Genomic DNA, 57,671 nt, shown 5'->3' on the forward strand with positions numbered 1-57,671 from the left:
TCACGTGTTCGGGGGTCTTGCTGTAGATGTTCAGTTCAATCAGCGACAGGCTATCGCCCAGCCAGCGGTACTCCGCAGTGGACGTACTGCCGTTATGCCATGGGCTAAAAGCGGAGAGCAAGTGAACGTCATCGCTTGAATCTTTGCGCCAGATCCTGACCGCTCCCTGGTTGTCAGCGTAGCCGCTGGCCGTAAAAGGTGGGAGAGAGGAATCGTGGCTACAGGCAGACAGCAACAGCACGCCTGCCAGCGCGAGCGTTCCACGCCAGAAAGACAAAAGGGGCGTTGCCGCCCCTTCGTTAAAACTGTTCACTGCCACGCGTCTTACTTAACTGCGTCTTTCAGTGCTTTACCAGAAACAAATGCCGGCACGTTAGCTGCGGCGATTTTGATTTCTTTACCGGTCTGCGGGTTGCGGCCAGTACGCTCAGCGCGGTGGTTCACTTTGAAGGTACCGAAACCAACCAGTTGCACAGCATCGCCTTCTTTCAGAGACTCAGTAATAGCAGCCAGGGTAGATTCCAGAGCAGCTTTAGCCTGCACTTTAGACAGATCAGCCTTGTCCGCAATTACATCAATCAGTTGAGTCTTGTTCATAAGTTATCCTTTCAATGTGTTTATCGCTTGCTAAGCATCGAGTGCGACGAAAATGCCAAAAAAGCACTCTCCTGCATACACGCACCGATAGCCACTTTTTTTCGCCCCCCAAATGTAGACCAGACGGGGGGCAGAAGGGAAGAGTCGAGGTGCGACAAAACAGGCGTTAAATCACGTTTTGTTGTCTCATTGGTTAAAAATTATACCAATATTACTCTCACCAGCCTCACGTAAGTCCGCGCGCAGCCCTTTGATCAGCTCAATATCGCGTTCTTCACACTCTGCCAGCAGGCGGAAAATCTCCCACTGAATGTCCCATTCTTGCTCGACGGCCGGGTTTGCGCGCAGCTCTTCGTCGGTCATTTCACGTCCTTCCTGGGTCATTTCCAGCATCGCCACGGTAGTAATGGAAGCCTTACTGACTTCGATAGCGTGCTCCAGGGTTTCACCGCTCAGACGGGAGTGAATCAACTCGCTCAACGCCACGCAGGCGTCGATAGCCGGATAGACACCGTAGAGGTCAAAATCATCCGCAGCCGGAATGGCTTCTTCCAGCTTCTCCAGCTGGGAATCGAAGTTCACCTTCGCATCTTTAACCGTCAGCGTTTCCCAGATTAAATCCAGGATACGGCGATAAATCTGGCCTTCGCCAAACTCGGTCTGCTTGCAGAACGCGGCATAGTTGGGATACATGCGCTCACACAGGCAGGCCATGAAGGTAACGTGCTGCCAGCTTTCCAGCTTCTCAAGGCGCAGATGAATCGGGTTTTGTAACATGATGATGTCTCGAATCGGTAATTAGCCGCAGTTTACCTGAATCATGGCTGAATTTCCTGCCAACGAATGAATGCCGGACGCGAGGAGGCGACGGCATCGGCCCAGCGCGTCGGTTCCGGTAAGCGGTAACCCTTCATGCAGCGCTGTACCCATGCAAGGGCGCTATCCATGCTTACCCGATGCCCGGTGGCGATGAATAGAGGGTTGCAGCGTGCCTTACTGCGCCAGACCCACGCCAGCTGTTCGCCTTTATCGATGAGCGGCGCCAGCGCGCCCGGCTCGTCAGAGAGGGGCTCAAACTTACCGCAGAGGCGTTTCTTGGCAACTCCGATAGTCGGTACGTCCACCAGCAGCCCAAAGTGGCTGGCAACGCCTAAGCGGCGCGGATGGGAAATACCGTGTCCGTCAACGAACAGCAGGTCAGGTTTTTGCGAAAGCTGCTCCCACGCTGCGAGCAGCGCGGGATATTCGCGGAAGGAGAGAAAGCCGGGAATGTAGGGCATGGTGGTGGCGATGCGCGCCACTTTGTACTCCACCAGCTCAAGCGAGGGGTACTTCAGCACCACCATCGCCGCCCGCGTCACTTCACCGCCCTGCTCAAACCCGACGTCCGCCCCGCCAATGTACTGCGGGGGATCCCTGTCCAGCCGATCCTCGCGGACCACCGATGAGGCCAGTTCAATCTGTTGAGCGCGTAGCGACGCGAGATCCATAACGACTCCTTACTTGTGATAGTGGGCAGAAAGCCGGTGCACCGCCTCCACAAATACGCCTGCGTGTTCTGGCGGCACATCCTGATGAATGCCGTGGCCGAGGTTAAACACGTGGCCTTCACCCTGGCCGAAACCAGACAGTATAGTCGATACTTCTTCTTCAATACGGGCCGGCTGCGCGTAGAGCATGGAGGGATCCATGTTGCCCTGAAGCGCCACTTTATCGCCCACGCGACGGCGCGCATCGGCAATATCGGTTGTCCAGTCCAGGCCCAGCGCGTCACAGCCGGTGGCCGCCATCGCTTCCAGCCACTGGCCGCCACCTTTGGTGAACAGCGTGACCGGTACCCGGCGGCCTTCGTTTTCACGCAGCAGGCCGTCGACGATTTTATGCATGTAATACAGGGAGAACTGCTGGTAATCACGCCCGGTGAGCACGCCGCCCCAGGTGTCGAAAATCATTACCGACTGCGCACCCGCTTTGATCTGCGCGTTGAGATAGAGCGTGACGCTCTTCGCCAGCTTGTCCAGCAGCGCATGCAGGGCCTGCGGCTCGGCGTACATCATTTTTTTGATCACGGTAAAGGCTTTGCTGCTGCCGCCTTCCACCATATAGGTCGCCAGCGTCCACGGGCTGCCGGAGAAGCCAATCAGCGGCACTTCGCCCTTCAGCTCACGGCGAATGGTGCGTACGGCGTTCATCACGTAGCCCAGCTCACCTTCAGGATCGGGGATCGGCAGTTTATCAATGTCGGCTTTGCTCTTAATCGGTGAGCTAAAGCGCGGGCCTTCGCCGGTTTCGAAATAGAGCCCAAGGCCCATCGCATCCGGAATGGTCAGAATGTCCGAAAAAAGAATGGCCGCATCCAGCGGATACCGGCGCAGCGGCTGGAGCGTCACTTCGCAGGCCAGCTCGGCGTTTTTGCACAGCGACATAAAATCGCCGGCCTGCGCGCGCGTGGCTTTGTACTCTGGCAGATAGCGGCCCGCCTGGCGCATCATCCACACCGGGGTGACATCAACGGGCTGGCGCAGCAGCGCACGCAGATAACGATCGTTCTTCAGTTCGGTCATTTTGCAGTTCCTTATTGCGTCAGTCCGCCAGTGTAACACTACTCATACTCGGCCCGACACATTGCCACGGTATCTTCTATCAGGCGACGCGCTACCGTTCCCGGCGGCGGCAGCAGGGGTAAATCGTCGTAGCGATACCAGTTCGCCTCCAGCAGCTCTTTCTGGTCGATAACGATCTCGCCGCTGTCGTATTCGGCCATAAACGCCGTCATCAGCGACATTGGGAATGGCCACGGCTGGGAGGTGACATAGCGCAGGTTCTTCACCTTAATGCTGCTCTCCTCCATCACCTCGCGCGCCACCGCCTGCTCCAGGGTTTCGCCCACTTCGACGAACCCGGCCAGCACGGTATGAATGCCGTTACGATGCCGGGTATGCTGCGCCAGCAGGATGGAATCATCGCGACGGATTGCCACAATGATGCACGGTGCAATTTGCGGGTAATAACGTTCGCGGCAGTGGCTGCACAGCAGCGCCCACTCGGTTTTGCTCGGGTGCATGGTGTGACCGCAGTAGCCGCAGTATTTATGCGAGCGGTAAAACTCCGCCAGCTGCACGCCGCGCCCTGCCAGCTGGAACAGGCCGACGTCCAGATCCAGCACCTGACGAACGGATCCCATATCGTGGCGACGAGCCTGCTGGATCAACCACACCGGATCGCCCTGCCACTCGCCGATCCTCAGCGCGCGCTGGCCAACAAGATCGAACGTTTCCGCCGCGCCATAAGGGAGTTCTCCGGCAGGCAGCCATAATTTTTGTTCATGACTGACGATCCACCAACCAAGATCTGATTTTTCAATAATACGATCCATATCTATTGCACTACCTTCGCTTCACTGACATGTTGTTAGCATTGTGGTTACATTTTGGGTAAGCAGATTCAATTCTAAACCTTGTGGAGTCGAACATGTTAAACCAGCTAGAAAGCCTGACTGAGCGCGTTGGAGGAAGTAACAAACTGGTGGATCGCTGGCTACATGTACGCAAGCATCTGCTCGTGGCTTATTACAATCTGGTCGGTATTAAGCCTGGCAAAGAATCATATATGCGACTGAACGAAAAAGCGCTGGACGATTTTTGTCAGAGCCTGGTCGACTACCTGTCCGACGGCCATTTCAACATTTATGAACGCATTATCCGCGAAATGGAAGGCACAAGCCCGTTTTTAGCCGCAACAAAACTCTATCCGCTGCTGGAAGGCAATACCCAGCAGATCATGGACTACTACGATTCCACGCTCGAGAACGCGATCGATCACGATAACTATCTTGAGTTTCAGCATGCGCTGTCCGATCTCGGTGAAGCGCTCGAAGAGCGATTCACGCTGGAAGACAAGCTGATCGCCCTCGCGCTGGATAATGGTTTGAACATCCGCAGCGAAGAGAACGTCGCGCCCCCCGCTTGAGTTCTTAATCGTTAACGAGTAATTTACAACCATTCGCCCCTCTCACGAGGGGGATTTTTCTTGTCGGAGTGCCCAGCGTTTGTAAAAACGCGGGCTGAGACCGTTAATTCGGGATCCGCGGAACCTGATCAGGCTAATACCTGCGAAGGGAACAAGAGTTACACTGCTGTTGTATCGCCCCAGAGGCGATCTCCTCTTGCTTCATCCGTCGTCTGACAAGCCATGTCCTTCACTTTTGGAATGAGCTATGTCTACTGCAAAACTGACCCGCCGCGAACAGCGCGCACAGGCCCAACACTTCATCGACACGCTGGAAGGCACCGCTTTCCCGAATTCTAAACGCATCTACATTTCCGGCTCGCAGGCCGATATCCGCGTCCCGATGCGCGAAATCCAGCTCAGCCCGACGCTTCTCGGCGGCAGCAAAGAAAACCCGCAGTTTGAAGACAACGAAGCCGTGCCGGTGTATGACACCTCCGGCCCTTACGGTGACCCTGATGTGAGCATCAACGTCCAGCAGGGCCTGGCAAAGCTGCGCCAGCCCTGGATTGAGGCGCGTAACGATAGCGAAGCGCTAAACGAGCAAAGCTCTGCGTACACGAAAGAACGTCTGGCCGACGACGGTCTGGACGAGCTGCGCTTTACCGGCCTGCTGACGCCGAAACGCGCCAGAGCGGGCAAATGCGTGACCCAGCTGCACTACGCGCGCCGGGGCATCGTCACGCCGGAGATGGAGTTCATCGCCATCCGCGAAAACATGGGCCGCGAGCGCATCCGTAGCGAAGTGCTTCGCCACCAGCACCCGGGCGAAGGCTTTGGCGCTCGCCTGCCGGAGAACATCACGCCGGAGTTTGTGCGTGACGAAGTGGCCGCCGGCCGCGCGATTATCCCCGCCAACATCAACCACCCGGAATCCGAGCCGATGATCATTGGCCGCAACTTCCTGGTGAAGGTCAACGCTAACATTGGTAACTCAGCCGTCACCTCCTCCATCGAGGAAGAGGTGGAAAAGCTGGTCTGGTCAACGCGCTGGGGCGCGGACACGGTGATGGACCTCTCCACTGGCCGCTATATTCACGAAACCCGCGAATGGATCCTGCGTAACAGCCCGGTACCGATTGGCACCGTCCCGATTTACCAGGCGCTGGAGAAGGTGAACGGCATCGCCGAAAACCTCACCTGGGAGGCCTTCCGCGACACGCTGCTGGAGCAGGCAGAACAGGGCGTGGACTACTTCACCATTCACGCGGGCGTGCTGCTGCGCTACGTGCCGATGACCGCGAAGCGTCTGACCGGCATTGTCTCGCGCGGCGGTTCCATCATGGCGAAGTGGTGCCTGTCCCATCATCAGGAAAACTTCCTCTACGAACACTTCCGCGAGATCTGCGAAATCTGCGCCGCGTACGATGTCTCACTGTCGCTGGGCGACGGCCTGCGCCCGGGCTCTATTCGCGACGCGAATGACGAAGCGCAGTTTGCCGAGCTACACACGCTGGGCGAGCTGACCAAAATCGCCTGGGAGTATGACGTGCAGGTGATGATTGAAGGCCCGGGCCACGTGCCGATGCAGATGATCCGCCGCAACATGACCGAGGAGCTGGAGCACTGCCACGAAGCGCCGTTCTACACCCTGGGGCCATTGACTACCGACATCGCGCCGGGCTACGACCACTTCACCTCGGGTATTGGCGCGGCGATGATCGGCTGGTTCGGCTGCGCCATGCTTTGCTACGTAACCCCGAAAGAGCACCTCGGCCTGCCAAACAAAGAGGACGTGAAGCAGGGGCTGATTACCTACAAAATTGCGGCCCACGCGGCGGACCTGGCGAAAGGCCATCCCGGCGCGCAAATCCGCGATAACGCCATGTCGAAGGCGCGCTTTGAATTCCGCTGGGAAGACCAGTTCAACCTGGCGCTGGATCCCTTCACCGCCCGCGCCTATCACGACGAAACCCTGCCGCAGGAGTCCGGCAAGGTGGCCCACTTCTGCTCCATGTGCGGACCGAAGTTCTGCTCGATGAAAATTAGCCAGGAAGTGCGTGATTACGCCGCCGCGCAGGCAATTGAGGTCGGTATGGCGGATATGTCAGAGAACTTCCGTGCCAAAGGCGGCGAAATCTACCTCAAAAAAGAGGAGGCATAATGTACCAGCCCGATTTCCCCTCCGTGCCCTTCCGCTTAGGGCTTTACCCGGTGGTAGACAGCGTAGAGTGGATCGCGCGCCTGCTTGAGGCCGGCGTTCGCACAATTCAGCTTCGCATCAAGGATAAACGCGATGAAGAGGTGGAGGCTGACGCGATCGCCGCCATCGCGCTGGGGCGTCGCTACGACGCCCGCCTGTTTATCAACGATTACTGGCGGCTGGCCGTTAAGCACCAGGCCTACGGCGTGCATCTGGGCCAGGAAGACCTGGAGACAACCGACCTGATCGCCATCCGTGATGCCGGTCTGCGCCTGGGCGTATCGACACACGACGATATGGAGATTGACGTAGCGCTGGCAGCTCGCCCCTCCTACATCGCCCTCGGCCACGTTTTCCCGACGCAAACCAAGCAGATGCCCTCCGCCCCGCAGGGATTGACGCAGCTGACGCGCCACATCCAGCGTCTGGCAGATTACCCCACCGTCGCCATCGGCGGAATTAGCCTTGAACGCGCCCCGGCGGTGCTGGAGACCGGCGTCGGCAGCATTGCCGTCGTCAGTGCCATCACGCAGGCGGAAGACTGGCAGGCTGCCACCGCGCAGCTATTACAGCTGGCGGGAGCAGGCGATGAATGACCGCGATTTTATGCGCTACAGCCGCCAGATCCTACTGGAGGATATCGCCATCGGCGGGCAGCAAAAGCTGCTCGCCAGCCGGGTATTAATTGTCGGCCTGGGGGGGCTCGGCGCGCCCGCCGCGCTCTATCTGGCCGGTGCGGGTATCGGCACGCTGGTGCTGGCCGACGACGACGAGGTGCATCTCAGCAATCTGCAGCGGCAGATCCTCTTTACCAGCGAGGACATCAACCAGCCTAAAGCGCAGATCGCCCGGCAGCGGTTGGCGCAGCTGAACCCGGACATCGAGCTCATCGCCCTTCAGGCGCGGCTCGGCGGCGAGGAGCTTGAACGGGAAGTTGCTCTGGCCGACGCGGTGCTGGACTGCACCGATAACATGGCGACGCGCCAGGCGATCAATGCCGCCTGCGTGGCGCAGAGCACGCCGCTTATTACGGCCAGCGCGGTCGGCTTCGGCGGGCAAATGATGGTGCTGACGCCCCCCTGGGCGCAGGGCTGCTACCGATGCCTGTGGCCAGATGACGTCGAGCCGGAACGCAACTGCCGCACCGCAGGCATTGTTGGCCCGGTGGTGGGGGTAATGGGCACCCTGCAGGCGCTGGAAGCCATCAAGCTGCTCAGCGGCATGGAGACCGAGCGCAACAGGCTGCGGCTGTTTGATGCGCGTTCCGGCGGCTGGCGCCAGCTGGCATTACACCGCGCCAGCGGCTGCCCGGTATGCGGAGGCCACGATGCGCATTCTGTTTAACGATGAGCCAATCAAGTGCGATGACGGGCTTACCGTCGCCGCGCTGCTCGACAAGCTCCGCCAGCTCAAGCCGGGAACGGCGCTGGCGCTCAATCAACAGATCCTGCCGCGCGAACGGTGGGAACATCAGCAGGTCAATGAAGGCGACCAGATCCTGCTGTTTCAGGTTATCGCAGGGGGCTGAGATGTTACGTATTGCTGATAAAGTCTTTGATTCGCATCTGTTTACCGGAACCGGAAAATTCGCCTCCCCGCAGCTGATGGTGGATGCCATTCGTGAAAGCGGCAGCCAGCTGGTGACGCTGGCGCTAAAGCGCGTTGACCTGCGCCATCATAGCGATGCCATTCTGGCGCCGCTGCTGGAGGCCGGCGTAACGCTGCTGCCGAATACGTCCGGAGCCAAAACCGCTGAGGAGGCGATTTTTGCCGCCCGGCTGGCGCGCGAGGCGCTGGGTACGCACTGGCTAAAGCTGGAGATTCATCCGGATGCCCGCTGGCTTTTGCCCGATCCCATTGAAACCCTTAAAGCGGCGGAAAAGCTGGTGCAGCAGGGGTTTACCGTCCTGCCCTATTGCGGTGCCGACCCCGTCCTGTGCAAGCGGCTGGAGGAAGCTGGCTGCGCTGCCGTCATGCCGCTCGGCGCACCGATTGGTTCCAACCAGGGGCTGGAGACGCGCGCCATGCTGGAGATCGTCATTGAGCAGGCCACCGTGCCGGTGGTGGTGGACGCCGGTATCGGCGTACCAAGCCATGCGACGCAGGCGCTGGAGATGGGCGCCGACGCGGTGCTCGTCAATACGGCAATTGCCGTCGCTGACGACCCGGTGACGATGGCGCGCGCCTTTCGTCTGGCCGTGGAGGCGGGTTTGCTGGCGCGGCAGTCTGGCCCCGGCTCGCGCAGCCTTCAGGCGCAGGCCACCAGCCCGCTCACCGGTTTTCTGGAGGCGTTATGATGCCGACCTTTACCGAACGCTGGCAGCAGCTCGACTGGGACGATATTCGCCTGCGCATCAACGGCAAAACGGCGGCAGATGTAGAACGGGCATTGAATGCCCGTCATTTGACCCGCGATGACATGATGGCCCTGCTCTCCCCCGCCGCGGGTGCGTATCTTGAGACGATGGCCCAGCGCGCGCAGCGGCTTACCCGCCAGCGGTTTGGCAACACGGTAAGTTTTTACGTCCCGCTCTATCTCTCAAACCTGTGCGCGAACGACTGCACCTACTGCGGCTTCTCCATGAGTAACCGCATCAAGCGCAAAACGCTCGATGAGCGCGAGATCGCGCGCGAGTGTGCGGCCATCCGCGAAATGGGGTTCGAGCATCTCCTGCTGGTTACGGGCGAGCATCAAAGCAAAGTGGGAATGGACTATTTTCGCCAGCATCTTCCGGCTATTCGCCGGGAGTTTGCGTCGCTGCAGATGGAAGTACAGCCGCTGTTGCAGGAGGAATACGCGGAGCTCAAAACCCTCGGGCTGGACGGCGTAATGGTCTATCAGGAAACCTATCACGAGGCGACGTACGCCCGGCATCACCTGAAGGGGAAAAAACAGGATTTCCTCTTCCGGCTCGAAACGCCGGACAGGCTGGGGCGCGCCGGGATCGATAAAATTGGCCTGGGGGCACTGGTTGGTCTGTCTGACAGCTGGCGGGTGGATTGCTACATGGTGGCGGAACATCTGCTGTGGCTGCAGCAGCACTACTGGCAGAGCCGCTACTCCATCTCGTTCCCGCGCCTGCGCCCGTGTGCTGGCGGGATTGAGCCGGCTTCGCTAATGGATGAACGCCAGCTGGTGCAAACCATCTGCGCGTTTCGCCTGCTGGCGCCTGAGGTCGAGCTATCTCTCTCCACGCGCGAATCCCCGGCGTTTCGCGACCGCGTTATCCCCATTGCGATCAATAACGTCAGCGCGTTTTCCAAAACGCAGCCGGGCGGTTATGCCGACAACCATCCGGAGCTTGAGCAGTTTGCCCCGCATGATGGACGACGTCCGGAGGCGGTAGCGGAAGCACTGACAGCGCAAGGGCTGCAGCCGGTCTGGAAAGACTGGGACAGCTGGCTGGGAAGAGCCTCGCAATTACGCTGAAACACAGTGCAAACGCGCATAAAGGTTACGAAGCGGCTCGTAAGAAGGGAACCGGGAGATTGTCCCTGCATGCCCGGTTTCTTATGCTTGGTGGGTCAGCAACGGATGCTGACCAGGGCGAAATGCTTCTTCCTCTGTTTCGCCCTGCCTTCTCGTTTGCCACAAAAAAATTTAATTCATAAAATAAATGCGTAGTTTCTTATCCATTCTTAAGACAAATCATCTAATCCGTAAAACATCCTCTGTATAATTCGCAGCCAGCATCCGTGCAGCGACTATGCTGAGAGGATATCGATTGACGCAGCGCGTCATACCATCTGGACTGGTTTTTACGACTCATGGCACTTCACAGCAGAAAACTCTCTTTTACCCGGCCAATCATGATCAGTTTCGCGGGAATTCTGGTCAGCTTCATTTTGATCGCCGTGTTTATCACATTGACGCAGCGAAAGGATTTTCTTGAGGATTATCATAAAATTAATGGTAATTTTACGCATAACCTTGCGGTCAACTATACCGAGTCCATCCTGCGTGAAAATGACTACATCCTTGGCCGCTCGGCCACGTTCTTTGCCCGCAATAACAGGCTGAATGAGACGGTAAACGTCAATCCAGTTGAGGGCCTGCAGGTCTTAATGCATCTCCAGAACCTGATGCCAACCGTCTCATCCATCTCTCTGGCCGACACCGAGGGGCGTTACCTTCGCGCGCCGGAAGTCTTACCGACGGACAAAAGCAAGACGTTTGATGCCCGAACCCGACCATGGTTTGTTGCCCAGGCAGAAGCCAGTACCTTTAGCCACTACACGCGTCCCTACATGGATTACTTTACAGGACACCCCACTGTGACCCTCTATAAGCCGGTGATTTCCCCCGAAGGCAGGCTGAAGGGAACGCTCGCTTTCCATCTCGATCTCACCTCAATGGGCTATACCCTGCGCCAGATGGTCGCCCCCGTTCAAGGGGAGTTCTTTATCGTTGAGCGCGACGGTGCCGTGGTGCTGCACCCGGATACGGGGGCGCTCTTTAAACAGTACGTGAGCGAAGCGCTGATGGACAAAATGACCAGCGGCGAAGGGCATCTCTACGATGGTAAAACCAAAGCCTGGTATTATTACTACTCCTTCACCAACCCGGACTGGTTTGTCATCTACCGGGTATCGGGAGCGACGCTAACGGATATCACCCGCCACGAAACCACCATCGTTGGCTGGGGGTTTGCGCTGGCCGCGATTATCATCATTCTGTTCGGGTTATATCTGCGCCATGCCTCGCGTACCGTGCTGATGAACATCATCAATGCGATAAAAACCGGGGACGTCAACCAGGCTCCCCGTCTTGAAGCGATGCTTAGCCATACCATTCAGTCGAACAAAGAGCGTGAGCAGGCCTACGTGCGCCAGGCCACTCACGATGCGCTGACGGGCTGCAAGAACCGTCGCGCCTTCGACGGGGACATTGCCAGGCTGCTGGACAGCCACCAGCCTTTTGCGCTGGCGCTGATCGACATTGATAACTTCAAATCGATAAACGACACCTGGGGCCACCTGAGTGGTGATATTGTTCTGCGAAATGTGGCGCGCGAAGGGATCCAGATTATGCAGCCGCAGCACATCTCTGTTTATCGCTACGGCGGCGAAGAGTTTGCAGCGATCTTCCCGGACGGACAGATTGACTCTGCTCTCCAACTGCTGGAGGCATGGCGCTCCGCCGTTGAAAGCCGCATCTGGCGGGAAGATAACCTTCACGTCACCTTCAGTGCGGGACTGGGGGAATGGCATTTTGAACCGCTCGAGAAGTTTGTGGGCAGCGTTGACGGCGCGCTATATAAAGCCAAACAGCAGGGCAAAAACCGTATTTTAAGAACGACAGACAGCTAACTCCCCTCCTCACAATCGGCCCGTTTCCGCGGGCTGATTGCTTTCTGATACAAAATTGTAACCGGTTTCAGAAAAATGCTGATTTCTTTGTGATGCCTGACACACAATCGTGGTAAAGCGGTTGTTGAAGCGGTCTGCACGGGATAATTATCAATAAACACATGTAGATCGAGGCTGATTATGAAGAACATCGTTTTATGCTGTGCAGCGGGAATGTCAACCAGCATGCTGGTTCAACGTATGAAAGATGCCGCGCAGAAAAAAGGGGTTGAAGTCACCATTAAAGCCGTTCCGGTTGCGGAGTTTAAAGACAACATCGCGACGGCCGACATCGTATTACTGGGGCCACAGGTTAAATACGAGCAGGCAAAACTTCAGGCACAGGCCGAGCCGCTGGGCAAAAAGGTCGCGGTGATCGACATGATGGATTACGGCATGATGAAAGGCGATGTCGTCTTGGAAAAAGCCCTCAAGCTGCTGGAGTCATAATGGAAGACCTGGAAACCACGATCATGGAACTGCTGGTCAACGCCGGTGCGGCGCGAAGCGCAGCGCTGACGGCGCTGCAGATGGCGCGCAAAGGCGACTTTGACGAAGCCGAAAAAGCGATGGAAGAGTCGCGTGAATATGTTAAGCATGCGCACACCATCCAGACGCAGCTGATTGGTCTTGATGAGGGCACCGGAAAGCTTCCGGTTAACCTGATCACCGTTCACTCGCAGGATCACCTGATGAACGCGATGGTCATTCAGGATCTGGCGGGCGATATGATTGAGCTTTATCGGCGGATCCCGTTGATAAACTGATAACATGCAGATGTAAAAAAACCCGCCGAGGCGGGTTTTTTATTGTCGGGTGGCGCTGCGCTTACCCGACCTACGAGGCACATGCCCGGTAATGTTCATCACCGGGCATCAACGATTACTCGTTGTCGGAACCACCCAGACCCGCGTTCAGCAGTTCTGCCAGGCTCGCGGATGCATCTTCTGCAGTGACCTGCGGTGCTGCTGGCTGTTCGCCCGCTGCACGACGACGCATACGATCCTGATGGTACGCATAACCCGTACCAGCCGGGATCAGACGACCCACGATAACGTTCTCTTTCAGACCGCGCAGTTCATCACGTTTACCTGCAACAGCCGCTTCGGTCAGGACACGCGTGGTCTCCTGGAACGATGCTGCAGAGATGAAGGACTCGGTTGCCAGAGACGCTTTGGTGATACCCAGCAGATCGCGTGCGAAGGTCGCAGCGATTTTGCCGTTCGCTTCCAGATCGCGGTTAGCGATCTTAACGCGAGAGTATTCAACCTGCTCGCCTTCCAGGAAGTCGGAGCTGCCTGCGTTTTCGATGGTTGCTTTACGCAGCATCTGACGAACGATAACTTCGATGTGTTTATCGTTAATCTTAACGCCTTGCAGACGGTAAACGTCCTGTACTTCGTTGGTGATGTAACGCGTTACCGCGTGTACGCCACGAAGACGCAGAATGTCGTGCGGTGCTTCTGGACCATCGGAAACAACGTCACCACGTTCTACACGTTCACCTTCGAACACGTTGAGCTGACGCCATTTAGGAATCATCTCTTCGTACGGCTCGCTACCGTCAACCGGGGTGATCACCAGACGGCGTTTACCTTTGGTTTCTTTACCGAAGGAAATGATACCGCTGATTTCAGCCAGGATTGCAGGCTCTTTCGGACGACGTGCTTCGAACAGATCCGCAACGCGTGGCAGACCACCGGTGATATCCTTGGTACCGCTGGATTCCTGTGGAATACGCGCCAGAGCATCACCCGCACCAATCTGAATGCCATCTTCCAGCTGAACGATCGCTTTACCCGGCAGGAAGTACTGCGCAGGCATGTCGGTACCCGGGATCAGAACGTCGTTACCCTGGCCATCAACGATTTTCAGTGCAGGACGCAGATCTTTACCACCGGCAGTACGTTCAGCAGAATCCAGAACTACCAGAGATGACAGACCGGTCAGCTCGTCGGTCTGACGAGTAATGGTCTGGCCGTCGATCATGTCAGTGAAGCGGATGAAACCACTTACTTCGGTGATAACCGGCATGGTGTGTGGATCCCAGTTTGCAACGGTTTCACCGCCGGCAACCTGCTCGCCATCACCTTTCGCCATAACAGCACCGTAAGGCACTTTATAGCTCTCTTTGGTACGACCGAATTCGTCGATCAGCTTCAGCTCGGTGTTACGAGAGGTCACAACCAGCTTGCCTGCAGAGTTAACAACAGACTTCGCATTGCTGAGCTTGATGCTACCTTTGTTCTTCACCTGGATGCTGGATTCAGCAGCCGCACGAGATGCCGCACCACCGATGTGGAACGTACGCATCGTCAGCTGTGTACCCGGCTCACCGATTGACTGTGCCGCGATAACGCCGATTGCTTCACCTTTGTTGATGATGTGGCCACGCGCCAGGTCACGACCATAGCAGTGCGCACATACACCGAAGTCGGTGTCACAAGATACAACGGAACGCACTTTCACTGAGTCAACAGAGTTGGCTTCCAGCAGATCACACATGTGCTCGTGCAGCAGCGTGTTGCGTGGAACCAGAATGTCTGCGGTACCCGGCTTCAGAATGTCTTCCGCGGTTACACGACCCAGTACGCGATCGCGCAGTGGCTCTTTAACATCACCACCCTCGATAACCGGGGTCATGGTGATACCTTCAAGGGTGCCACAGTCGTCTTCGGTAACAACCAGATCCTGTGCAACGTCAACCAGACGACGCGTCAGATAACCGGAGTTCGCCGTTTTCAGTGCGGTATCCGCCAGACCTTTACGCGCACCGTGAGTCGAGATGAAGTACTGGAGTACGTTCAGACCTTCACGGAAGTTCGCGGTGATTGGCGTTTCGATGATGGAGCCATCTGGCTTCGCCATCAGACCACGCATACCAGCCAGCTGACGAATCTGTGCTGCAGAACCACGCGCACCGGAGTCGGCCATCATGTAGATGCTGTTGAAGGAAACCTGCTGCTCTTCTACGCCGTCACGGTTAATCACGGTTTCGGTCTGCAGGTTATCCATCATCGCTTTGGATACACGATCGTTCGCCGCTGCCCAGATATCGATAACTTTGTTATAGCGTTCGCCTGCGGTTACCAGACCAGACTGGAACTGCTCCTGGATCTCAGCAACTTCAGCTTCCGCTTCAGAGATGATCTCGTGTTTCTTCTCTGGGATGACCATGTCATCGATACCAACAGATGCACCTGAACGCGCTGCATAAGCAAAGCCGGTGTACATTGTCTGGTCAGCGAAGATTACGGTCGGCTTCAGACCCAAAATGCGGTAACAGGTGTTCAGCATTTTGGAGATCGCTTTCTTGCCCAGCGCCTGGTTGACGATGGAGAAAGGCAGACCTTTCGGTACGATCATCCACAGAATGGCACGGCCAACGGTCGTGTCTTTCAGGCTGGTTTTCGCAACGAACTCGCCGTTATCATCTTTTTCGTATTCAGTGATACGCACTTTAACGCGCGCATGCAGAGAGGCCAGGCCAGCGCGATAAATACGCTCAGCTTCTTTAGGGCCAGTCAGCACCATGCCTTCGCCTTTGGCGTTAACACAGTCACGGGTCATGTAGTACAGACCCAATACAACGTCCTGAGAAGGAACGATGATTGGCTCACCGTTCGCTGGAGACAGGATGTTGTTGGTAGACATCATCAGCGCACGCGCTTCGAGCTGGGCTTCCAGCGTCAGCGGTACGTGAACAGCCATCTGGTCACCATCGAAGTCGGCGTTATAGGCCGCACAAACCAGCGGGTGCAGCTGGATCGCTTTACCTTCGATCAGTACCGGCTCAAATGCCTGGATACCCAAACGGTGCAGGGTTGGTGCACGGTTCAGCAGTACCGGGTGTTCGCGGATCACTTCGTCCAGGATATCCCAAACGACAGCTTCTTCACGCTCAACCATCTTCTTAGCGGCTTTGATGGTGGTGGCCAAGCCACGCAGTTCCAGCTTGCCGTAGATGAACGGTTTGAACAGCTCCAGTGCCATTTTCTTCGGCAGACCGCACTGATGCAGACGCAGGTATGGACCTACGGTGATTACAGAACGACCGGAGTAGTCAACACGCTTACCGAGCAGGTTCTGACGGAAACGACCCTGCTTACCTTTGATCATGTCGGCCAAAGATTTCAGAGGACGTTTGTTAGAACCGGTGATCGCACGACCGCGACGACCGTTATCCAGCAGGGCGTCAACCGCTTCCTGCAGCATACGTTTTTCGTTGCGAACGATGATATCTGGCGCAGCCAGATCCAGCAGACGCTTCAGACGGTTGTTACGGTTAATGACGCGACGATACAGATCGTTCAGGTCAGACGTTGCGAAACGACCACCATCCAGCGGAACCAGCGGACGCAGATCTGGCGGCAGAACCGGCAGAACGGTCAGGATCATCCACTCTGGTTTGTTACCAGACTGAACGAACGCTTCCAGCAGTTTGATACGCTTGGTCAGCTTCTTACGCTTGGTTTCAGAGTTGGTTTCGTTCAGCTCTTCGCGCAGAGTTTCACACTCTTGCTCCAGATCCATGCTCTTCAGCAGGGCCTGGATAGCTTCCGCACCCATCTTCGCGTCGAATTCGTCACCGAACTCTTCCAGCGCGTCCAGATACTGTTCTTCGGTCAGAATCTGGTTACGTTCCAGGTTCGTCATACCGCCTTCGATTACGACATAAGATTCGAAGTACAGAACACGTTCGATATCGCGCAGCGGCATATCCAGCAGCAGGCCGATACGGGACGGCAGAGATTTCAGGAACCAGATGTGAGCAGTTGGAGACGCCAGCTCGATGTGGCCCATACGCTCACGGCGTACTTTGGTCTGGGTCACTTCAACGCCGCACTTCTCGCAGATCACACCACGGTGTTTCAGGCGCTTGTACTTACCGCACAGGCACTCGTAGTCTTTTACTGGCCCGAAAATACGCGCACAGAAAAGGCCGTCACGCTCAGGTTTGAACGTACGGTAGTTGATGGTTTCCGGCTTTTTAACTTCACCAAAAGACCATGAACGGATCATGTCTGGCGAAGCCAGAGCAATTTTGATCGCATCAAACTCTTCGGTTTTAGTCTGCGCTTTCAGAAACTTTAATAAATCTTTCACGGATTTGCTCCCGTCGGAGTTAGCACAATCTGGTGTCGGGCGTTAACCCGACACCAGTGACCTGTTTGAGCGAGAATTACTCGTCTTCCAGTTCGATGTTGATACCCAGCGAACGAATCTCTTTCAACAGTACGTTGAAGGATTCTGGCATGCCCGGTTCCATCTGATGGTTACCGTCCACGATGTTTTTATACATCTTGGTACGACCGTTAACGTCATCAGACTTAACGGTGAGCATTTCCTGCAGGGTGTATGCTGCGCCGTATGCTTCAAGCGCCCACACTTCCATCTCCCCGAAGCGCTGACCACCGAACTGAGCCTTACCACCCAGCGGCTGCTGAGTAACCAGGCTGTAAGAACCGGTAGAACGAGCGTGCATCTTGTCATCGACCAGGTGGTTCAGTTTCAGCATGTACATGTAACCTACGGTTACCTGACGCTCAAACTGCTCGCCGGTGCGACCATCAAACAGCGTAATCTGACCAGAAGATGGCAGACCACCCAGTTGCAGCAGCTCTTTAATTTCAGCTTCTTTTGCACCGTCGAATACCGGCGTTGCAATTGGCATACCTTTACGCAGGTTTTCCGCCAGACGCAGAACTTCATCATCGCTGAAGGTGTTCAGGTCGACTTTCTGACGAACGTCGGTACCCAGATCGTAGGCACGCTGGATGAATTCGCGCAGTTTCGCGACTTCCTGCTGCTGTTTCAGCATGGCGTTAATCTTGTCGCCGATACCTTTCGCAGCCATACCCAGGTGAGTTTCCAGGATCTGACCAATGTTCATACGAGACGGTACGCCCAGTGGGTTCAGTACGATGTCTACCGGCGTACCGTTAGCATCGTGCGGCATATCTTCGATCGGGTTGATCTTAGAGATAACACCCTTGTTACCGTGACGACCTGCCATTTTATCACCAGGCTGGATCTGACGTTTAACAGCCAGATAAACCTTAACGATCTTCAGCACGCCCGGTGCCAGATCGTCGCCCTGAGTGATTTTACGGCGTTTCGCTTCGAGTTTTTTCTCGAACTCGTGTTTCAGTTCGTCGTACTGCTCAGCCAGCTGTTCCAGCTGATTTTGTTTCTCTTCGTCGGTCAGGCCCAGTTCCAGCCAGCGATCGCGAGGCAGTTTGTCGAGCTTCTCAGCTTCGATGCCACCGGCAACCAGTACCGCGTAGATACGGCTGAACAGACCCGCTTCGAGGATCTGCAGTTCTTCAGACAGGTCTTTCTTGGCCTGCTTGAGCTGCATCTCTTCGATTTCCAGCGCGCGTTTGTCTTTCTCAACGCCGTCACGGGTGAAGACCTGAACGTCAATAACCGTACCGGAAACACCGTTTGGTACGCGCAGAGAAGAGTCTTTAACGTCAGACGCTTTCTCACCGAAGATTGCACGCAGCAGCTTCTCTTCTGGCGTCAGCTGGGTTTCACCTTTCGGCGTAACCTTACCTACCAGAATGTCGCCACCGGTCACTTCTGCACCGATGTAAACGATACCGGACTCATCCAGCTTGGAGAGCGCAGCTTCACCCACGTTAGGGATGTCAGCGGTGATCTCTTCTGGCCCCAGCTTGGTGTCACGAGACACACATGCCAGTTCCTGAATGTGGATGGTGGTGAAACGGTCTTCCTGAACAACACGCTCGGATACGAGGATGGAGTCTTCGAAGTTGTAACCGTTCCACGGCATGAACGCTACACGCATGTTCTGACCAAGCGCCAGCTCACCGAGGTCGGTAGATGGACCATCTGCCAGCACGTCACCGCGCTCGATTGGCTCACCCAGAGACACACATGGCATCTGGTTAATACAGGTGTTCTGGTTAGAACGGGTGTATTTGGTCAGGTTATAGATGTCGATACCCGCTTCGCCCGGATACATCTCGTCTTCGTTAACTTTGATAACGATACGGGATGCGTCAACGTACTGTACGGTACCGCCACGCTTAGCAACTGCAGTAACACCGGAGTCAACGGCAACAGCACGTTCCATACCGGTACCAACCAGCGGCTTATCAGCACGCAGAGTTGGAACGGCCTGACGTTGCATGTTTGCACCCATCAATGCACGGTTGGCGTCATCGTGTTCCAGGAACGGGATCAGGGACGCACCGACGGATACCACCTGCTGGGTGGATACGTCCATGTAGTCAACCTGGTCGCGGCTGAACAAGCTGGATTCGCCTTTGCTACGGCACGTTACCAGGTCTTCTTCAAAGTGGCCTTCGTCATCCAGGTTGGAGTTCGCCTGAGCGATAACGTAGTTGCCTTCTTCGATAGCAGACAGGTAGTGAATTTCGTCGGTTACAACACCGTCGGTCACTTTACGGTACGGGGTCTCGAGGAAACCGTATTCGTTAGTCTGTGCGTACACGGACAGGGAGTTGATCAGACCGATGTTTGGACCTTCAGGCGTTTCGATTGGACACACGCGACCGTAGTGAGTCGGGTGTACGTCTCGAACTTCAAAGCCTGCGCGCTCACGGGTCAGACCGCCCGGGCCGAGTGCAGAGATACGACGTTTGTGCGTAATCTCAGACAGCGGGTTGTTCTGGTCCATGAACTGAGACAGCTGGCTTGAACCGAAGAACTCTTTCACTGCTGCAGAAATCGGCTTGGCGTTGATCATATCCTGAGGCATCAGGGTATCCAGATCGCCCAGAGACAGACGCTCTTTAACCGCACGCTCTACACGAACCAGGCCTACGCGGAACTGGTTTTCCGCCATTTCGCCAACGGAACGGATACGACGGTTACCGAGGTGGTCGATATCGTCCACTTCGCCTTTACCGTTACGGATATCAATGAGCTTCTTCATCACTTCGATGATGTCGTCTTTGCTCAGGATACCGGAACCTTCGATTTCGTCGCGCAGCAGAGAACGGTTGAACTTCATACGACCAACCGCGGACAGATCGTAGCGGTCTTCGGAGAAGAACAGGTTCTCGAACAGGCTTTCAGCCGCTTCACGCGTTGGTGGCTCACCAGGACGCATCATGCGGTAGATTTCTACCAGTGCGCTCAGACGATCGGTCGTTGGGTCGACGCGAATAGTCTCAGACATATACGCGCCGTGGTCCAGATCGTTGGTGAACAGCGTTTCGATACGTTTGTGACCAGACTGGCTCAGCTTAGCCAGCAGATCCAGGCTCAGCTCCATGTTCGCTGGGCAGATCAGCTCACCCGTTGACTCGTCAACGTAATCTTTCGCGGCTACTTTTCCTGCAATGTACTCAACCGGAACTTCGATGAGTTTGATATCATCTTTTTCCAGCTGGCGGATGTGGCGCGCGGTGATACGGCGACCTTTTTCCACATACACTTTGCCGTCGGCTTCGATGTCGAACGACGCGGTCTCACCACGCAGACGTTCCGGCACCAGCTCCATCTGCAGCTTGTTGTCGCGGATTTCAAAGATCACTTTCTCAAAGAACAGGTCCAGGATCTGTTCAGTGGTGTATTGCAGCGCACGCAGAATGATGGTTGCAGGCAGCTTACGACGACGGTCGATACGGACAAACAGGTTGTCTTTAGGATCGAACTCGAAGTCCAGCCATGAACCACGGTAAGGAATGATGCGTGCGTTATACAGTACTTTACCGGAAGAGTGTGTTTTACCTTTATCGCTGTCGAAGAAGACGCCCGGGCTACGATGCAGCTGGGAAACGATAACACGCTCAGTACCGTTGATTACGAAAGTACCGTTGTCTGTCATGAGTGGAATTTCACCCATGTAGACTTCTTGTTCTTTAATGTCTTTAACGGTGCCTTCCGGCGCTTCGCGCTCGTAGATCACCAGACGCAGTTTTACGCGCAGCGGTGCGGAATAGGTCACGCCACGGATCTGACATTCCTGAACGTCAAACACCGGTTCGCCAAGGCGGTAGCTGACGTACTGCAGCTCGGAGTTACCGCTGTAGCTCTGAATCGGGAACACGGAGCGGAAGGCTGCTTCCAGACCGTACTGCCCTTCAGGATCTTGCTCGATAAACTTCTGGAACGAATCAAGCTGGATAGAAAGGAGATATGGAATGTCCAGAACTTGTGGACGTTTACCAAAATCCTTACGAATACGTTTTTTCTCGGTATAGGAGTAAACCATAGGGTTCCTCAGCTCGCTGACAAGTCGACCCATCTGTCCGACGAAGGGACAGTTTGTGCAACACCATTTTGTGGACCGGAAAATTGAATACTTTCCGCAATACCTGTTGCTATCACGCTTAAATCATTTCGTCGCGATTTACACAGAGCGAGCACCCTGTCGCAATATATTAAGTCGTCGATAGAAACATGCATTGTCAGGACAACCAGCAGTCAAACAGTGTGAAATGCTACTGATGCCTTACAGCGCAAAAAGGCTGGTGACTAAAAAGTCACCAGCCATCAGCCTAATTGCTTAGGCTGCAACCAGAAAAGTTGGCTTATTTAACTTCAACTTCAGCGCCAGCTTCTTCCAGAGATTTTTTCAGTGCTTCTGCGTCGTCTTTGCTCACGCCTTCTTTCAGCGCAGCTGGAGCAGATTCTACCAGGTCTTTAGCTTCTTTCAGACCCAGGCCAGTTGCGCCACGTACTGCTTTGATAACAGCAACTTTGTTAGCGCCAGCAGCTTTCAGAATTACGTCGAATTCAGTTTTTTCTTCAGCAGCTTCAGCCGGGCCCGCAGCTACAGCTACAGCAGCAGCAGCAGAAACACCGAATTTTTCTTCCATTGCAGAAATCAGTTCTACAACGTCCATTACGGACATAGCTGCAACTGCTTCAATGATTTGATCTTTAGTGATAGACATTTAAATTGTTCCTGAAAATCAGAATAAGTTTATACGTAAGCGACTGCGTTATAAAGATAACTGCGATTAAGCAGCTTCTTTCGCATCGCGAACAGCAGCCAGAGTGCGAACCAGTTTGCCAGCCGAAGCTTCTTTCATGGTTGCCATCAGGCGTGCAATTGCTTCTTCGTAGGTCGGCAGGGTTGCCAGGCGATCGATTTGCGATGCCGGGATCAACTCACCTTCAAAGGCTGCAGCTTTGACCTCAAATTTTGCATTCGCTTTCGCGAACTCTTTGAACAGACGAGCAGCAGCGCCCGGGTGTTCCATAGAGTATGCAATAAGGGTCGGACCAACAAACGTGTCTTTCAGGCACTCGAACTGAGTACCTTCAACTACGCGACGCAGCAGGGTGTTACGAACAACACGCATGTATACGCCAGCTTCACGACCTGCTTTACGCAGTTCAGTCATTTTGTCTACAGTAACGCCACGGGAATCCGCAACTACTGCAGACAGCGCGCCTTTGGCTACTTCGCTGACTTCAGCAACAATCGCTTGTTTGTCTTGAAGATTTAAAGCCATTAGCTTTGCTCCTGGATGTTTGCCGGAACTCATGTTCCGGAACTCACTTCACTCAACCCAACGGGAAGAGCGTCTTAATACGGTGAGCAGAAACAAGCCAGAGTATTCAAAAAATAATCTTAGCGTTCTGTCACCGTCTACGCAGGGGATTAAGTTTCTTACGAAACACCTGCGGTCTTCGACGGAGGCCTGGATAGGCCAGGCTCCAACGAACAATTCTTTTAGCCGCTAACTTTCGTTAGCAAACGTGGGGGTAAGATTGTAGACAAAATCACCGCCCACGTAAAGGCATTAGTTTGCAGCAGCGCTCAGGCCAGCCTGGTCAACTGCAACACCTGCACCCATGGTGGTGGAGATGCTAACTTTCTTGATGTACACGCCTTTCGCCTGAGTTGGTTTTGCTTTTTTCAGCGCAACCAGCAGAGATTCCAGGTTTTCTTTCAGTTTGTCAGCGTCAAAGTCCACTTTACCGATGGTGGTGTGGATGATGCCGTTTTTGTCGTTACGATAACGAACCTGACCTGCTTTAGCGTTCTTAACCGCTTCAGCAACGTTAGGGGTTACAGTACCCACTTTCGGGTTTGGCATCAGGCCGCGTGGACCCAGAACCTGGCCCAGCTGGCCAACAACGCGCATTGCATCTGGAGAAGCAATAACAACGTCAAAGTTCATTTCGCCTTTCTTGATCTGATCAGCCAGATCTTCCATACCTACCAGTTCAGCGCCGGCAGCTTTAGCAGCTTCAGCGTTTGCACCCTGAGCAAATACAGCTACGCGAACGGAACGGCCAGTACCGTGTGGCAGTACAGTTGCGCCACGAACGTTCTGATCGGATTTACGAGCGTCGATGCCCAGGTTAACGGCAACGTCAACGCTTTCAACGAACTTAGCAGTTGCCAGTTCTTTCAGCAGAGCGATAGCTTCGTTGATGTCGTACTGTTTGGTCGCATCAACTTTGTCACGGATCACGGACATGCGCTTGGTCAGTTTAGCCATTTCTTAGTCCTCCACTACCAGGCCCATGGAACGTGCAGTACCTTCGATTGAGCGAGTCATCGCTTCAATGTCAGAACCAGTCATGTCGGCAGCTTTGGTCTGCGCGATTTCCTGCAGCTGAGCGCGGGAGATTTTACCCACTTTGTCTTTGTTCGGTTTACCGGAACCAGACTTAATACCAGCCGCTTTCTTCAGCAGAACTGCTGCTGGAGGGGTTTTGGTAACGAAAGTGAAAGAACGGTCAGCGTAAACAGTAATTACGACTGGGATTGGCAGACCTTTTTCCAGGGATTCAGTTTTTGCGTTGAACGCTTTACAGAATTCCATGATGTTCACACCTTGCTGACCCAGAGCTGGACCAACTGGTGGACTTGGGTTCGCCATACCAGCTGCAACCTGCAGCTTGACGTAGGCTTGTACTTTCTTAGCCATTCTAAAATCCTCTGATTGGGTGATAGCGCCTCAAGGAGGCTCCCCGTGAATAAAATTCGTTTTACAGGCCGTGGCCCATAAAAACAAAAGGCGCGAAATTGTATTCCAATCTCGCGCCCTGTGCAACGATTAAATCGTCGCTTTTTTGATCGCTGCTTAGGCTTTTTCGACCTGTGCAAAGTCCAGTTCTACCGGGGTCGCACGACCGAAGATAGAAACAGAAACTTTCAGGCGGGACTTCTCGTAGTCCACTTCTTCAACCACACCGTTAAAGTCAGCAAACGGACCGTCGCTAACACGAACCATTTCACCCGGTTCAAACAGCGTTTTCGGACGCGGCTTATCACCTACCTGCTGCAGGCGGTTCATAATCGCATCAACTTCTTTATCGCTGATTGGCGCCGGACGGTCAGACGTGCCGCCGATAAAGCCCATCACACGCGGTACGCTACGCACCAGGTGCCAGCTCGCGTCGTTCATCACCATCTGAACCAGTACGTAACCCGGGAAGAATTTACGCTCGCTTTTGCGACGTTGGCCGCCACGGATCTCGACCACTTCTTCGGTCGGAACCATCACTTCGCCAAATAATTCTTCCATGTTGTGTAATTTGATATGCTCGCGCAGCGACGTTGCTACACGGCCTTCAAAACCGGAAAACGCCTGAACGACGTACCAACGCTTTTTAGGGGCTTCAGACATCTTAGAACCTCAGGCCAGTGATAAAGGAAACCAGGCGAACCAGAATACCATCCAGTCCCCACAGGATCAGTGACATTACCGCAGTCACTGCAGCCACAATCAGAGTGGTGTGCAATGTTTCCTGGCGAGTTGGCCAAATCACCTTACGGACTTCGGTACGTGCTTCGCGCGCGAAAGCAACGGTTGCTTTACCTTTAGTCGTCAACAGCGCGACACCGCCCGCTGCAGCAATCAGAATCACCACTGCCAGCGCGCGTAGCGGTAGCATCATGTCACGATAAAGATAGTTGCCAACGATTGCCACAATCAGCAGCACGGCAACAGCGACCCACTTCATCGCTTCCAGGCCGCGCCCGCTCCCTTGAGCTTCGGTATTCGCACTCATAAACCAACCTGTCAGAAGAATTCTACAAATAATTTCACCCCGCGAATGCGAGGCGAGCCAAATCGAAACGCTTAATCCCTTTATGGATTATACGCTCTCTGCAGAGCCTGTCTCAGCAATGATTATGACAAAATTAATCACTGATGAGCCAGGTTCTGATGTGAAAGCGTGCAAAAAGGGCATCAAATGATGCCCTTTTCATGCGCATTGCGTCAAATGTTATCAGCGATTAGCCGAGAACTTTAGCAACAACGCCCGCGCCAACGGTACGGCCGCCTTCACGGATTGCGAAACGCAGACCGTCATCCATCGCGATTGGGTGGATCAGGGTAACAACCATTTTGATGTTGTCGCCTGGCATTACCATCTCAACGCCTTCTGGCAGTTCGATGGTACCGGTCACGTCAGTCGTACGGAAGTAGAACTGTGGACGGTAGCCTTTGAAGAACGGAGTATGACGGCCGCCTTCATCTTTGGACAGGATATAAACTTCAGATTCGAACTTGGTGTGTGGCTTGATTGAGCCTGGCTTCGCCAGAACCTGACCACGTTCGATTTCTTCACGTTTGATACCACGCAGCAGAACACCAACGTTCTCACCAGCACGGCCTTCGTCCAGCAGTTTGCGGAACATTTCAACGCCAGTACAGGTAGACTTAACAGTCTCTTTGATACCAACGATTTCAACTTCTTCGCCAACTTTAACGATACCGCGCTCTACACGACCGGTAACAACGGTACCACGACCGGAGATGGAGAATACGTCTTCGATTGGCAGCAGGAATGGCTTGTCAATCGCACGCTCTGGTTCTGGGATGTAAGAATCCAGGAAGCCAGCCAGCTCAACAATCTTCGCTTCCCACTCTGCTTCGCCTTCCAGCGCTTTCAGAGCAGAACCACGGATGATTGGAGTGTCATCGCCTGGGAAATCGTACTGAGACAGCAGTTCACGAACTTCCATCTCTACCAGTTCCAGCAGCTCTTCGTCATCAACCATGTCGCATTTGTTCAGGAACACGATGATGTAAGGAACGCCTACCTGACGACCCAGCAGGATGTGCTCACGAGTCTGAGGCATAGGGCCGTCAGTCGCAGCAACAACCAGGATCGCGCCGTCCATCTGCGCAGCACCGGTGATCATGTTTTTAACATAGTCGGCGTGGCCTGGGCAGTCTACGTGTGCGTAGTGGCGAGTCGGGGTGTCATATTCAACGTGAGAAGTGTTGATGGTGATACCACGAGCTTTTTCTTCTGGTGCGTTATCGATCTGGTCGAATGCACGAGCAGAACCACCGTAGGTTTTAGCCAGTACGGTAGTGATTGCAGCGGTCAGCGTTGTTTTACCATGGTCAACGTGGCCGATAGTACCGACGTTAACGTGCGGTTTTGTACGTTCAAACTTTTCTTTAGACATCGATTGTCCCTCTAAGACACGGATAAATCGGTGATATCACCACATCAACCAGGCGAAATGCCTGAACTGTTGAATACATTTATTGAAACAGAGAGAAACGGGAGGGAGAAGTGAAGTGGTGCTGATACCCAGAGTCGAACTGGGGACCTCACCCTTACCAAGGGTGCGCTCTACCAACTGAGCCATATCAGCACGTATTGGAGCGGGCAGCGGGAATCGAACCCGCATCATCAGCTTGGAAGGCTGAGGTAATAGCCATTATACGATGCCCGCATCCTGAAACTCGGCTACCCAGTTCTTTCTGTAACAAAAAAAGAGATTTCTCTCTTTTCATGTTCGAGCTGGTCAATTTTTTCAACCAGCTCCGGCGGCATTTACGCTGCCAGAAAGTGGTGGTGGGGGAAGGATTCGAACCTTCGAAGTCTGTGACGGCAGATTTACAGTCTGCTCCCTTTGGCCGCTCGGGAACCCCACCGGACTTGATGGTGCCGACTACCGGAATCGAACTGGTGACCTACTGATTACAAGTCAGTTGCTCTACCTACTGAGCTAAGTCGGCATCAAGTAGCGCGCATTCTATGGAGACCTGAGCAGTCATGCAACTAAAAAATTGCATAAAACGTTCATTCGCTCACATTTTACGCTAAAGTAGGCCTGAACGCTGTAAAAACAGCCGTTCACGGTTAAATATCCAGCATTAAAGCGTCATTTGCACCGTATATAGCCTTGCGTGATGGCTCCCGCGTAAAGCATCGCTATCCCATATTTTTTCTTATTATTCCTGTCATCTGGTGTTAACCTCCTGCCCATTGTCCAAAATTAACTATGTGATGAGCCATAACCCGACATTCTGGCCGATGGTTCACTGAAGCATGCTTATGAGCAAAAAAGAGCAAACGTTAATGACGCCTTATCTTCAGTTTAACCGCAGCCAGTGGGCTGCTCTGCGTGACTCCGTTCCTATGACGCTGACGGAAGGGGAGATCGCACGGTTAAAAGGGATAAATGAAGATCTCTCGCTGGAAGAGGTGGCAGAAATTTATCTCCCCCTCTCCCGCTTGCTTAACTTCTATATCAGTTCCAACCTTCGCCGCCAGGCGGTACTGGAGCAGTTCCTCGGCACTAACGGCCAGCGTATTCCTTATATCATCAGCATTGCGGGCAGCGTGGCGGTCGGTAAAAGCACCACAGCGCGCGTACTGCAGGCGCTGCTTAGCCGCTGGCCAGAGCACCGTAGCGTAGAGTTGATCACCACCGACGGCTTCCTGCACCCGAATGAAGTATTGAAAGAACGCGGCCTGATGAAGAAGAAGGGCTTCCCGCTCTCTTATGATATGCATCGGCTGGTGAAATTCGTCTCCGACCTGAAATCGGGCGCGCCTAACGTTACCGCGCCGGTTTACTCGCATCTGATTTACGACCGCATCCCGGATGGAGACAAAACGGTGCTGCAACCAGACATCCTGATTCTGGAAGGGTTAAACGTGCTGCAAAGCGGCATGGACTATCCTCATGACCCGCACCACGTTTTTGTTTCTGACTTCGTCGATTTCTCTATATATGTTGATGCGCCGGAAGAGTTGCTCCAGCGCTGGTATATCAACCGCTTCCTGAAATTCCGGGAAGGCGCGTTTACCGATCCTGATTCCTATTTCCATAACTATGCCCAGCTCTCCGAAGAAGAGGCCATTAACGTGGCGACAGGGCTGTGGAATGAGATCAACTACGTGAACCTGAAAGAGAACATTCTGCCGACGCGCGAACGCGCGAGCCTGATCCTCACCAAGAGTGAGAAACACGCCGTCGACCAGATTCGTTTGCGGAAGTGATAAAGAAGACATAAAAACCGGCTCAGCGCCGGTTTTTTTGTTTATACCTGAGGCTTTTCGCCGTTTTCATCCTGATCGACGGCGAAGCAGGCGACCAGCTGGCCACCGTAATCTTTGAGCTGTGGCTGCAGCTGTGTGCAAGGGCCAAAGCGACGACGACAGCGGGCGTTGAACGCGCATCCCGGAGGCGGATTCAGCGGGCTTGGCAGCTCGCCGGTCAGTTTAATGCGCTCACGACGGTCGTCCGGGTTCAGGCGAGGCGTCGCGGAGAGCAGCGCCTGGGTGTACGGGTGACGAGGGTTATTGAAGATCTGGTCCTTCGTCCCCTTCTCCACGCAGCGGCCCAAATACATCACCATCACTTCATCAGCAATGTGCTCCACCACCGACAGATCGTGGGAAATAAACACGTACGACAGCCCCAGCTCCTGCTGAAGATCCATCATCAGGTTGAGCACCTGCGCGCGCACGGAAACGTCGAGCGCGGAAACCGGTTCATCGGCAATCACCACGTCCGGGTCGAGCATCAGCCCGCGGGCGATAGCAATACGCTGGCGCTGGCCGCCGGAGAACATATGCGGATAGCGGTCGTAATGCTCGGTTTTAAGCCCCACTTTCGCCATCATCGCCAGCGCCTTCTCGCGGCGCTGCTCTTTGGTCAGGCTGGAGTTGATCATCAGCGGCTCTTCCAGAATCTGCCCCACTTTCTTACGCGGGTTCAGGGAACCGTAAGGGTTCTGGAACACAATCTGGATTTTCTGGCGGCGCAATTTCTGCGCCTGCGGATCGTGCTTGAGCAGATCCTGCCCCTGATAGTAAAGCTCGCCGCCGGTCGGCGTTTCAATCATGGTCAGCAGGCGGCCCAGCGTGGACTTCCCGCAGCCTGACTCTCCAACAACGGCAAGCGTTTTACCGCGCTCAAGCGTAAAGGAGACGCCATCCAGCGCTTTTACCAGGCGCTCTGGGGCAAACAGCCCCTTCTTCACCGGATAATGTTTTTTCAGGTCGATGGCCTGCAACAGCAGTTGTTGCGTACTCATAGTGTTGGCCTCCCGGCATCATCGAGTGGGTAGTGGCATTTGGACTGGCGGCCGTCGGCTAACAGGTTAAGCGCCGGCTCTTCTGCCCGGCATCTGTCCGTCGCATACGGGCAGCGCGGGTTGAGCAGGCAGCCTTGCGGACGGTCATATTTACCCGGTACGACACCCGGCAGCGACGCCAGGCGCGCTTTGTCCTGCGCAAACTCCGGCAGCGCTCGCAGCAGTGCCTGCGTATACGGATGACGCGGCGCCCGGAAGATATCGTGCGAACTTCCGGTTTCCACTACCTGGCCCGCATACATCACGATGATTTTGTGTGCCGCTTCCGCCACCAGCGCCAGATCGTGCGTAATCAGCACCAGCGCCATGTTCTCTTTCTGCTGCAGCTCCAGCAGCAGTTCGATGATTTGCGCCTGGATAGTAACGTCCAGCGCGGTTGTCGGTTCGTCCGCAATCAGCAGTTTTGGCCGACAGGCAATCGCCATCGCGATCATCACGCGCTGGCTCATCCCGCCTGAGAGCTGGTGAGGGTAAACGTCCAGACGCGATGCCGGATCGGGAATACCCACCTGCGTCAGCAGATCGATAGCGCGCTGAAGTCGGGTTTTCTTATTCCCGCCCTGGTGCACCTTAATCGCTTCCATAATCTGGAAGCCGACGGTGTAGCACGGGTTCAGGCTGGTCATCGGGTCCTGGAAGATCATCGCCACTTCCGCACCCACCAGCTGGCGGCGCTGCTTTTCGGAAATGCGCTGCAGATCCTGACCGTTAAACGCGAGGCTTTCCGCCATCACGCGACCGGGATAATCAATTAACCCCATAATCGCCAGTGAACTGACTGATTTACCGGAACCCGACTCCCCTACGATGCCGACCACTTCGCCCTGATTTACGCTGTAGCTAATGCGGTCCACGGCGCGAAACGGTGAACCTTCGTCGCCGAAGTGCACCGATAATTTATCTACATTTAATAACGCCATCTCGTGCCTCTTACTGCTTCAGTTTGGGATCAAGTGCATCACGCAGACCATCACCCATCAGGTTAAATGCCAGCACCGTCAGCAGAATCGCCAGACCCGGGAAGGTGACGACCCACCAGGCACTTTGTGCGAACTGCAACACGTCGGAGAGCATGGTGCCCCACTCCGGCGTTGGCGGCTGCGCACCCATGCCAAGGAAGCCAAGAGCGGCCATATCGAGAATGGCGTTAGAAAAACCGAGCGACGCCTGAACAATCAGCGGCGCAAGGCAGTTAGGAAGAATATTGACGAACATCTGACGCATTGCCCCGGCACCCGCCACGCGAGACGCGGTGACGTAGTCGCGATTCACCTCGACCAGGACGGCCGCGCGGGTTAATCGGACATAGTGCGGCAGCGCAACGAACGTCAGCGCCAGGGCCGCATTGCCTATCGAAGGCCCGAAGACAGCCACCAGTACCAGCGCCAGCAGCAGGCTTGGCAGCGCCAGCATGATGTCAACGATACGCATGATGATGTTATCAACGATGCCGCCGAAGTAGCCCGCCACCAGACCGAGCACGACGCCCATAACCAGCGACAGCACCACCACGAGGCAGCCCACCAGCAGCGACAGGCGCGCGCCGTACATCAGGCGCGACAGCACGTCGCGGCCCACATCATCGGTACCCAGCAGGTGCGCAAAGCTCCCCCCTTCCTGCCAGAACGGTGGCGCCAGGAGTGAATCACGGAACTGGTCCGCCGGGTTATACGGCGAAAGGACGTTCGCGAACACCGCAATCAGGATCATGATGGTGACATAGACCAGCCCTACGACCGCGCCTTTGTTACGCTTGAAGTAGTGCCAGAATTCCTGCAGCGGCGTCATTGGTACCGGTGCAGCGACCACGTTATTTTGAGTGACTTGTGACATGACGGCCCCTTACTTCTTATGACGAATACGCGGGTTCACCACGCCGTACAGCAAATCGACCAGCAGGTTGACGAGGATAATCATCGTCGCGACCAGCAGCACACCGCCCTGCACAACCGGATAATCACGGCGCTGCAGTGCATCAATCAGCCAGCGTCCAAGACCCGGCCAGGAGAAGATGGTCTCCGTCAGTATCGCCCCCGCCAGCAACGTCCCCACCTGCAGGCCGATAACGGTCACCACCGGCAGCATCGCGTTACGCAAAGCATGAACGATGATCACGCGCATACGCGTCAGGCCTTTGGCGCGCGCGGTGCGGATATAATCTTCGCCCAGCACTTCGAGCATTGAGGAGCGGGTCATACGCACGATAACCGCCAGAGGAATGGTGCCCAGCACCATGGCAGGCAGGATCATGTGCGCAACGGCATCAATGAAGTTACCCTCTTCACCCCAGATAGCCGTATCGATCAGCATAAAGCCGGTTAACGGATTGGTGTCGTCGAGGAAGACCATATCGCTGACGCGTCCTGAGACCGGCGTCAGGTTCCATTGCACCGAGACCAGCATAATCAGCATCATGCCCCACCAGAAGATAGGCATGGAGTAGCCGGTCAGCGCCAGACCCACGGCGGTATGATCGAAGATAGAACCGCGCTTAACGGCGGCCAGAACGCCAACGGGAATACCCACCGCGGTGGCAAAGATCATGGCGCAGACGCCCAGTTCCAGCGTCGCTTTAAAACGCGGCACGAACTCGTCCCACACCGGAAGACGGCTTTTCAGTGAAATCCCTAAATCACCGTGCAACACACCCCATATATAGTTGAGGTACTGCTGCCACAGCGGTTTATTCAAACCAAGCTCGGCCAGCAGCTGCGCATGACGTTCAGGGGAGATACCACGCTCGCCCGCCATAATCATTACCGGGTCGCCGGGGATCATATGGACGAAGGCAAAAGTGAGAAGAGTGATACCGATAAACGTCGGGATAACGAGTCCCAAACGTCGGAGGATGAACTGCAACATAACCCGGATTCTCTCTGATGACGCACGACAGTGGCGTAACGTCTGTATTGCTCACAAATGTAAATTCCCTCTCCCTTCGGGAGAGGGTTAGGGTGAGGGGATGCATGCACGCCCCTCACCCCTGCCCTCTCCCATAGGGAGAGGGAGAACACCCTACTTATTATTCAACAGATACGTTTTCGAAGTGGTGTTTGCCCAGTGGATCAACCACGTAGCCCTTCACTTCTTTACGCACTGGCTCGTACACGGTGGAGTGAGCAACAATCAGCGCCGGAGCCTGATCGTGCATTACAACCTGAGCTTGCTTGTACAGTTCAATACGTTTGTTGTGATCGTCGGTCGCACGCGCCGGCTGGATCAGGTCTTCAAACGGCTTGTAGCACCAGCGAGAGTAGTTGGAACCATCTTTTGCTGCCGCGCAGCTGAACAGGGTGGCGAAGAAGTTGTCCGGATCCCCATTGTCACCGGTCCAGCCCATCATCACAGCCTGGTGCTCGCCCGCTTTGGCGCGCTTCAGATATTCGCCCCACTCGTAGGTCACAATCTTGGCCTGAACGCCGATCTTAGCCCAGTCAGCCTGAACCATTTCAGCCATGCGGCGGGCGTTCGGGTTGTATGGACGCTGAACGGGCATTGCCCACAGCTCAACGGTAAAGCCTTTATCCTGACCTGCTTCTTTCAGCAGCGCTTTCGCTTTCTCAGGATCGTAGGTGTAGTCCTTGATGTCGTCGTTATAGCCCCACATAGTTGGTGGGATCAGGTTCTTGGCAGCAACGCCAGCGCCCTGGTAAACGGCTTTGATAATCGCTTCTTTGTTCACCGCGTAAGTCAGCGCCTGACGCACTTTCACGTCATCAAACGGTTTCTTCTCGGTGTTGAAGGAGAGATAGCCCACGTTCAGGCCCGCCTGCTCCAGCAGGTTGATGTTCTTGTCCTGCTTCATGCGAGCGATGTCAGCCGGGTTTGGATACGGCATAACCTGGCATTCGTTTTTCTGCAGTTTTGCATAACGCACGGACGCATCTGGCGTGATGGAGAAGACCAGACGGTCGATCTGCGGCTTGGTGCCCCAGTAGCCTTCAAACGCTTTGTACAGAATACGGGAGTCTTTCTGGTACTGCAGAAGCTGGAACGGGCCGGTACCGATTGGGTTCAGGTCCACTTTCTCTGGGGTGCCGGCTTTCAGCATGTTGTCCGCATATTCTTTAGACAGAACAGAGGCGAAGTCCATTGCCAGGTCGGCCAGGAATGGGGCTTCCGGACGAGACAGCACGAACTGAACGGTGTTGTCGTCCACTTTCTTCACTTCGGTGATCAGGTCTGGCAGACCCATCCCTTCGAAGTATTCATAGCTGCCGCCGGAGACTTTATGGTACGGGTTCTGGGCATTTTTCTGACGGTCAAAAGAGAACACAACGTCGTCGGCGTTAAAGTCGCGCGTTGGTTTGAATTCTTTGTTGTCCTGCCACTTCACACCCTGACGCAGGTGGAAAGTGTAAGTTTTGCCGTCTTCGCTGATTTCCCATTTCTCGGCCAGACCCGGAATCACTTCCGTGGTACCGGTTTTGAATTCAACCAGACGGTTATAGATTGGTACTGAGCTAGCGTCGTACGTTGTACCAGAGGTAAAGAGCTGTGGGTTAAAGCCTTCCGGCGAGCCTTCAGAACAGTAAACCAGGGTTTTTGCCTGTACGCTTGCTGCCACGGTCATAGCCACCAGGCTCAGACCAAGCTTCAGCATCCCTGACTTCTTCAAGGAAATACTCATTATTCTGCTCCAATGTGATGTTTTGCTTTGTTGTGTTACGCCGCCTGACCTTTATTTATTTTTTACCCGGTCTGGTCGGTGGTGCCCGAAGGCGTTAAAGGGATGGAGAATCCTTTCAGAAGAGCGTTTGAGTTGCAGCGCAGATCGTCCCTGAAATGCCCCTCATGCCCTACAATCTGTCAACAGAATGTGAAAACGTCAATACAGGTGACGGGGATTTACGCGGAGTGTGAGAAACCGCAAACAAAGATTAAAAAAACCTTCCGCCCCCGTTTTCAGCAGGGAAATTTATGCTACTCGTCATGTTGTAGCACAATTATCTTCATATTTCGCAACATCCAGTGATTAACTTTTATTCAGAATGGGTAAATTTTCTTGCAGAACGGTGATTATCTGAGCACTAAATACCGCGAACGTTAAAACGCACAGCGAAAAATGCTGAGGTTATCCATAAGCAACGCGAAAAAAGATCAATCCATATATAAAAAAATACAATGGATAATGTCACAAAATCGTTAACAGGCAGGGAGAAGCAGGTGTAAGGGGCATTTTGGTGAATCTGGCTGGCTAACGCCATAATGCAAAAAGGGCTAACCTTGCGGTTAGCCCTTTTTTAAATGTGGTCGGCGAGAGAGGATTCGAACCTCCGACCCACTGGTCCCAAACCAGTTGCGCTACCAAGCTGCGCTACTCGCCGAATGCGGAGCGCATCTTACTGCTGGGGTGCGCCCCCGTCAATCCCTTAATTTAAAAAAGCGATTCAACTGGCGATATTCTCGCCAGCCGCGCTATTGCGCGGCTTTATTGGTGCTTTCAGGGAGCTTACACCAGTTGTTATTTTCGTTAATTCCACCGTTCGGGGAGGTATAGCCCAGGCAGCCCATAATGGTGTCGTACAGCTCAACGTGACGACGTGGCACCTTCATCTCCGCCTCTTTCTTAAGGTGGTCAAACATCTTCGCTTTTTCCGGGTCTTGCAGATACGAATCAGACATCCATACCATCATTGGCACACGGAACTGCTCCGGTGGCGCCATCTTGCGCGGCGTACCGTGCAGGTGCTCAAATTCATTGATGGACTCGCCGTGGTCCGCCGCATAAAACACGATCGCTTTCTTATCGCGTACCTGGTCAATAACAGACTTGATAAAGTGATCGACATACATGACGGAGTTGTCATAGGAGTTAATCAACTGCTCTTTGGTACAGTCTTTATCCACGCCAAGACACTCCGGCGTCCATTTAGCGAAGCTACGCGGGTAACGCTGGGTGTAGTTATAGTGAGACCCTTTGGTATGCAGGATAACCATATGCTTACCGTCCGGGTTACCGTTTAACGAGTTTTTCATCTCGTCGATTAACAGCATGTCATCCACCGGTTTGCCACGGTTGCGCGGCTCCGCGCCAATCTGCTCACGGTACGCGATATTCTTCGCCATGGTGTTGCTGTAGAACCACATCTCGCTTTGCATTGCATACAGGTCAGAGGTGAATCCGAGCTGATGCAGCACGGAGAAGACGTTCTGCTCTTTAAGGGTTCGCTGCGGGTTATCATCCGCCCCGCCTTCGCGCACGAACATGCAGCGCAGAGAGAGCTTGGTGGCGGTGTCACAGGAGTAGCCACGGTAGGCGACCAGGTTTTTCTCCTGCGCCAGCTCCGGGGTGGTGTCACGGTCATAACCCAGGATACCCATGTGATCCCAGCGGGTCGTTTCGCCGATAATAAAGATAACGTAGGTATCATCGATATCTTTCGGCGCCTCGTAGGTAAACTTCTTCGCCGGGTTCATCAACGATTTGTTATCAGAGGATTCATCCACCTGCGCCCAGGCATATAACCCCAACGCGGAAATCCAGTTGGACGGCAGATAGGAGTTCGCCACCACGCCGCCATAGCTTGGCATATCAACGCCTGAGGTACGCTCATCGTTCCTCTGCTTCACTTCCAGCAGACGGATAGGCCCCCAGACCATCAGCCCGGCCAGCAGAACGACGGCAACGCTTCTGAAACGCTTGCCAGGGGTGCGGATCTGGTGTACCAGGGTATAGCGGCAGCGGTTGCTCCAGATGAGCAGCAGCGGCAAGGCGCTCACCGCCACCAGCCAGAGAATAAAGTGCAGGCCCACGACCTCTTTAGAGAGATCGATATCCGTGGTCATCACCGAGGCAATAATGCCGTAGCCAATCACCACGTTCATAAAGGTCATGTAATAGCTGGCCCCAGCCGAGCACAGCACGATAAACGTTGCCAGCACGCGCCAGACGCGGCGGCCAAACAGTGTGAGAAGACGAAATAAGAAGAAGGTGACCAGTACCGCAGCGACCAATTCGACAACCGCTGCAATTCCTTTCCAGACGGTAAAATCTTGCGCGTAACCGTCAAACCGACGGAAAAACACTGCGCCATTCATAAACAGGCCGATGTACAACGCCAGCAAAAAGCAGAGCTTTTGTTGCGCCATCGATTTAATGTATTTCATGCAAGCTACCCGGAAAAAGGGACAGTACCACCGCCCACCGCAATATATAAAGTGGACAGATTAGATATACGCTCAGGGGATCGTTATAAGAAACGTCTACAAGCGTGGTAAGTAGACCACAGGGAAAGGAAAAAGTGGCAGCAGAGAATGTGATCGGTACAGTTTTTTACAAAAAGAAGATCCGGAAGCAGACAATTTCGCCTGACGCTCGGTTTTAAAGACAATAAAAAGGCCGGTATTCCGGCCTTTTTAAATTCGCACTATGCATGCGCTTCTTTATACACTTCGCGCTGCGGCTGGCGAATAGTGGTCGACAGCGCCAGCGAGACGATCAGCAGGGCAAATATCACGCAGAAGGTCACATAGAACCCACCGAACAGCGAGGCAATCAGGGAACCACAGATGCTGCCAATCCCGAAGCCAAGATAGATGACACCGTAATTCTTCGCCAGATTGTTCAGCCCGAAGAACTCGCTCACCAGTGACGGGAAGACCGTAATGGTGCCGCCGAAGTTGAACGCCACGCAGGCGATTGCCGCAAAGAAGGTTGCTTCATTCAGCGGAGCAAACAGCAGTGCCGCCATGCCCACCAGGGAAACCACCTGCCCGATAGTAATCACGCGGATGCGGGCAATTTTGTCAGACAGGATCCCCAGCACCAGACGACCAGAGAGGTTGGCAATAGAGATAACCGTCACCGCATTCGCTGCCGTGGCCACATCCAGTTTCACCATACCCTGAGCGATATCTTTCGCCACGCCAATCACATACAGTCCGCTCATGCAGGCCGTCAGGAACATAACCGCCAGCATCCAGTACTGCGGTTTACGCATGGACTGCGCGAGGGTGAAGTCATTCTCCACCACGCCGTTAACGGATTTCACTTCCTGCTGCGGGGCATCTTTCATCAGAGTTGCTCCGAACAGAATCATCACCAGAACGATAACGCCCCAGATCATGAACGTTTTCTCAAGGCCAACGGACGCCAGCAGATGGGAGTCGATAAATTTAAAACCGAGGCTGCCCAGGCCGTAAGAACCGATGGCAAAAGCAGAGATCAATCCTTTACGCTCCGGGAACCATTTAACGCAGTTCGACAGCGTCAGCAGATAACCCGCACCGTCCGCCAGCCCCACCAGCACCCCGGCGCTCAGCCACAGCATCATCAGGTTGCTGGAATGCGCCGTCAGGAAAAAGCCCAGCCCCAGCAGTATGCCGGACGCCATGGTCACACGCTTCACGCCAAAACGCTCCTGCAGCTTGCCCGCAATGGAAGACGAAATCGCCAGCCCCAGGCTCAGCAGGCCGAAGGAGAACGCCACCTGGCTGACCGGTGCACCGAGCTTATCGGATAGTGCACTGTTAAACAGGCTCCAGGTGTAGACCGAGCCCAGCGCAAACTGGGTAACGATGGTGCCGAAGAGTGTCAGCCAGCGCGTGCGGTTATAGGTTGAAGTATTCATGGCAGTTGTCCTGCAAGAGAAATTAAGGGAATTCGCTGAGGACAACGATAAACAAAACCTTAATTCTCCTGGGGGAAAACGGCATGAAATGCAGGAGGAACGGAATGAAATGCCTGGAATCGGGAATGAATGACCTTGCCGGAGAATGAAGCGAAGCACTGTTAGTGGTTACTATCGCTGCATCCCCCGCCAATATTGTTCTCTAGATGTTAAAACATCGTTTAAAAAAGTCACATCTCTAAAATTTTGCACTGACGCCGAGGGTGTACATAAACTCTTCACCCATCGTGGTGTTATCTGCCTGAGCCAGCGAAGCATAGGCCGCCATATGCGAGGTAAAAGGCATATCGGTGCCCACCGTGACGTCCATCCAGTTGCTGTATTGTGCCGGCACTGGCGTCTGCGGCATACCGAACTGGGATTTCCACTGATTTTCGCCAAACTGCTGGTTATAGCTTATCTGTGCCCAGGGACGGAGCGCGCCATACTGCGTATCAACGCGCCAGCCCAGAGAACTGACGCTGGCATGCCAGAGCGGATCGGTAAGCGACTGTGTTGTCACCGTATCGCCATACTCGTTAATCATGGCAGGTGCAGAACCATCGTAGCGCCATGCCATCACCGGCCCGGTGGTTACATGCCCCGACACCGGGATATTCCAGCCCACGCTCATCGTACCGGACGCATCCGCCGCCGCGCCTGACGGCAGGTTCAGCGAAAAGCCAGCGGCGTTCTGCGACGTGTTAATACGTTCTGCAAGAATATCTTCATAACGCGGTTGGTGATCGGCGTCCCATGTATAGCGTTCCGCCGTATTACTTTGTGCATCTGAAACGATATATTCCTGTTGCCAGGCATAAGCTGTGCTACAAAAAAGCGAACACACTGAGATGCCCACCAGGCCTGAAAAAGCATGGCGACCACTGATTTTTTTTATCATCATCAAAGCGACTCCAGAAAGAGCCGAATTCGGCGATATTAGTCATTGTTTGAAAAGAGGTATGAGGGCGTATAGCCCTGTATTAACTATTGTCTCTTTAGCAGGCACGTCAAGCCAGACAGTTTGAAAATTTTGCGAATACCGTATCATTAAGGGAGATAACCTATGCAACGTTGCGGCTGGGTAAGCCAGGATCAGCTTTATATCGACTATCACGACCAGGAATGGGGCGTGCCGGAAACCGACGGTAAAAAACTCTTTGAGATGATCTGCCTGGAAGGTCAGCAGGCCGGGCTATCGTGGATTACCGTTCTGAAAAAGCGTGAAAATTACCGCCGCGCCTTCCTCCAGTTTGATCCCTATGCCGTCGCGGCAATGACCGAGGAGGATGTGGAAAGGCTGGTTCTGGACGCCGGTATTATCCGCCATCGCGGCAAAATTCAGGCCATCATCGGTAACGCGCGCGCCTGGCTGGCGATGGAGCAAAACGGCGAGCCGTTTGCAGAATTTGTCTGGTCCTTTGTGAATAACGATCCCCAGATTACTCAAGCCGCCACGCTGGCGGAGATCCCCACCTCAACTGCCGCCTCGGATGCACTCTCAAAAGCCCTCAAAAAGCGCGGATTTAAGTTTGTAGGCACGACCATCTGCTACTCCTTTATGCAGGCCTGTGGTTTGGTCAATGACCACATCACGGGCTGCTTCTGTCACCCTGGGGGCCATCATGATCCGCAAATGGCAAAGTGAGAATACCGAGCCGCTTCTGCGTTTATGGCTTGAAAGCACCACGGAAGCACACCCGTTTATTAACGCGGACTACTGGATAGAGAATGAAGCCATGGTGCGGGACGTGTATCTGCCCTCGGCGGAAACCTGGGTCTGGGAAGCGGACGGTAAGCCGCGCGGGTTTGTTAGCGTGATGCAGTCCCAGTTCGTCGGCGCGCTATTTGTTGCCCCGGATTTCATTGGAAAAGGGATCGGGCGTGCGCTGCTGAACCACGTTCAGCAGCACTACCCCTATTTAACCCTTGAGGTGTATCAGAAGAATGAGCGAGCAGTGAATTTCTATCATGCACAGGGCTTTCGCATCGAAGACAGCGCCTGGCAGGATGATACCCACCACCCGACGTGGATTATGAGCTGGCAGGCGGATCAAACGCCGTTAAGGTAAGCTCTGGCCCCTCGTATTTCTCCACCCATGCCAGCGCCGTATTCCCCGCGCAGCCATTCCCCAGCTTCGAGCTGGGGAGATCTTTGGTCAACACGTTGACCGCGCCGTTCTTACAGATGCCGCCTTCGTTGAGCGCCAGATCCGGCCATGCGCCCTGGTGAATGCAGAGCACGCCCGGGCGAATGCCATCGTTCACGACTGCGCCTGCCAGCACCTGCCCGCGCGCGTTCCAGACGCGGACGACATCTCCGTTCGCAATCCCGCGCGCTTTTGCATCCGCGGTATTCAGGGTGATGGGTTCACGACCGGCTACCGCATACTGTTCGCGGAGTGACGTAAAGTTAAGCTGGCTGTGCAGACGGTGCGCCGGGTGCGCGGAAAGCACCTGCAGCTGTTCCGGCTGCGCGTTGCCATGCCACTCGTCCGGCTCCAGCCATTTTGGATGCGGCGGGCAGTCGGCGTAGTTAAAGCTGGCGATGCGCTGGCTATAAATCACCATCTTTCCGCTTTCGGTTTTCAGCGGATGGTTATCCGGGTCGCGGCGGAAATCCGCAAAACGGACAAACTGCGCGTTCTGCTCGCTCTCCGGCATTTCAAAAATCGCGTTTGCTTCCCAGAACTCGGCAAACGGCGGCAGCGTCACCCCCTGGGCGGCGCCGCGCTGGCCCGCAATCTGGTAGAAGGTTTCCAGCCATTGCAGGTCCGTTTTACCTTCGGTAAAGCGCTCGCGTCCGCCGGGCTCCCACATCTCGCTGAGATCTGCAAACACGTCCAGGTCATCACGCGCTTCATCCCGCGGGGCCACGACGCGCTTCATCGGCACCATGTGCTGGTTGCTGTAGTCGCCGGTCATCGTGAGATCGTTCCGCTCAAACGAGGTCGTGGCAGGTAACACGATATCGGCATGCTTGGCCGAGGCGGTCCAGAAGCATTCGGAAATGACCACCAGCTCCGGCTTCTGCCAGGCGCGGATCAGGCGGTTGGTGTCCTGATGGTGGGTAAAGTTCGCACCGCCCGCCCACCAGACAAATTTAATATCCGGGAAATGGCGATCCAGCCCGTTGTGCTGATAAAACCCGCCCGGGTTTTCGAGCGCCTCAACAATGCGCGCCACCGGGATTTTATCGACAGCGTCCACGCCACCCTGCACGGAACCTTGCATCGAAGCCAGCACCGCGGCTTTGCGCGTTGGGTTGCCGCCGTTCGCAAAATGATACGAGAGACCAAAACCTCCGCCGGGCGTACCAATCTGCCCAAGCATCGCGGCAAGCGTTACCAGCATCCAGTGCTTCTGCTCGCCAAACTGCTGACGCTGCATCCCCCAGCCGGACATCAGCATAGTGGTATTGCTGTGGAATAACTCGGCCAGCTCGCGAATTTTCGCGGCATTAACGCCGCAGATCGCCTCAGCCCATTCTGCCGTTTTCGCCGTGCCGTCCGTTTTGCCCGTCAGGTAATCGGCGAAGGCGTCGAATCCCGTGGTGCAGCGCGCAAGGAAATCGGTATCGTGCCAGCCGTTCTCAAAAAGCGTATGGGCGATACCCAGCATCATCGCGACGTCGGTGCCCATATGCGGGGCGACCCACTCTGCGCTATCGCCGAGGAAATCCATGGTTTCGGAACGCATCGGATCGATGCAGATAATGCGCTTGCCGCTTTTGCGCAGCGCGTCGAAGTAGGGAATGCCCTGCTCGTCGGAAGCATTCCAGGCGATTTTCAGCGTATTCAGCGGGTTGGCGCTCCAGAGCACAACAACGTCGGTATGCTCCAGCACCAGCGGCCAGCTCGTCTGCTGCTGGTAAACTTCGTTCCCCCCCACAACGTACGGCATGATCGCCTGCGCTGCGCCGGTCGAGTAATCCCCCAGATGGCCGGTATAGCCTCCTGCCAGGCTCATATAGCGCTGAAGCAGGGTCGAGGCTTTATGCAGCACCCCGTTAGAACGCCAGCCATATGAGCCGGCAAAAATGGACGATGGACCGTAGCTGTCGCGGATGCGTTTATGCTGCGCATGGATCAACGCCAGCGCGTCATCCCAGCTCACGCGGACAAACTCGTCCTGCCCGCGGATGCCCTGTGGCTTATCCGGCGACGCCAGAAAACCCTTACGCACCATTGGCCACCGCACGCGCGTCTTGCTGTGCACCTGGTCGCGAACCACGGTTTGCAGAGAGTTAGGGTGCTGCGAAGGCAATGCTCCACGGGACGACAGCACATTCTCGCCGTCGGTTTCGACCAGCATCGGCCCCCAGTGGGCGGCGGTCAGAATGGTTTTTGTTGAGGTGCTCAAAGCGTGCGCTCCTGGTTGCGTGCAGGTTTACGGCCTTCTTATTGAGGCTGTTTATGGTTAGTCACAAATTTCAGAGTTATACACTGAATTTTCTCCGTATCCGGACGTCATAATCAACTGCCACGCGCGTCGTGGCAAAGAATAAAAAGGATTAAGGAAATAAGATGAAAAAACGCGTACTCGTTATTGCCGCTCTGGTGAGCGGCGCCCTGGCTGTTTCTGGCTGCACAACAAACCCTTACACCGGTGAAAGCGAAGCGGGCAAATCCGGCATCGGCGCGGGCATTGGCTCACTGGTAGGTGCGGGTGTGGGCGCCCTCTCATCCTCTAAGAAAGATCGCGGCAAAGGCGCGCTGATTGGCGCAGCGGCAGGGGCAGCGCTGGGCGGCGGCGTCGGTTATTACATGGACGTGCAGGAAGCGAAACTGCGCGACAAAATGAAGGGAACGGGCGTGAGCGTGACGCGTAGCGGTGACAACATCATCCTGAACATGCCAAACAACGTAACCTTTGACAGCAGCAGCGCAACGCTGAAACCGGCGGGTGCAAACACCCTGACCGGCGTGGCGATGGTGCTGAAAGAGTACAACAAGACCGCCGTGAACGTGATTGGCTACACCGACAGCACCGGCAGCCAGGATCTGAACATGCGCTTGTCCCAGCAGCGTGCCGATTCCGTGGCCAGCTCGCTGATTACCCAGGGCGTTGACGCGACCCGCATCCGCACCAGCGGCATGGGTCCTGCAAACCCAATCGCCAGCAACAGCACGGCGGAAGGCAAAGCGCAGAACCGTCGCGTTGAGATTACGTTGAGTCCTGTGCAGTAGGTAAAAGCAAAACGGCAACCCCGTTGCCGTTTTTAGTGTTTGCGCCCTCTCCCTGTGGGAGAGGGTCGGGGTGAGGGCAACAGACCGCACACCCAACATGAACCACTTGCCATCGTTGATTTTCCCGCTAAGGTGTTCTCACTCAATACAGGGAAATCAGCGATGAGCAAATCAGCACGGGCCACCATCAGCGACGTGGCGAAAGCCGCTCAAACCGGTAAAACCAGCATTTCGCGCTACCTCAATGGCGAGAAACACCTGCTGTCCGACGCGCTGCTTGCCCGCATTGAACAGGCCATTGCCGACCTCGACTACCGTCCCAGCATCATGGCGCGCGGCCTGAAACGAGGGCGTACCCGTCTGATTGGCCTTATCATCGCCGATATCACCAACCCCTATTCCGTTAACGTGCTGAGCGGCATCGAAGCGGCCTGCCGCGAAAAGGGCTTTACGCCGCTGGTCTGTAACACCAACAACGAGGTAGACCAGGAACTGCACTATCTGGATCTGTTACGCAGTTACCAGGTGGAAGGGATTGTGGTCAACGCCGTAGGCATGCGCGAAGAGGGGCTGAACCGCCTGCAGCAATCTTCCCTGCCGATGGTCCTGATTGACCGTAAAATTCCCGAATTTGCCTGTGACGTCGTCGGTCTGGATAACACCCAGGCAGCCACTACCGCCACCGAGCACCTTATCGAACAGGGGTTTGAAGCGGTCCTGTTCCTGAGCGAACCGCTGGGGATGGTCAATACGCGTCGCGAACGTTTAGGTGCTTTTCACGCCACTCTGGCTCGCTATCCCGGCGTGATTGCCGAGAATGCCGAAACGCCACTGCACGAAGCTGACCAGATCGATAACACCCTGCGTCAGTTCCACACTCGTCATCGTGGGATGCGTAAAGCGGTGATCTCCGCCAACGGTGCATTGACGCTACAGGTGGCCCGCTCGTTAAAACGCATTGGCCTGCACTGGGGCAGCGATATCGGCCTGCTGGGGTTCGATGAACTTGAGTGGGCCGAACTGGCTGGCGTGGGCATTACTACCCTCAAACAACCGACATGGCAAATCGGCTATGCTGCTGTAGAACAGGTAGTTCGCCGTATTGAAGGGGCCAGCGATGCCGTGCGTGAGCAGGTCTTTTCCGGTGAACTGATTATTCGGGGTTCAACCGCCCGTTAATTTTCCCTTCGTGATACCGATCATAAATTCAACATCCTGACCTTTTCTTTGGAACCGGTTCCATCTAGCGTAATACTATCGATTACGCGATGGAGTCCGGGAATGAGCAGGAAAATAATGGTGGTCACCGCCGCTTACGGCGCGGATCGGGTGCGACAGGCTGGGGGCCAGCGGGCAATGCTACCCGTTATTGCCGGCGCAGGCGCCGACGGCGTAGAAATCCGCCGCGAGCTGTTCAACAGCGAAGAGCTGCTGGCGCTGCCTGCGCTGGGTGAATCAATCGAACTGCTGGGCCTGCTGGCCTGCTACTCCGCGCCCGCAGCTCTGTTTATGCCTGATGGCACACTCAACCCAGACCTTCCGCGCTATCTGGCCGAAGCCAGCACGCTGAACGCGCTGTGGCTGAAACTCTCACTGGGCCATTTCTGCGACAAACAGCCGCTTGAAGCCCTGCGTACGCTGCTGAACGAAAGCGGCATGACGCTGGTGGTGGAAAATGACCAGACCGACTGCGGCCAGCTCGCCCCTATGCAGCGCTTCAAGGCCGCCTGCCGGGTGATGACGCTTCCCGTCACCCTGACGTTCGACATGGGCAACTGGCTGTGGGTAGGTGATTCCCCCGAAGAAGCCGCACGTCATCTGGCGCCCGCCGTGAGCTATATCCACGTTAAAGCCGCCGTTGCGCACAAGGACCAGTTCCGCGCCGTTGCGCCGGACCACACCGATACGCGCTGGATGGAGCTGCTTAATCAGCTGCCGGCCGACGCCCCGCGTGGAATCGAGTTCCCGCTGGAGGGTGCCGATTTAACGGCCGTTACCCGTCATTACGTCAACCTGCTGCGCGAGGAGTAAATCATGCACAAAACGCTGGATGTCATCACCATCGGCGAGGCCATGGCGATGTTTGTTGCCACCGAGACCGGTGAGCTGAGCGCCGTGGAACACTTTATGAAACGCGTGGCCGGTGCAGAGCTGAACGTCGCAACGGGGCTGGCGCGCCTGGGCCTGAACGTCGGCTGGGTCAGCCGCGTGGGGGATGACAGCTTCGGTCATTTCATTCTCGATTCGCTGAAAAAAGAAGGGATTGATGCCGCAGGCGTCACGCTCGACGGACGCTTCGCAACCGGCTTTCAGCTGAAATCTAAGGTTGAAAATGGAACCGATCCCATCGTGGAATATTTCCGCAGAGGGTCGGCGGCCAGCCACCTCTCCGTTGATGACTATCACGCGCCGTATTTCTCCTCCGCGCGCCATCTTCACCTGAGCGGCGTGGCGGCTGCGCTGTCGGCCAGCTCGTACGCGTTGCTGGATCACGCCGCCAGCACTTTGAAGGCGCAGGGCAAAACGATCTCGTTCGATCCGAACCTGCGTCCGGTGCTGTGGAAGAGCGAAGCCGAGATGGTTGAAAAGCTGAACCGCCTGGCGTTTCAGGCCGACTGGGTTCTGCCTGGCGTTAAGGAAGGAATGATCCTTACCGGCGAAAGTACTCCAGAAGGCATAGCTGATTTCTACCTCAACCGCGGGGTAAAAGCCGTGGTGTTGAAAACCGGCGCCGACGGCGCATGGTTTAAAACCGCCGACGGAGAACAAGGTGCAGTGGCCGCCGTGAAGGTTGATAACGTGGTTGATACCGTTGGCGCAGGCGATGGTTTCGCCGTCGGGGTCATTAGCGCCCTGCTGGAAGGCAAGCCGCTTCAGCAGGCCATCGCGCGAGGCAACAAGATTGGCTCGCTGGCCATTCAGGTGCAGGGCGACAGCGAAGGGTTACCAACGCGAGCAGAGCTCGGCGTGTAAATTCCCTCTCCCTGTGGGAGAGGGTCAGGGTGAGGGCAGCAAGCCGCACCACATAATTAAACCACCGTGTACCCTACAGACAACGGCGGTAACAACCTCAACAACAGAGGCAAGCCTATGAACAGTTCGACCAATGCAGTAAAACGCTGGTGGTACATCATGCCAATCGTGTTTATCACGTACAGCCTGGCGTACCTCGATCGTGCCAACTTCAGCTTCGCATCCGCCGCGGGGATCACCGAGGACCTTGGGATCACCAAAGGCGTCTCGTCCCTGCTGGGCGCCCTTTTCTTCCTCGGCTACTTCTTCTTCCAGATCCCCGGTGCGATCTACGCCGAACGCCGCAGCGTGCGCAAGCTGATCTTCGTCTGCCTGATTCTGTGGGGCGGCTGTGCGTCACTGACCGGCGTGGTGAATAACATCCCTGCGCTTGCCGCCATTCGCTTTATCCTCGGGGTGGTTGAGGCGGCGGTTATGCCGGCGATGCTTATCTATATCAGCAACTGGTTCACCAAATCCGAACGCTCACGCGCTAACACGTTCCTGATCCTCGGCAACCCGGTCACGGTACTGTGGATGTCGGTGGTTTCCGGCTACCTGATCCAGTCCTTTGGCTGGCGTGAAATGTTTATCATCGAAGGCGTGCCGGCGGTGATCTGGGCGTTCTGCTGGTGGGTGCTGGTAAAAGATAAGCCAGCGCAGGCGAAGTGGCTTTCTGAAGACGAAAAAGCCGCGCTGCAGGCGCAGCTGGACAAAGAGCAGCAAGGCCTGAAAGCGGTGCGTAACTACGGCGAAGCCTTCCGCTCCCGTAACGTCATTCTGCTGTGCGCGCAATATTTCACCTGGAGCATCGGGGTGTATGGCTTTGTGCTGTGGCTGCCGTCCATTATCCGCAGCGGCGGCGAAAACCTCGGCATGGTCGAGGTGGGCTGGCTGTCGTCCGTGCCTTATCTGGCCGCAACCATCGCGATGATTGTCGCATCGTGGGCCTCGGACAAACTGCAAAACCGTAAGCTTTTCGTCTGGCCACTGCTGCTGATCGCTGCCTTTGCCTTCATCGGCTCCTGGGCCGTAGGGGCTGACCACTTCTGGGCCTCTTACACGCTGCTGGTGATTGCCGGTGCCGCAATGTACGCCCCGTATGGTCCGTTCTTCGCCATCATCCCGGAAATGCTGCCGCGTAACGTGGCGGGTGGCGCAATGGCGCTGATCAACAGCATGGGCGCGCTGGGCTCGTTCTTTGGCTCCTGGTTTGTCGGCTACCTGAACGGTACAACCGGCAGCCCGTCAGCCTCGTACATATTTATGGGGGTAGCACTTTTCGCCTCGGTGTGGCTTACTCTGATTGTTAAGCCTGCTAATAATCAACAACACCCTGTCGGCGCACGACACGCCTAAACCCTTTAAAAATCAACGGAGATTAGCATGAAGCCGTCCGTCATTTTGTACAAAGCATTGCCTGAAGATCTGCAAAAACGCCTGGAAGCGCACTTCACCGTAACGCAGGTGAAAAACCTTAGCCCGGACACCGTGGCACAGCACGCTGAGGCGTTTGCCCGCGCTGAAGGTTTGTTGGGTTCAAGCGAAAAAGTGGATGTCGCCCTGCTGGAGAAAATGCCCAAGCTTCGTGCTACGTCCACCGTTTCAGTGGGTTACGACAACTTCGACGTGGATGCGCTTAACGAGCGCAAAATTCTGCTCATGCATACGCCACATGCCCTGACGGAAACCGTGGCCGACACGCTGATGGCGCTGGTGCTCAGCACCGCCCGCCGCGTGGTTGAAGTGGCCGAACGCGTTAAAGCAGGTGAATGGACGAAAAGCATTGGTCCGGACTGGTTCGGCGTGGACGTTCATGGCAAAACCCTGGGAATTGTTGGTATGGGCCGCATTGGCCTTGCGCTGGCGCAGCGCGCGCATTTTGGTTTTAACATGCCAATTCTGTACAACGCGCGTCGTCATCACGATGAGGCCGAAGAACGCTTTAACGCCCGGTATTGCGAGCTGGATACCCTGCTGCAGGAAGCGGACTACGTCTGCCTGATCCTGCCTCTGACGGAGGAGACCCACCATCTCATCGGCAAATCTGCATTTGAGAAGATGAAGAAATCAGCCATTTTCATTAATGCCGGTCGTGGTCCGGTCGTAGACGAAAACGCACTGATTGAAGCGCTGCAAAACGGTGAAATCCACGCCGCCGGTCTGGACGTGTTTGAACAGGAGCCGCTGCCGGTTGATTCCCCGCTGTTAACACTGCCAAACGTTGTCGCCCTGCCCCATATCGGCTCGGCAACACACGAAACGCGTTACAACATGGCGGCTACCGCGGTGGACAATTTGATCGCCGCGCTGGGCGGAAGAGTTGAGAGAAACTGCGTGAACCCGCAGATTCAAAAGTAGATAGTCAGAAATGAAAAAACCCGCCAGAAGGCGGGTTTTTGAATTTTGTGCTACTGGGTTGGAAGCTTACAGGCTTACAACGTTACCAGCTGCTGGGCCTTTAGCGCCGCTTTCGATGGTGAAGGAAACTTTCTGACCTTCATCAAGAGATTTGTAGCCTTCGTTCTGGATAGCAGAGAAGTGTACGAACACGTCTTTTGAGCCATCGTCAGGAGTGATGAAGCCGAAACCTTTATCAGCGTTGAACCATTTTACCAGACCAGTCATTTTACCAGACATAGAAATTACCTTATTAAAAATTTGTTTTGCCTTCCGGCACGATGGTTGCGTTACAGATTTTTAAGCGATGAAGGAAGGGTCACTACGAAGGGTATCTATGGATAACAATCTGGACTGCTTGACTAAACTGCTTTAGGTCTGTGTAACAAACCGACGGGAATAGTTATACCGATGTGGTAGATGAATGACAAGCTTTATTTTAAATAAACATAAAAAACCCCGCTCGAAGCGGGGATTTTTGTCATTCCGTGGCGGCGACTGCCGCACTCCACGCCTGACTGAAGGCCTGATGCTGGGAAGCCAGCGGCCCAATCAAGGTATTGTACTGGCTCGCCTGCTGAGAGGTCGGGAACTGGATACCATTAGAGACGAAGCTCACCTGGGTTCCCTGCTCAGAGATAAAATCGCCCACCTGCACCAGCTGTTGGGTGAAAATCTGCGCGGCTGGGATCAGCGGCTGCAAGGCATCAGAAGGTTTGGTCACCACTTTCTCATACACCTTGTCGAACACCGGCTTGAGATCCTCGCCCTGCTTCAGCGCGGAGCGTGACGCATCAGCCTGCATTTTTGCATTTTGCAGCTGCTGGCTCAGAACGCCGAGCGCGCCGTTTGACTGGCGCAGCGGTTCACGCTGAGTCATATAATCCTGCGGCACGCGAATCGCATTCACGCTGTCCAGCACTGGACGCAGGCCGGAGTCCATCGCCTGGCTCACCTGCTGTGAATAACCATAAATTATGGCGTAATCAGACACGAAGGGACCAAACTGTTTTTTCTGATCCGCAGTCAGCGTTGGTAAACGCTCGCCGCTGCGCATCACTGTATTCTGCAGAAAATCGATAAACGCTTTGCGCTGATCGCCTTCTTTATCAAAACACCCACTCAGGCTAACTACCATTAACAACGCCGCAATAGGCGCAAACCAGCGAGAGCAGGACTTTCCTGTCGCCATTTTAATACTCCTTTCACCCAAAAAAGCGCACACCGGCACACGCGTGCCCGACGCTCACAAGGATAGTCCAGGTCAGCCCTGCAAGATACTCTTTTCATGCAAAACGGTTATTGCCGTTTTATTTCTTAGCATTTACAAAAAAATACCTGGCGGAGCCGATATATGGTTAATCAGGTAATTAGCATAATTATCCATAGTGCTGAAACGCGTAAAGCGATCGTTACCGCACGATTAATCACAGGGGTGACGATCCTGGGTGTGCATTAAAGACTATTCTTAACAGGCTCTCTGATGTTCTTGATCCGTGTGTGTGATTTAAGAGGAGTTCTCAATGGAATATAAAGATCCTGAGTTTGAGCTGCTGAGCAGCCTGGAACAGATTATTTTTAAAGATGTGCCGCAGGCGATTACCCTGCAACAGAAGCCCAATCCCTTTACAGAATTTGAGCAATTGCGCAAAGGGTCAGGGCTAAAAAATGATGAATTCGCCCGAGCAATGGGTGTCAGCGTAGCGATGGTGCTTGAGTGGGAGTCAAAACGTGAAAAGCCTACGCCAACCGAGCTAAAGCTGATGCGCCTGATTCAGGCCAACCCGGCCCTCAGCAAGCAGATAGCCTAGTAGAGTTTGTTACCGCCCCCGCCTTTGCGGGGGTTTGTGTTTAAAGGCTTTCACAACGCCAGCCCCCTCTTTCCCACACCATCTCATGCGTCAGCTTTAACGCCTTCAAAAAAGCCTCATCGTGCGACACCACCAGCAGCGCGCCGGGAAACTCAGCCAGTGCCGCTTCAATCGCCTGTACGGATGCTAAATCGAGATGGTTGGTCGGTTCGTCGAGAAGCAAAAGTTGCGCGGCCTCTTTACGCCATAGCACGCAGGCCAGCGCGGCTTTCAGACGCTCACCCCCACTCAGGTCGGCGAGCGGCAGCATAACTTTATCTGCCCCCAGCTGAAGCTGGGCTAAACGAGTACGCAGTACGCCTTCGTCCAGCGGCGTATTGCCCAGGTTGAGATGGGACATCACCGACTGCGTCAGGTCCAGCTGAGAAAGGTGCTGATCGAGATACGCGCACGTGACCGAGACGTTACAGGTGCCGGAACGTGGGACGATTTCGCCGAGGATCGCTTTTAACAACGTCGACTTTCCACAGCCGTTCGGCCCTTTAAGCGCCACGCGCATCGGCCCGTCCATACGCCAGCCGATGGGGGCGTTATGCACATGCGGCATCACCAGGTCGTCCAGCACCAGCACCTGCTTCCCCTCGACAATCTGGCTGCCGGGCAGGGTGAACATCACCGGGCTATCGTCCTCCACCCGCTCGCGTGCCGTATTCACGGCGGCATTCAGCGCATCGTTCCGATCGCTATGCTGTTTTTTCCAGGAACTAATCCGCTCTTTCGCCGCGCCTTTGTATTTGACCCGCTCAAACGAGGCGATGTTGAGCGTATCGACGGTACGCAGCGTTTTTGCCGAACGCCGCTGGCTGTCGTCATGCTCTTTTTGCATGCGCGCGCGGGTGCGTTTTCGCTCTGTCGCCGCATGTTCCAGCGCTGAGCGGGCGGCCATCTGTTCAGCATCGCGCTGGGCTTTATAGTCAGAATAGTTTCCGCCATAGCTGCGCAGGCCACAGGCACTCAGCTCCAGAATGCGCGGCACCTGCGCCAGTAGCTCACGGTCATGAGAGGCGACCAGTACGCCGCCCTGATAACGGGCAAGCTGGTCGTAGAACCACCTGCGGCCTTGCCTGTCGAGATGGTTGGTGGGTTCGTCCAGCAGCAGATAACCGGCGTTCGCCGTAAACGCGCCACACAGCAGCGCGCGGATGCGTTCACCGCCGCTGAATTCGATGACTGGCCTATCGGGATCAAACGGCGGGAGTTTCGCCTGCACAAACGCGTCGCCAAGCCGCTCAGCTAAATCCCAGAAGCCGTCGAGCATTTCCAGATCGTCAGGATGATAATCTCCGCTGTCGATGCGCTTTCGCGCGGCGAAGATAGCGTGATAGCCGAGCATTTCCGCCAGCGTAGTTTGCGGTGAAAGATCGTGCTGCTGTGCCACGTAGACGCAGGTTCCGGAACGTTCGATATGGCCGCTGTCGGGTTCATCAAGGCCTGCCAGCAGGCGCAGCAGACGTGTTTTTCCGCAGCCGTTGCGGCCTACCAGCGCGCATAGCGCGGGCTCCAGTGATAAATTCAGCGGACCAAAAAGGGTATCGCCCGTCGCAAACCGACAGGTGACCTGATGCAAAATAAAAGAAGGGGACTGCGCAAAATGAGCCATAAGCACTCCTGAATGAAATCAAAACATCCCCTGCCGACGCGATAGCGTTTAGCAAGGATCGAAATTCATCAGTCGTGTTTGTTCATTTTTGGGGGGCGCTCCAGCGCGAGAAAGTTAATGGGATAAGGATAGCGGTAATGTGTTGACGGTTTCAAGGTTAAATTTTGGGCGACTTATACTCCCTCTCCCTCTGGGCTGAGGGATCCCCACAAAATATTGCCTGCACGGATGCCCCCTCTCCCTTGAAGGAGAGGGGGAACATAAGACTCAGGTGGTCATTCCGTTCACTTTATGTTCCTTGCTACTCTGTAACAATAATACCAGTGAGCGTGCCAGGGTGGCACAATCGCGATCGGCTAAACCTGCCGGATGACGCTGCGCTTATCCGGCCTACAAAAGCCCCATAAAAAAACCCGCCGAAGCGGGTTTTTAGTATTTGTAACAGCGGGCACGTTACTGCAGGAGCGAAATATCCGCCACGCGCAGGAACAGCTCGCGAAGTTTCTCGAGCATGGAGAGGCGGTTAATACGCAGATCTTTATCTTCTACGTTCACCATCACTTTCTCGAAGAAGGCGTCGATCACGTCACGCAGCTCGGCCAGTTCTACCAGCGCTTCCTGGTAACGGCCTTCCGCGAAGTACGGCTCGAGCTTGTCACGCAGCACAACAACCTGCATCGCCAGCGCGATCTCTTCCGGCTCTTTCAGGGTTGCCGCGTTCACGCGCTCGTTCAGCGTTTCGTCGGATTTCGCCAGGATGTTGGATACGCGCTTGTTGGCCGCAGCCAGGGCAGATGCCGCTTCCAGGGTACGGAAGTGGGAAACCGCCTTCATACGCGCATCGAAATCAGCCGGACGGGTTGGACGACGCGCCAGCACCGCCTGAATGGTATCGACGGTGTAACCTTCGTCCTGATACCACGCGCGGAAACGACCGAGCATGAAGTCGATCACGTCATCCACGACCTTCGCGTTGGTCAGCTTGTCGCCGTACAGACGCACCGCTTCTTCGGTCAGGGTCTGCAGATCGAGGTTCAGGTTCTTCTCAACGATAATGCGCAGCACGCCCAGCGCGGCACGACGCAGCGCAAACGGGTCTTTATCACCTTTTGGATGCTGACCGATACCGAAGATACCCGCCAGGGTGTCCATCTTATCGGCAATCGCGACGGCACACGCAACCGGGTTGGACGGCAGATCGTCACCCGCAAAGCGCGGCTGATACTGCTCGTTCAGGGCAACGGCCACGTCTTCCGCTTCGCCATCATGACGCGCGTAGTGCATGCCCATAACGCCCTGAGTGTCGGTAAATTCAAACACCATGTTGGTCATCAAGTCGCACTTGGACAGCAGGCCAGCGCGGGTCGCGTGGTTTACGTCAGCACCGATTTCGCGAGCGATCCAGCCGGACAGCTCCGCAATGCGGTCGGTTTTGTCGCGCAGCGTACCCAGCTGCTGTTGGAACAGCACGGTCTGCAGGCGCGGCAGGTTATCTTCCAGACGCTTTTTACGGTCGGTGTTGAAGAAGAACTCTGCATCCGCCAGGCGCGGACGAACGACTTTCTCGTTACCGGAGATAATCTGGATCGGATCTTTCGATTCGATGTTCGCCACGAAGATGAAGTTTGGCAACAGCTTGCCGTCGTTGGCGTATACCGGGAAGTATTTCTGGTCACCCTTCATGGTGTACACCAGCGCCTCTGCCGGAACGGCCAGGAATTTCTCTTCAAACTTCGCGGTCAGCACAACTGGCCATTCGACCAGAGAGGTCACTTCTTCCAGCAGGCTTTCGCTCAGGTCTGCGTTGCCGCCAATCTGGCGCGCCGCTTCTTCGGCATCCGCTTTGATTTTGGCTTTACGCAATTCGTAGTCAGCAATGACCTTACCGCGCTCCAGCAGGATCTGCGGATACTGGTCGGCGTTGTCGATGGTGAACTCCGGCTCGCCCATAAAGCGGTGGCCGCGGATCACGCGATCGGATGCTACGCCCAGAATGGTGGCAGGGATAACGGTATCGCCCAGCAGCAGGGTCACGGTGTGAACCGGACGCACGAAGTGTACGTCGCTTGCGCCCCAGCGCATCAGCTTAGGAATAGGCAGTTTAGCCAGTGAGGTCGCGATCATGTTTGGCAGCAGCGCTTCAGCACTTTCGCCTTTAACATGGGCACGGTACAGCAGCCACTCGCCTTTGTCGGTGGTCAGACGCTCGGCCTGATCGACGGTGATACCGCAGCCGCGCGCCCAGCCTTCAGCCGCTTTACTCGGCTTGCCTTCCGCGTCAAACGCCTGGGCAATCGCCGGGCCACGTTTTTCGACTTCGCGATCGGGCTGAGAAGCCGCCAGATTTGCCACTTTCAGCGCCAGACGGCGCGGCGCGGCAAACCACTCAATTTTACCGTGCGCCAGGCCAGCGTTATCCAGCTCGGCGGTCACGTTCGCAGCAAAAGATTCAGCCAGGCTGCGCAGGGCTTTTGGTGGCAGCTCTTCGGTGCCGATTTCCACCAGGAAAGTTTTATCAGACATGGCCGCCTCTTATTTGTTTCGGTTGCACATCGGGAAGCCAAGGGCTTCACGGGACGCATAGTACGCTTCTGCAACGGCTTTGGTCAGGGTACGAATACGCAGAATGTAGCGCTGACGTTCAGTCACGGAGATCGCTTTGCGGGCGTCCAGCAGGTTGAAGCTGTGGGCGGCCTTCAGAATACGCTCGTAGGCAGGCAGCGGCAGCGGAGTTTCCAGCGCCAGCAGCTGCTGCGCCTCTTTCTCGTACTGCTCAAAGCAGGTGAACAGGAAGTCCACGTCCGCGTATTCGAAGTTATAGGTGGATTGCTCCACTTCGTTCTGATGGAACACGTCGCCGTAGGTGGTTTTACCCAGCGGGCCGTCGCTCCAGACCAGGTCGTAAACGCTGTCTACGCCCTGAATGTACATTGCCAGACGTTCCAGACCGTAGGTGATTTCACCCGTGATCGGTTTACATTCCAGACCGCCAACCTGCTGGAAGTAAGTGAACTGGGTCACTTCCATGCCGTTCAGCCACACTTCCCAGCCCAGACCCCAGGCACCCAGCGTTGGGTTTTCCCAGTTATCTTCCACGAAGCGAATGTCGTGGATGGTCGGGTCCATACCCAGCTCTTTCAGTGACCCGAGGTACAGCTCCTGAATGTTCTCTGGTGATGGCTTAATGACCACCTGGAACTGATAATAGTGCTGCAGACGGTTCGGGTTTTCGCCGTAACGGCCATCGGTCGGACGACGGGATGGCTGCACGTAAGCGGTCGCCATTGGCTCCGGCCCCAACGCGCGTAAGCTGGTCATTGGGTGCGAGGTGCCTGCGCCAACTTCCATGTCCAAAGGTTGAACAATGGTGCAGCCCTGACGAGCCCAGTAATCCTGTAAGGTCAGGATCAGGCCCTGGAAGGTCTTGGTATCAAACTTTTGCATAGTATTTCGTGCTGGATACGTGTGGTTTTAAATGGAAGGGATCAGTATACCCGCTGGCTGCAAGATATACAGTACGAAACGGGGTTGTTTAGGGAAAATTGGGGAAATAAGCCTTTACGCCAGAGCACCTGAGCGCTCTGGTTGCTGATTATACGAGCAGATTAGCGCATCGAGAGATGCAAAAACTGGCCGTCCGCGTCAAAAGAACAGACAAAGCCTTCTTTACGCGCGGTATACCCCTTTAGCTCATAGCTGCCCTGAAAACGCTCGAACCCGGTGACGCTGATTTTCTGCACCTCGGAATTATAGCGGTGAGCCGCCCGATCTTTGCAGAGCTGCTCCATGTTCAGTGAACGTTCCGGACTGATTTTCCCCTGCTGCGCTTTTTGCTCAGGGGCTTCCTGCGATGCACTGCATCCTGCAAGGAGTACGAGCAGAAAGAGTGACGCCACACGCTTCATCATCATTTTTATTACCGGCCTGGTCAGTGGCTGTTATTTTTAGTATCAACGCTTTTTATAGATTACGGTTGGGCATTCTGCGAATCTCGCGGCTTCCCGACAAGCCTGTCGAATAAAACTCAGATTTTTCCAAGGGAAGACTTTTAAACAATGGGAGTCACACTCTTTTTATCAGGAGCAAGAGGAACTGATGCCGTCAAAAATTAGCTGGATTGATAATCTGCGGGGAATAGCCTGTCTGATGGTGGTGATGATCCACACGACCACCTGGTACATCACGAACGCACACAGTATCAGCCACGTAAACTGGGATATCGCCAATATCCTTAACTCCGCTTCCCGCGTGAGCGTCCCGCTGTTCTTTATGATTTCCGGCTTTCTCTTTTTTGGCGAGCGTAGCGCCCAGCCGAGGCATTTTATCCGCATTGCATCGTGTTTGCTGTTTTACAGCGCTATTGCGCTGGTTTATATCACGCTGTTCACCTCCATTAACGCGGGACTTTCTCTAACCAATCTGCTGCAAAAACCCGTGTTCTATCATCTGTGGTTTTTCTTCGCGATAATCGTCATTTATCTGGTTTCACCGTTAATTCAGGTAAAAAACGTCAGCGGTAAAATGCTGCTGGGGCTGATGGTCGTCATTGGAATTGTGGCAAACCCGAATACCGTCTCGCAGAAAATTGATGGCTTTGAGTGGCTGCCCGTTAATCTCTATATCAACGGCGATACGTTTTACTACGTATTGTACGGCATGCTGGGTCGCGCTATCGGCATGATGGACACCCGAAGAAAGGGGATGAACTGGCTGTGCGCGGCGGCGTTTATCGTTGGCGTGTTTATTATCTCTCGCGGGACGCTGCACGAGCTGCAGTGGCGCGGCAACTTTGCCGACACCTGGTACCTGTACTGCGGTCCGATGGTCTTCATCTGCGCGGTTGCCCTGCTGACGCTCGTCAAAAATACCCTGAATAATCGCCCGCTTCCGGTACTGGGATTTATCTCGCGCCACTCGCTGGGGATTTACGGTTTTCACGCGCTGGTGATCCACGCCCTGCGCACTCGTGGCGTTGAGCTAAAAAGCTGGCCGGTGCTGGATATTGTCTGGATATTTACCGCTACGCTGGTTGTCAGCCTGCTGCTGTCGATGTTGTTGCAAAAAATCGATACGCGCCGCTTCGTCAGTTAACGCTTCGCTGCCGGGCGCGATGGTACTGGCGCGGGGAGGAAAACCCTGCCGCCAGTGAAGCCTGTTCCACGCCGCGCCCCTGCAAAAGCCACTGCTCCGCCACCGCCAGACGCAGCTGCTCCAGGTAATCGCGAACGCTAATCCCTAAATGTAGCTGGAAAAGCCGGGTGAGATGACGCGGGCTGACGTGCGCCTTTCCGGCGATATCTGGCACGGTCCAGGCTTTTTGCGGCTCGGCGGTAAGCGCATCCTGCGCCCGATGGATGGCCGGATGAAGATGATTGCGATAGCGTAGCCACGGAGATAGCTGAGGATCGTCACCGGAACGGCGGAACCAGACCACCATCTCACGCGCAACGGCCAGCGCCTTTTCGGGACCGCACAGGCGGTTAATCATATGCAGCGCCAGATCGATGCCCGACGTGATCCCGGCGCTGGTCCAGATATTCTCATCCTGCACAAATATCCGGTTTTCTTTAAT

52 protein-coding genes, 5 tRNA genes, 1 pseudogene and 1 riboswitch (2 of these 59 running past the window's edge) are annotated in these 57,671 nt (G+C 55.1%); of the genes and pseudogenes, 22 read left to right on the forward strand and 36 right to left on the reverse strand.

The genetic code is table 11. The features are described 5' to 3' along the window. The 5 genes from D5067_RS21850 to hemE form a co-directional block, all read right to left on the reverse strand. Window positions 1-313, reverse strand: the start of a protein-coding gene (locus D5067_RS21850) for a DUF1481 domain-containing protein (protein WP_119938498.1). It extends 380 nt beyond the left edge of the window; the window shows 313 of its 693 coding nt (coding positions 1-313); the start codon lies at window positions 311-313; its stop codon lies off the left edge, out of view. A gap of 11 nt (window positions 314-324) precedes the next feature. Continuing rightward, window positions 325-597 (reverse strand): nucleoid-associated protein HU-alpha, encoded by a 273-nt coding sequence (hupA, locus tag D5067_RS21855; protein ID WP_002445246.1) that lies wholly within the window; start codon window positions 595-597, stop codon window positions 325-327. Window positions 598-783: 186 nt separating this feature from the next. Further along, the gene (locus D5067_RS21860; RefSeq protein WP_119938499.1) at window positions 784-1,374 is read right to left on the reverse strand and encodes a YjaG family protein; all 591 of its coding nucleotides are present in this window, start codon (window positions 1,372-1,374) and stop codon (window positions 784-786) included. A 41-nt stretch (window positions 1,375-1,415) separates the two neighbouring features. Next, the gene (gene nfi / locus D5067_RS21865) at window positions 1,416-2,087 is read right to left on the reverse strand and encodes a deoxyribonuclease V (RefSeq protein WP_119938500.1); all 672 of its coding nucleotides are present in this window, start codon (window positions 2,085-2,087) and stop codon (window positions 1,416-1,418) included. Between the two features lie 9 nt (window positions 2,088-2,096). Further along, entirely contained in the window at window positions 2,097-3,161 is a 1,065-nt protein-coding gene (gene hemE, locus D5067_RS21870; RefSeq protein WP_119938501.1) for a uroporphyrinogen decarboxylase, read from the reverse strand. 1 nt (window position 3,162) lies between these two features. Here hemE and D5067_RS24175 point away from each other — a divergent pair, with 1 nt between their 5' ends. Then, entirely contained in the window at window positions 3,163-3,333 is a 171-nt protein-coding gene (locus tag D5067_RS24175) for an LEPR-XLL domain-containing protein (protein WP_374208541.1), read from the forward strand. On the opposite strand, the pseudogene nudC reads toward D5067_RS24175, so the two are convergent. Next, a pseudogene (nudC, locus tag D5067_RS21875) lies at window positions 3,269-3,973 on the reverse strand (NAD(+) diphosphatase); the annotation flags it as partial. The gene D5067_RS24175 and the pseudogene nudC overlap by 65 nt on opposite strands. Before the next feature lie 95 nt (window positions 3,974-4,068). On the opposite strand from nudC, the gene rsd reads away from it, so the two are divergent. From rsd to D5067_RS21925, 10 genes are all read left to right on the forward strand, one after another. Continuing rightward, window positions 4,069-4,566 carry a sigma D regulator gene (rsd, locus tag D5067_RS21880; RefSeq protein WP_119938503.1) on the forward strand — a complete coding sequence of 166 codons (498 nt, stop codon included), beginning with the start codon at window positions 4,069-4,071 and terminating at the stop codon, window positions 4,564-4,566. A gap of 54 nt (window positions 4,567-4,620) precedes the next feature. Beyond that, window positions 4,621-4,734: riboswitch (TPP riboswitch) on the forward strand. Window positions 4,735-4,813: 79 nt separating this feature from the next. After that, window positions 4,814-6,709 carry a phosphomethylpyrimidine synthase ThiC gene (gene thiC / locus D5067_RS21885; RefSeq protein ID WP_119938504.1) on the forward strand — a complete coding sequence of 632 codons (1,896 nt, stop codon included), beginning with the start codon at window positions 4,814-4,816 and terminating at the stop codon, window positions 6,707-6,709. Beyond that, window positions 6,709-7,344 (forward strand): thiamine phosphate synthase, encoded by a 636-nt coding sequence (gene thiE, locus D5067_RS21890; RefSeq protein WP_119938505.1) that lies wholly within the window; start codon window positions 6,709-6,711, stop codon window positions 7,342-7,344. Before thiC ends, thiE begins: the two co-directional genes overlap by 1 nt. Next, on the forward strand, window positions 7,337-8,092 hold the full coding sequence (locus D5067_RS21895; protein ID WP_119938506.1) for a HesA/MoeB/ThiF family protein: 756 nt from the start codon (window positions 7,337-7,339) through the stop codon (window positions 8,090-8,092). The genes thiE and D5067_RS21895 overlap by 8 nt, the downstream gene beginning before the upstream one ends. Then, complete coding sequence (gene thiS / locus D5067_RS21900; RefSeq protein ID WP_509161685.1) at window positions 8,004-8,276, forward strand: sulfur carrier protein ThiS; 273 nt, start codon at window positions 8,004-8,006, stop codon at window positions 8,274-8,276. Before D5067_RS21895 ends, thiS begins: the two co-directional genes overlap by 89 nt. A gap of 1 nt (window position 8,277) precedes the next feature. Further along, window positions 8,278-9,045, forward strand: a complete 768-nt coding sequence (thiG, locus tag D5067_RS21905; protein ID WP_119938508.1) for a thiazole synthase — start codon at window positions 8,278-8,280, stop codon at window positions 9,043-9,045. Beyond that, window positions 9,045-10,178 carry a 2-iminoacetate synthase ThiH gene (thiH, locus tag D5067_RS21910; protein ID WP_119938514.1) on the forward strand — a complete coding sequence of 378 codons (1,134 nt, stop codon included), beginning with the start codon at window positions 9,045-9,047 and terminating at the stop codon, window positions 10,176-10,178. Before thiG ends, thiH begins: the two co-directional genes overlap by 1 nt. A gap of 338 nt (window positions 10,179-10,516) precedes the next feature. Then, on the forward strand, window positions 10,517-12,058 hold the full coding sequence (locus tag D5067_RS21915) for a sensor domain-containing diguanylate cyclase (RefSeq protein ID WP_119938509.1): 1,542 nt from the start codon (window positions 10,517-10,519) through the stop codon (window positions 12,056-12,058). Between the two features lie 180 nt (window positions 12,059-12,238). Then, entirely contained in the window at window positions 12,239-12,547 is a 309-nt protein-coding gene (locus D5067_RS21920) for a PTS sugar transporter subunit IIB (protein ID WP_119938510.1), read from the forward strand. Further along, entirely contained in the window at window positions 12,547-12,864 is a 318-nt protein-coding gene (locus tag D5067_RS21925) for a PTS lactose/cellobiose transporter subunit IIA (RefSeq protein ID WP_119938511.1), read from the forward strand. The genes D5067_RS21920 and D5067_RS21925 overlap by 1 nt, the downstream gene beginning before the upstream one ends. Before the next feature lie 115 nt (window positions 12,865-12,979). Here the strand turns inward: D5067_RS21925 and rpoC are convergent, their stop codons facing one another. From rpoC to D5067_RS21990, 13 genes are all read right to left on the reverse strand, one after another. Continuing rightward, on the reverse strand, window positions 12,980-17,203 hold the full coding sequence (gene rpoC, locus D5067_RS21930; RefSeq protein WP_119938512.1) for a DNA-directed RNA polymerase subunit beta': 4,224 nt from the start codon (window positions 17,201-17,203) through the stop codon (window positions 12,980-12,982). 76 nt (window positions 17,204-17,279) lie between these two features. Next, entirely contained in the window at window positions 17,280-21,308 is a 4,029-nt protein-coding gene (gene rpoB, locus D5067_RS21935) for a DNA-directed RNA polymerase subunit beta (RefSeq protein ID WP_119938513.1), read from the reverse strand. A 319-nt stretch (window positions 21,309-21,627) separates the two neighbouring features. Then, on the reverse strand, window positions 21,628-21,993 hold the full coding sequence (gene rplL, locus D5067_RS21940) for a 50S ribosomal protein L7/L12 (protein WP_006176746.1): 366 nt from the start codon (window positions 21,991-21,993) through the stop codon (window positions 21,628-21,630). A gap of 66 nt (window positions 21,994-22,059) precedes the next feature. After that, window positions 22,060-22,557: a 50S ribosomal protein L10 gene (rplJ, locus tag D5067_RS21945; protein WP_001207203.1), complete on the reverse strand. Its 498-nt coding sequence runs from the start codon at window positions 22,555-22,557 to the stop codon at window positions 22,060-22,062. Between the two features lie 291 nt (window positions 22,558-22,848). After that, window positions 22,849-23,553 carry a 50S ribosomal protein L1 gene (rplA, locus tag D5067_RS21950; protein ID WP_006176745.1) on the reverse strand — a complete coding sequence of 235 codons (705 nt, stop codon included), beginning with the start codon at window positions 23,551-23,553 and terminating at the stop codon, window positions 22,849-22,851. 3 nt (window positions 23,554-23,556) lie between these two features. After that, entirely contained in the window at window positions 23,557-23,985 is a 429-nt protein-coding gene (rplK, locus tag D5067_RS21955; protein WP_004097640.1) for a 50S ribosomal protein L11, read from the reverse strand. A gap of 156 nt (window positions 23,986-24,141) precedes the next feature. Then, window positions 24,142-24,687, reverse strand: coding sequence for a transcription termination/antitermination protein NusG (gene nusG / locus D5067_RS21960; RefSeq protein WP_002438628.1), 546 nt, complete (start codon window positions 24,685-24,687; stop codon window positions 24,142-24,144). Window position 24,688: 1 nt separating this feature from the next. After that, window positions 24,689-25,072, reverse strand: a complete 384-nt coding sequence (gene secE, locus D5067_RS21965; RefSeq protein WP_014068449.1) for a preprotein translocase subunit SecE — start codon at window positions 25,070-25,072, stop codon at window positions 24,689-24,691. A 229-nt stretch (window positions 25,073-25,301) separates the two neighbouring features. Next, a complete protein-coding gene (gene tuf / locus D5067_RS21970) occupies window positions 25,302-26,486 on the reverse strand; it encodes an elongation factor Tu (protein ID WP_243544814.1) in 1,185 nt (394 codons plus the stop codon). A 116-nt stretch (window positions 26,487-26,602) separates the two neighbouring features. After that, window positions 26,603-26,678: transfer RNA gene (locus tag D5067_RS21975), tRNA-Thr, on the reverse strand. Between the two features lie 6 nt (window positions 26,679-26,684). Beyond that, window positions 26,685-26,759, reverse strand: a tRNA-Gly gene (locus tag D5067_RS21980). Window positions 26,760-26,876: 117 nt separating this feature from the next. Beyond that, window positions 26,877-26,961 (reverse strand) — tRNA-Tyr (locus tag D5067_RS21985). Window positions 26,962-26,969: 8 nt separating this feature from the next. Beyond that, window positions 26,970-27,045, reverse strand: a tRNA-Thr gene (locus tag D5067_RS21990). A gap of 319 nt (window positions 27,046-27,364) precedes the next feature. On the opposite strand from D5067_RS21990, the gene coaA reads away from it, so the two are divergent. Continuing rightward, window positions 27,365-28,315: a type I pantothenate kinase gene (gene coaA, locus D5067_RS21995; RefSeq protein WP_119938247.1), complete on the forward strand. Its 951-nt coding sequence runs from the start codon at window positions 27,365-27,367 to the stop codon at window positions 28,313-28,315. Window positions 28,316-28,356: 41 nt separating this feature from the next. Here coaA and dppF read toward each other — a convergent pair whose 3' ends face one another. From dppF to D5067_RS22040, 9 genes are all read right to left on the reverse strand, one after another. Beyond that, window positions 28,357-29,355, reverse strand: a complete 999-nt coding sequence (gene dppF, locus D5067_RS22000; RefSeq protein ID WP_119938246.1) for a dipeptide ABC transporter ATP-binding subunit DppF — start codon at window positions 29,353-29,355, stop codon at window positions 28,357-28,359. After that, window positions 29,352-30,335 (reverse strand): dipeptide ABC transporter ATP-binding protein, encoded by a 984-nt coding sequence (gene dppD, locus D5067_RS22005; protein WP_119938245.1) that lies wholly within the window; start codon window positions 30,333-30,335, stop codon window positions 29,352-29,354. Before dppD ends, dppF begins: the two co-directional genes overlap by 4 nt. A 10-nt stretch (window positions 30,336-30,345) precedes the next feature. Next, window positions 30,346-31,248 carry a dipeptide ABC transporter permease DppC gene (dppC, locus tag D5067_RS22010; RefSeq protein ID WP_119938244.1) on the reverse strand — a complete coding sequence of 301 codons (903 nt, stop codon included), beginning with the start codon at window positions 31,246-31,248 and terminating at the stop codon, window positions 30,346-30,348. A 9-nt stretch (window positions 31,249-31,257) separates the two neighbouring features. Further along, on the reverse strand, window positions 31,258-32,277 hold the full coding sequence (gene dppB / locus D5067_RS22015; RefSeq protein WP_119938243.1) for a dipeptide ABC transporter permease DppB: 1,020 nt from the start codon (window positions 32,275-32,277) through the stop codon (window positions 31,258-31,260). A 160-nt stretch (window positions 32,278-32,437) separates the two neighbouring features. Further along, a complete protein-coding gene (dppA, locus tag D5067_RS22020) occupies window positions 32,438-34,045 on the reverse strand; it encodes a dipeptide ABC transporter periplasmic-binding protein DppA (protein ID WP_119938242.1) in 1,608 nt (535 codons plus the stop codon). A 620-nt stretch (window positions 34,046-34,665) separates the two neighbouring features. Further along, window positions 34,666-34,742, reverse strand: a tRNA-Pro gene (locus D5067_RS22025). Window positions 34,743-34,833: 91 nt separating this feature from the next. After that, entirely contained in the window at window positions 34,834-36,525 is a 1,692-nt protein-coding gene (eptB, locus tag D5067_RS22030; RefSeq protein ID WP_119938240.1) for a kdo(2)-lipid A phosphoethanolamine 7''-transferase, read from the reverse strand. Window positions 36,526-36,785: 260 nt separating this feature from the next. Continuing rightward, window positions 36,786-37,988 carry an L-lactate MFS transporter gene (locus D5067_RS22035; RefSeq protein WP_119938239.1) on the reverse strand — a complete coding sequence of 401 codons (1,203 nt, stop codon included), beginning with the start codon at window positions 37,986-37,988 and terminating at the stop codon, window positions 36,786-36,788. A 238-nt stretch (window positions 37,989-38,226) separates the two neighbouring features. After that, window positions 38,227-38,931 carry an autotransporter domain-containing protein gene (locus D5067_RS22040; RefSeq protein ID WP_119938238.1) on the reverse strand — a complete coding sequence of 235 codons (705 nt, stop codon included), beginning with the start codon at window positions 38,929-38,931 and terminating at the stop codon, window positions 38,227-38,229. Between the two features lie 162 nt (window positions 38,932-39,093). Between D5067_RS22040 and tag the strand changes: the two genes are divergently transcribed. Beyond that, a complete protein-coding gene (tag, locus tag D5067_RS22045) occupies window positions 39,094-39,675 on the forward strand; it encodes a DNA-3-methyladenine glycosylase I (protein ID WP_119938237.1) in 582 nt (193 codons plus the stop codon). Continuing rightward, on the forward strand, window positions 39,653-40,099 hold the full coding sequence (locus tag D5067_RS22050; protein ID WP_119938236.1) for an N-acetyltransferase: 447 nt from the start codon (window positions 39,653-39,655) through the stop codon (window positions 40,097-40,099). The genes tag and D5067_RS22050 overlap by 23 nt, the downstream gene beginning before the upstream one ends. On the opposite strand, the gene D5067_RS22055 is transcribed toward D5067_RS22050, so the two are convergent. Next, the gene (locus D5067_RS22055; protein WP_235843330.1) at window positions 40,062-42,341 is read right to left on the reverse strand and encodes a molybdopterin guanine dinucleotide-containing S/N-oxide reductase; all 2,280 of its coding nucleotides are present in this window, start codon (window positions 42,339-42,341) and stop codon (window positions 40,062-40,064) included. The two genes, D5067_RS22050 and D5067_RS22055, sit on opposite strands and share 38 nt — an antisense overlap. A 212-nt stretch (window positions 42,342-42,553) precedes the next feature. Here D5067_RS22055 and D5067_RS22060 point away from each other — a divergent pair, with 212 nt between their 5' ends. From D5067_RS22060 to ghrB, 6 genes are all read left to right on the forward strand, one after another. Next, window positions 42,554-43,216 (forward strand): OmpA family lipoprotein, encoded by a 663-nt coding sequence (locus D5067_RS22060; RefSeq protein WP_119938234.1) that lies wholly within the window; start codon window positions 42,554-42,556, stop codon window positions 43,214-43,216. A gap of 162 nt (window positions 43,217-43,378) precedes the next feature. Further along, window positions 43,379-44,395 carry a LacI family DNA-binding transcriptional regulator gene (locus tag D5067_RS22065; protein ID WP_119938233.1) on the forward strand — a complete coding sequence of 339 codons (1,017 nt, stop codon included), beginning with the start codon at window positions 43,379-43,381 and terminating at the stop codon, window positions 44,393-44,395. A 102-nt stretch (window positions 44,396-44,497) separates the two neighbouring features. Then, window positions 44,498-45,247 carry a sugar phosphate isomerase/epimerase family protein gene (locus D5067_RS22070; protein ID WP_119938232.1) on the forward strand — a complete coding sequence of 250 codons (750 nt, stop codon included), beginning with the start codon at window positions 44,498-44,500 and terminating at the stop codon, window positions 45,245-45,247. Between the two features lie 3 nt (window positions 45,248-45,250). Continuing rightward, window positions 45,251-46,189 (forward strand): sugar kinase, encoded by a 939-nt coding sequence (locus D5067_RS22075; protein ID WP_119938231.1) that lies wholly within the window; start codon window positions 45,251-45,253, stop codon window positions 46,187-46,189. A 117-nt stretch (window positions 46,190-46,306) separates the two neighbouring features. Next, window positions 46,307-47,587, forward strand: a complete 1,281-nt coding sequence (locus tag D5067_RS22080; protein WP_119938230.1) for an MFS transporter — start codon at window positions 46,307-46,309, stop codon at window positions 47,585-47,587. Between the two features lie 27 nt (window positions 47,588-47,614). Next, a complete protein-coding gene (gene ghrB / locus D5067_RS22085; RefSeq protein WP_119938229.1) occupies window positions 47,615-48,589 on the forward strand; it encodes a glyoxylate/hydroxypyruvate reductase GhrB in 975 nt (324 codons plus the stop codon). Between the two features lie 66 nt (window positions 48,590-48,655). Here ghrB and cspE read toward each other — a convergent pair whose 3' ends face one another. Further along, on the reverse strand, window positions 48,656-48,868 hold the full coding sequence (gene cspE / locus D5067_RS22090) for a transcription antiterminator/RNA stability regulator CspE (protein WP_006177792.1): 213 nt from the start codon (window positions 48,866-48,868) through the stop codon (window positions 48,656-48,658). Window positions 48,869-49,109: 241 nt separating this feature from the next. Continuing rightward, the gene (locus D5067_RS22095; RefSeq protein WP_119938228.1) at window positions 49,110-49,820 is read right to left on the reverse strand and encodes a DUF3053 domain-containing protein; all 711 of its coding nucleotides are present in this window, start codon (window positions 49,818-49,820) and stop codon (window positions 49,110-49,112) included. A 331-nt stretch (window positions 49,821-50,151) separates the two neighbouring features. Between D5067_RS22095 and D5067_RS22100 the strand changes: the two genes are divergently transcribed. Next, complete coding sequence (locus D5067_RS22100; RefSeq protein WP_119938227.1) at window positions 50,152-50,439, forward strand: HTH-type transcriptional regulator; 288 nt, start codon at window positions 50,152-50,154, stop codon at window positions 50,437-50,439. A 40-nt stretch (window positions 50,440-50,479) separates the two neighbouring features. Here D5067_RS22100 and D5067_RS22105 read toward each other — a convergent pair whose 3' ends face one another. From D5067_RS22105 to D5067_RS22120, 4 genes are all read right to left on the reverse strand, one after another. Next, entirely contained in the window at window positions 50,480-52,099 is a 1,620-nt protein-coding gene (locus D5067_RS22105) for an ABC-F family ATP-binding cassette domain-containing protein (RefSeq protein WP_119938226.1), read from the reverse strand. A 453-nt stretch (window positions 52,100-52,552) separates the two neighbouring features. Then, the gene (gene glyS, locus D5067_RS22110) at window positions 52,553-54,622 is read right to left on the reverse strand and encodes a glycine--tRNA ligase subunit beta (RefSeq protein WP_119938225.1); all 2,070 of its coding nucleotides are present in this window, start codon (window positions 54,620-54,622) and stop codon (window positions 52,553-52,555) included. A 9-nt stretch (window positions 54,623-54,631) separates the two neighbouring features. Then, entirely contained in the window at window positions 54,632-55,543 is a 912-nt protein-coding gene (glyQ, locus tag D5067_RS22115) for a glycine--tRNA ligase subunit alpha (RefSeq protein ID WP_006177784.1), read from the reverse strand. A 161-nt stretch (window positions 55,544-55,704) separates the two neighbouring features. After that, window positions 55,705-56,010, reverse strand: coding sequence for a YsaB family lipoprotein (locus D5067_RS22120; RefSeq protein ID WP_119938224.1), 306 nt, complete (start codon window positions 56,008-56,010; stop codon window positions 55,705-55,707). A gap of 184 nt (window positions 56,011-56,194) precedes the next feature. On the opposite strand from D5067_RS22120, the gene D5067_RS22125 reads away from it, so the two are divergent. Further along, on the forward strand, window positions 56,195-57,190 hold the full coding sequence (locus D5067_RS22125; RefSeq protein WP_119938223.1) for an acyltransferase: 996 nt from the start codon (window positions 56,195-56,197) through the stop codon (window positions 57,188-57,190). On the opposite strand, the gene D5067_RS22130 is transcribed toward D5067_RS22125, so the two are convergent. Then, window positions 57,183-57,671, reverse strand: partial view of a GlxA family transcriptional regulator gene (locus D5067_RS22130; protein ID WP_119938222.1) — the 3' portion only. Its footprint extends 432 nt past the window's final position; the window shows 489 of its 921 coding nt (coding positions 433-921); its start codon lies beyond the right edge, outside the window — the gene reads right to left on this strand; the stop codon is at window positions 57,183-57,185. The two genes, D5067_RS22125 and D5067_RS22130, sit on opposite strands and share 8 nt — an antisense overlap.

The organism is Enterobacter huaxiensis (genome assembly GCF_003594935.2).
Classification (GTDB): Bacteria; Pseudomonadota; Gammaproteobacteria; order Enterobacterales; family Enterobacteriaceae; genus Enterobacter; species Enterobacter huaxiensis.

Bases quoted from the DNA above. Each gene is read 5' to 3' on its own strand.
- tuf (WP_243544814.1), bottom strand. From the start codon at position 26,486: ATGTCTAAAGAAAAGTTTGAACGTACAAAACCGCACGTTAACGTCGGT.
- nfi (WP_119938500.1), bottom strand. From the start codon at position 2,087: ATGGATCTCGCGTCGCTACGCGCTCAACAGATTGAACTGGCCTCATCG.
- cspE (WP_006177792.1), bottom strand. From the start codon at position 48,868: ATGTCTGGTAAAATGACTGGTCTGGTAAAATGGTTCAACGCTGATAAA.
- thiC (WP_119938504.1), top strand. From the start codon at position 4,814: ATGTCTACTGCAAAACTGACCCGCCGCGAACAGCGCGCACAGGCCCAA.
- glyQ (WP_006177784.1), bottom strand. From the start codon at position 55,543: ATGCAAAAGTTTGATACCAAGACCTTCCAGGGCCTGATCCTGACCTTA.
- dppF (WP_119938246.1), bottom strand. From the start codon at position 29,355: ATGAGTACGCAACAACTGCTGTTGCAGGCCATCGACCTGAAAAAACAT.
- D5067_RS21925 (WP_119938511.1), top strand. From the start codon at position 12,547: ATGGAAGACCTGGAAACCACGATCATGGAACTGCTGGTCAACGCCGGT.
- glyS (WP_119938225.1), bottom strand. From the start codon at position 54,622: ATGTCTGATAAAACTTTCCTGGTGGAAATCGGCACCGAAGAGCTGCCA.
- dppB (WP_119938243.1), bottom strand. From the start codon at position 32,277: ATGTTGCAGTTCATCCTCCGACGTTTGGGACTCGTTATCCCGACGTTT.
- D5067_RS22040 (WP_119938238.1), bottom strand. From the start codon at position 38,931: ATGATGATAAAAAAAATCAGTGGTCGCCATGCTTTTTCAGGCCTGGTG.
- D5067_RS22105 (WP_119938226.1), bottom strand. From the start codon at position 52,099: ATGGCTCATTTTGCGCAGTCCCCTTCTTTTATTTTGCATCAGGTCACC.
- D5067_RS22060 (WP_119938234.1), top strand. From the start codon at position 42,554: ATGAAAAAACGCGTACTCGTTATTGCCGCTCTGGTGAGCGGCGCCCTG.
- D5067_RS22065 (WP_119938233.1), top strand. From the start codon at position 43,379: ATGAGCAAATCAGCACGGGCCACCATCAGCGACGTGGCGAAAGCCGCT.
- dppA (WP_119938242.1), bottom strand. From the start codon at position 34,045: ATGAGTATTTCCTTGAAGAAGTCAGGGATGCTGAAGCTTGGTCTGAGC.
- ghrB (WP_119938229.1), top strand. From the start codon at position 47,615: ATGAAGCCGTCCGTCATTTTGTACAAAGCATTGCCTGAAGATCTGCAA.
- rpoB (WP_119938513.1), bottom strand. From the start codon at position 21,308: ATGGTTTACTCCTATACCGAGAAAAAACGTATTCGTAAGGATTTTGGT.
- thiS (WP_509161685.1), top strand. From the start codon at position 8,004: ATGCGCGTTCCGGCGGCTGGCGCCAGCTGGCATTACACCGCGCCAGCG.
- hemE (WP_119938501.1), bottom strand. From the start codon at position 3,161: ATGACCGAACTGAAGAACGATCGTTATCTGCGTGCGCTGCTGCGCCAG.
- thiH (WP_119938514.1), top strand. From the start codon at position 9,045: ATGCCGACCTTTACCGAACGCTGGCAGCAGCTCGACTGGGACGATATT.
- rplA (WP_006176745.1), bottom strand. From the start codon at position 23,553: ATGGCTAAACTGACCAAGCGCATGTCCGTGATCCGTGACAAAGTTGAT.
- thiG (WP_119938508.1), top strand. From the start codon at position 8,278: ATGTTACGTATTGCTGATAAAGTCTTTGATTCGCATCTGTTTACCGGA.
- D5067_RS21920 (WP_119938510.1), top strand. From the start codon at position 12,239: ATGAAGAACATCGTTTTATGCTGTGCAGCGGGAATGTCAACCAGCATG.
- nusG (WP_002438628.1), bottom strand. From the start codon at position 24,687: ATGTCTGAAGCCCCTAAAAAGCGTTGGTACGTCGTTCAGGCGTTTTCC.
- D5067_RS22095 (WP_119938228.1), bottom strand. From the start codon at position 49,820: ATGGCGACAGGAAAGTCCTGCTCTCGCTGGTTTGCGCCTATTGCGGCG.
- D5067_RS21895 (WP_119938506.1), top strand. From the start codon at position 7,337: ATGAATGACCGCGATTTTATGCGCTACAGCCGCCAGATCCTACTGGAG.
- dppD (WP_119938245.1), bottom strand. From the start codon at position 30,335: ATGGCGTTATTAAATGTAGATAAATTATCGGTGCACTTCGGCGACGAA.
- D5067_RS22100 (WP_119938227.1), top strand. From the start codon at position 50,152: ATGGAATATAAAGATCCTGAGTTTGAGCTGCTGAGCAGCCTGGAACAG.
- D5067_RS22070 (WP_119938232.1), top strand. From the start codon at position 44,498: ATGAGCAGGAAAATAATGGTGGTCACCGCCGCTTACGGCGCGGATCGG.
- D5067_RS22055 (WP_235843330.1), bottom strand. From the start codon at position 42,341: ATGCTGGTCGAAACCGACGGCGAGAATGTGCTGTCGTCCCGTGGAGCA.
- D5067_RS21915 (WP_119938509.1), top strand. From the start codon at position 10,517: ATGGCACTTCACAGCAGAAAACTCTCTTTTACCCGGCCAATCATGATC.
- tag (WP_119938237.1), top strand. From the start codon at position 39,094: ATGCAACGTTGCGGCTGGGTAAGCCAGGATCAGCTTTATATCGACTAT.
- dppC (WP_119938244.1), bottom strand. From the start codon at position 31,248: ATGTCACAAGTCACTCAAAATAACGTGGTCGCTGCACCGGTACCAATG.
- D5067_RS21860 (WP_119938499.1), bottom strand. From the start codon at position 1,374: ATGTTACAAAACCCGATTCATCTGCGCCTTGAGAAGCTGGAAAGCTGG.
- rsd (WP_119938503.1), top strand. From the start codon at position 4,069: ATGTTAAACCAGCTAGAAAGCCTGACTGAGCGCGTTGGAGGAAGTAAC.
- eptB (WP_119938240.1), bottom strand. From the start codon at position 36,525: ATGAAATACATTAAATCGATGGCGCAACAAAAGCTCTGCTTTTTGCTG.
- rplJ (WP_001207203.1), bottom strand. From the start codon at position 22,557: ATGGCTTTAAATCTTCAAGACAAACAAGCGATTGTTGCTGAAGTCAGC.
- thiE (WP_119938505.1), top strand. From the start codon at position 6,709: ATGTACCAGCCCGATTTCCCCTCCGTGCCCTTCCGCTTAGGGCTTTAC.
- D5067_RS22080 (WP_119938230.1), top strand. From the start codon at position 46,307: ATGAACAGTTCGACCAATGCAGTAAAACGCTGGTGGTACATCATGCCA.
- rplL (WP_006176746.1), bottom strand. From the start codon at position 21,993: ATGTCTATCACTAAAGATCAAATCATTGAAGCAGTTGCAGCTATGTCC.
- D5067_RS22120 (WP_119938224.1), bottom strand. From the start codon at position 56,010: ATGATGATGAAGCGTGTGGCGTCACTCTTTCTGCTCGTACTCCTTGCA.
- D5067_RS22075 (WP_119938231.1), top strand. From the start codon at position 45,251: ATGCACAAAACGCTGGATGTCATCACCATCGGCGAGGCCATGGCGATG.
- coaA (WP_119938247.1), top strand. From the start codon at position 27,365: ATGAGCAAAAAAGAGCAAACGTTAATGACGCCTTATCTTCAGTTTAAC.
- D5067_RS22050 (WP_119938236.1), top strand. From the start codon at position 39,653: ATGATCCGCAAATGGCAAAGTGAGAATACCGAGCCGCTTCTGCGTTTA.
- D5067_RS22125 (WP_119938223.1), top strand. From the start codon at position 56,195: ATGCCGTCAAAAATTAGCTGGATTGATAATCTGCGGGGAATAGCCTGT.
- rplK (WP_004097640.1), bottom strand. From the start codon at position 23,985: ATGGCTAAGAAAGTACAAGCCTACGTCAAGCTGCAGGTTGCAGCTGGT.
- secE (WP_014068449.1), bottom strand. From the start codon at position 25,072: ATGAGTGCGAATACCGAAGCTCAAGGGAGCGGGCGCGGCCTGGAAGCG.
- D5067_RS22035 (WP_119938239.1), bottom strand. From the start codon at position 37,988: ATGAATACTTCAACCTATAACCGCACGCGCTGGCTGACACTCTTCGGC.
- hupA (WP_002445246.1), bottom strand. From the start codon at position 597: ATGAACAAGACTCAACTGATTGATGTAATTGCGGACAAGGCTGATCTG.